This window comes from Paenibacillus qinlingensis, assembly GCF_013204845.1.
Lineage (GTDB): Bacteria > Bacillota > Bacilli > Paenibacillales > NBRC-103111 > Paenibacillus_E > Paenibacillus_E qinlingensis.
Window position 1 is genome coordinate 1 of record NZ_JABMKY010000002.1, and the last position, 57671, is coordinate 57671.

A 57671-nucleotide genomic window follows, 5' to 3' on the forward strand; every position below is an offset into this window, starting at 1 on the left:
CTTTTTAACGACACAACCAAATATATCTTGCTTTCTTTCAATCAACATTGAAATCTAAAGGATGAAATCCTGCGAATAGACGAGCTTGCGTGAGGAAATTAAATCATACCGAGGGAGTTGAATCATTATCAGCAAGTGATTACACTACTAATCTCTCAAGAGCAACAGCAACACCATCGTTATCATTTGAATCGGTTACGTGGGCTGCACAATTTTTTAGTTCAATTATCGCGTTCTCCATTGCGATCGGAAATCCGCACATTTGGAATAGTCCTAAATCGTTAAAGTCATCCCCGAATACCATTACATTTTCTGACTTCACCCCGATATCATTAAGTACCCCTTGCACGGCTTCTTCCTTTGATGCTGATTTTTGCATGATTTGAACCAATACCCCTCCATCGGTTGCGATTACGTTCACATGATTACCGAATTGCTCGATAACATCCATCCATGTGCTGTAACCATGAACCAATATTTTGGTTGGGGATAGTGAACTAATAAAATCCCTATCAACAACCAGGGGTTTAGGATCATTTGAACGGATACCGAAATGACTAAGTTGCGAGTCAGGAATTGGTGTACATGTATAGCAAGAGTCATTGACCTCGTAATTAATTATCGATTGAGGTGCATGTAACTCGATGAATTTGTTAATCTGTTGGCTAATCTCATTTGGGATACTGATGTGCCGCTGAGTTTGCTTAGACTTGCATGTTATTAGAGCACCATTGTAATAAACGAAGTAGTCTACAAAAGGAAAATTCTTTACAAATTGATTAGCCGCTCTCGGCGGTCGCGCCGTGGCAACAATAATATGAATTCCTGAATCAAAACATCTTTTAACAATATCATAATTCCTAGGTGATATGGATTTGTCACTGCCGAGCAATGTTCCATCCAAGTCTAATACAATTGCCTGTATGTCCGACATCTGCCTCTCCTCACAAGTAATTTTTCCAATAATAACCTAATTCGAGGAGAGATGCTAGACTCATTATAAGGCACCAACACTTTTAGGAGAGTAGAGTTTATGACCAGCAATTGTAAGCAGATTCACATTCATTTCATCCCAATTAACGTCAATTTTCCTATCAGGTATATCTTAAAAAAGCTATGATTTATAAGTTACTAAGATATCAAAAGTGCCTTCTGCAGAGGAAAACTTAACATCAACAACTGAAGAATCTGGCAATGTCGCCAAGAATTTATTGGCATCATCTTGAACAAGCATTTTATTCGAGCTAGAAAACACCCTAACTTGAATCATATTAATCACCTCACTTTAATGGTCGTTTGTTCCATTATACTCCGCTTAAATCTTCGGGTAAATTATTCCATTCGAGTACACCATATCTTTTCTAGTCTCTTAGTTACCGAACGTAATTTTCACTCATTTGTTTAGCGGAAACAAGGTATAAAATGAGCAATACAATGAACAGATTCCCAATAAAATATACATTAGGATTGGGTTTCCCAGAAACAAAATAGTTGTTCCTTGTCCCCCGACAGCAACTGCTCGTTTTATTTCATATAGGGTGTCATATACCATAAAATTGATCTTTTCGTGATTTTATAATATAAAATTAGTTTATTTCAGCACTTCAATGCTAGCTTACTCCTAAAAGAAGCCTGCAGCTTTGCCGCAAGTTGATTTGACTTCGTTAAGTTTGGCAAACTCATCCCATACCATATGCCAGATCATGTTCGTGTTTCTTGGGTCGTAGTTTTGCCTCCAGCTTCCTTCAGAGTCCATCTCTTGGTGGACATCCTTGTTCTTGGCTAATGGTTGTAACTACAAACCCCCATAGTGGACTTTCACCGCAGTGTCATTTGCTACTTCCATAAGAATTTGTATCACATCATCGTCATCAAATTTGGATTAATCCATAAAGCATCATCAATTTCATCATCTCTTGAAGTATTGTTATAAATAACCGCTAACAATTTTTCTTTATCAGTCTTCATCGTCCAGCCATCACCCCTGACAAATCAACATAGCTACCAATTGACAACAGCCTGTGAGTGTTGTGCTATCGTTTTCCGTTAGTTCAAGGAAAAAGTGAATCTAATTCCATACCTCTATCCAATTACCACACTTGAACGTTGCATATTCAGCATGTAGATTTCTTTCTTCATCCGAAGGTCTAACGAGTAACTCATCTTTTCCTAAAAACACCACTTTTAATGACATTTCTCCCTCTGTGAGTACATTTTCAACTACTTGGTTTATTAATCCGCAGAGGGCATCGCGGTAGCCAATATTGTCATATTGGTACTCCATACCTCTCAATGTTACTTTTGGAAGAACATAAGCAGTTAAACATGCATCATCTGTTTCACAGTGAAATCCAAACTGCACGTAATCGCGAACAAATGTTACAGAGTACAACTCTGCTCCGATAACTTTGTCTTTAGTCACTCGTCACTCCTCCTTAACCCCATTATTTTTGTCTTATTAGTTAACTCCTCTCGACTATCCTACTCAATGACTTAATGAGAAAAAGAGCAGATGCCGGCTGCGTCGATCTGCTCTTTGGTGATTCAGCTAACGTGTCCCGTTAGCTGAATGCGGTATGTGTCATGGTTTTAGCGGAGAAACGTCATAACCGAGATTACTGAGTATTTCTAGTCCATTATTGAACTCTATCCTGTTAGCTCCATTCCAACCATTTTCCAAACCATACATAACAAATTGCTTAACTGTTCTTGGGTTATGCAAGTTGAAAATTTCAAATTTGCCCGACGCTATTTTCTTTAAGGGAACACCAACACAAAGAGGGCTTCCCATATGGTCTTCCCATGTACAAAAACGGAATGAACAGATGATGTTCTTCAATCCCTTTAAGGATATTGAAAGAGAGATTTCGCTTACACCTTGATGATACTTTTCGTTAATCACATATACGTACTCTTTCTCTCCAACATTTATTTCCCTTGTCTTCTTCTTCATAATCTCAGCCACCTATTTGGAAATTGGCAGTGTCGTTAAACTATGGTTTCCCGTTAGTGAAAAATTATGGATGACCGTGAAAAGACTTTACTATTGTGCAAATAACAACAGACAAGTCCAAATTAGATACTATATCGTTTTTCCCTTTTTTTTCGCATCTGCATCCTTACCAGCTCCGATTGCTAACCCCATGCACATTCCAATTGATATTCCTAAGCCAATATTGTCAAATACAGTTATTCCAAAAACAACACCTAAGCTCATCCCCAAGGACATGAAAATTCCAAGGTAGTATCCCTCTTGGATCAACTTATGTTTTATCTGAAGATGAGAAGTGATGTGATTGATTAATTGTTTATATTGCTTCAATTTAGTATCATCTATCCTGTCTATATTCTCTTTTATTAGTATGAAATAATTCATTAATTCTAGTAGTTGTTGCTGGCAATCCTTACAACTTGATGAAAAGGAACCTAACTTTTCAACCACCCGTTCACATTTATGTAAATCGAGCTTCTTTGAAATTGGTTTACTAACAGTACCCCTAAGCTCCCTTAAAAGAGTTTTAACGTGATCTGCTCGGTTTTCCAATAAATCTACCTCCTAATGGGAAAATGCCTATTGTAAGATCTAAACAAGTTACATACTCATCGCAATTTTCTACTACTACAGGAAGTTCTGTTTAAGGCTTTATCTATTTCTAAAATCTGCCCACTAATTGTTTCTCCGATAAAGAAACCTAGATTTCCGAAATTCGAAATTAATTTCTCTACGTATTGCTTATTCAGAATAATCACCCTCAATTTTGTTTGATCCATCCTTTGTCGAAATTGATGTAAAAACTTAATAGGCTTAGTATTTAGTAGCTTTATAATATACATCACCTTTCTTTATAGCAATCGCTTTCTGTTGATCTTCACTAACTATTCTATATAATTTACTCCCTACTTCTGCTGAATTTGCTTCGCCATTATTTTTTGGCAAAGGATGCACTCTTTTATTTGTCTTACCTATTTGCTCTCCAATATCTTTGGACGGTACGGTTTCAGCAGATTCAGAATAAATGACATCGCCCCACATAACTTGTGCAGGATAGGAACCTCTGGACTGATCACATGCAGTAAACAATGAAACGAAAATAAACATATAGATAATGGTTTTCAAAAGTGAACACCTCACTCTATTTTTTGCAGAAAACCACCCTAGGAAGTACCAAAGGATGGTTCAATAGTATACTATGGTTGATATAATTTTGCATCTTTCATTTTAGGTCATTGCTTTAACAAAACAGTGAGTAGCTGCCTGTCGCGGCGATCTATTCCTTATTTTGATCAATCTTTTCCCGAGGGAGCTTAATGAAGTTAACCGAATCATACGTTCGAAAGACTTCAATTTAGAGGTTTAAATGATAAAGGGTAATCGCAAATGACATTAGACATAATACGATTGCTGGGATCGCTTTTGTAAATGGATCACGCGCGATCACAACCAAAGTACAGGCTGCAGCCAGCATTGTCGCTCCTAGAAGTAATCCGGATAACAGAGCTACGATTGGATACCATATCCCTACTATCAAGCCAATTGAGCCTAAGATTTCTAAAATACCTGTTAAGATATTAAAGAAAGACGGAAGACCAAACCGACTAAATTCCTTGGCCATTTTACCTGAAATTATTCTCGTTCCTGTTATCATGAAGAATATGGCCAAAATAACTTGTAAAATAATAATAAACATAGCGGATTCACTCTCTTTCTGGTTATATATCCCCTAAATTTATATGCTATAGCATATAAATGGAGTGCCTAAGCAATTACTCATCTTTCACGCTTTCATACAGTTTGCTAAGCAGCTCATGTAAATGCTCAATCTCGTCGCTACTCAAATATTGGGTTATGTGATCGTGAGCTTCCGTTACAATCGGCAAAAGCTTGGTTTTGAGACTCATTCCTTTATCGCTAAGGAACAGATTGTGGGAACGTTTATCGGAATCATTCTGTATTCTTCTTACGATTGCTTTCTTTTCAAGTGAATAAATCATCCTCACAACCGTGGTTTGATCTCTATCAATGGCTTCAGCAAGCTCTTTCTGGCTCGTTGCTCTTTCTGTGTCGAGTACAAGGATGATCCCCCATTGCTCAGGAGTTACTTCATATTGCTTTAGTCTTTTTGTGAAGAAATTAGTCATTTTTAGATCTGTTCGGTGTACAAGAAAACCTGTGAGATTATTAATCTCCATGGCTAATACGCCTCCTTCTCTATTTGATTAATATATGCTATAGCATATAAAATACCTTAAATACGTTTGTTTGTCAAATGGGAACGATACACCAGCGGCATTACTGGGCTATTTCCTGCAACGGTTATTTCTTCAAAAGACATTCATCTATATGTAGATTGTTACTCTTCTACAAATTGTCTATTTCGTTTGTAAAGAACATAGAACTAATAAAATCCCAACTCGTTCTAATGACAAATTTCAACAAATCATTTAAAATTAGATCATCATTTGACTTAAATTAAGAAAGTGGGAATTGTTTTGGCACGTGTCATTCCTCCCCCCTCACTTCAACCCAACGGTAACGCATCTGCCGCTTTAAACGACGAAGCGCTGCGTGAATACCGACTACGTTCTGGCTTGGGCTCGATTTACATTCAAACGGTTATCGTCGTAACTGTGTATACTTTTTTACTGAAATTCATTAACTCCAGTTTTGTCCAGAACGCCAATCTCCCTTTCGACCCCGATTTTTGGTTCGCTAGATTCATGGAACTTCTCATGGTAAGCATGGCTGCCCGTTTTATTCGCAAAGGGGGCATGAGTCGTGAGGAATGCGGCATCACGCTAAACAATTGGAAAACCGCTCTCTTCGATGCAACCTGGATTTCAGCAATTGTAATTGGTGCTCTCTTCGCATTGAAATGGACTAGCATTACATACGGATTTGATTTTGTCGGCGACGGTCAATTACTTTCCCTGGGATATATAGATTGGTCGTTTTACTGCTACCCACTTTTTGCATTTTTCCAGGAGTTTATTGCACGGGGCGTAGTTCAGGGAACAGTTCAGAAGCTGCTGACCGGTCGGTACGCCAACTTCTACGCGATGTTAATTACATCTTCTGTATTCGGCGTGACACATGCTCACTCTCCTGCGTCAATCACGATGCTGGCGTTCCTGTCCGGCTTTTTATGGGGTCCCATGTATGCGAAACATAAGAACTTGCTTGGCGTTACGCTCTCTCATTTTTTGATCGGCAACTTTGCGCAGTTGATGGGATTTTTTGCATGATACTCCTATAAACAAAATGTATCTAATACAAACAAAAGGACTATGCTTCGGATTTTTTCCGAAACACAGTCCTTTTGTTTATCACGAATCGATGGCGAACCTTCTCGGAGCAAATTGAAACGAATCTAACGGTATGGCCGCACCGTACATACGCAGTTGTTGAGCTCGCCCTATTGCAGCGGCACCCTCCAACAGATTAAGGGCAATTTGAGCGACCGTGCGATTGCTTGGCGATTCAAGCCATGTATCTTTCACCCATGCATTGAAAGCTCCCATGGCCGGTCCACACCAAATCTGATAGTCCATTTCGCGTCCTGGCTCACCAATGATGGCCCAGCGACTCGCATTTCCTAAGTACCAGCGGAACACCAATGCCATCTTATGCTTCGGGTCGCGTTCGGCGCGTTCAATTTGGCTTGGCTCTCGGTCTCGGAAAAAGCTTACCGTATGGGCCCAAATATCTTCTAGCGGTGCGCGAAAGACCGTTTCTTCGATTTTACGACGAATGCCATCCGGAATATCTTCCAATGACGGATACTCCCGATAGATCTCGTAAAGTTGGTAGCCCCTCGCACTAAACAGTGTCCCGCGTTTCATTACCTGCACCTTAACGCCTTGTTCGAACATGTCCGCTGCCGGCGCCATCGTGACATCGCTAATAACGGCCTGCGCCAACATTTCTTTGCCTGCAACCGACAACCCAGATTCGATAGCCGATTGGTTGACAGAGCCGACCATAATGTACGAAGCACCTTGTGCGAATGCGGCGGCGGCGGCGGCCGGTGTGCCAATCCCCCCGGCAATGCCGCAGCGGATCGGCCTTGCATAAGCATATTTAGCTGTGCACCTCCGACGCTCCTCCAAGACAGCGGAGAAAAGCGGACCAAGCGGCCTGTTGTCCGTATGCCCTCCGGAATCGGATTCCACCGTGATATCCTCCGCGATCGGAAGCTCAGCCGCGCAGTTCGCCTCGTCGGGCGTAATTTTGCCTTGCTGCACCAACTGCTCCAAGAGCTTAAGCGATGGCGGCGACATGAACTGTGACGCCAGTTCAGGACGGGAAATTTTGGCGAACAGGAAATGCCTGCGTTGAACGGACCCGTCGGCAAGACGCCGCAGTCCTTTGGCCGCATAGGTGACAATAGCCGGGGTAATGCTCATAAAAGCTGAAGCAGAAATGCGTCGTACATTTTTAGCGATATACAAATCAACTAGCTTTTCTTCCATCTTCGGTTCGTTTGGCGTGTGAATGAGATTAACTCCCCATGGCTGATCGCCAATCGCGGCCTGTATCGTATCAATCGCTCGTTCCACCCGTGAAATAGGCAATCCAGCTGAGCCGAAGAAACCGAGCATCCTATTTCGTGCCATGGCAATGACCATTTGCTCCGTTGCAATCCCGTTGGCCATCTCACCAGCGATATAAGCAAATCGCACACAGTGAACTTCTTGGAACGACCTGTCGCCAAGCCATTCGGGATAGATCGGGGCAAGTACGGATAGAGCTGGATAGCTTACGGCAGGAGCAGCCGGCCGAACAGACGTAAAGCTGCCGCCGACCGCCGCACCAACCGCTCCGCTCGCTTCATCTCTTATGACGTACATCGGCTCCCGAAACTCATGAGCCACAGCCCCAAGCTGCATCGGACCGAAGGCCGGCTGACGGCCCCCCGGAAGCCAATACCCAATAACGGGCAACCCCGTCTGACTTTGCTGCATGTCCATCTTCCCTTCTTTGTTTGGTTCATTCTTGCTCCTTGCGGTACAACCAATTTCTAAAGTCTTGAAGCCAAGCGCCGGCAACAGTGGACACGTTCTCCACTTGCCGTTTCACGTCCCCAGATTCCTCGCCAAGTAACCAAACAGTCTCCTGTGAAGGCGAACTGTGGTTCAGGAGAACTTGCTGAAGAACAGCATAAGGTTCCTCTATACGGCCTGTATCGAGCCTGATCCGAACTTCAGAGGCGAATTCGCAGTCACCAGCAGGTTCTTGCTCATCTTGCACAGCCCCTCCGACTGCATTCAGCTTATCAAGAAGGAATTTCGTGCGATCCGCGTAAGAGAGACTCTTCAACTGCTCCGGAAGAATCGGCCGTCCCAAATGAAACGTTTGTTTCCCGTAACGATACGGAAATTCCGTCCGATGCTCTAATGGAATCAGCGGCAATCCTTGCGCGAAACGCACGGGCACGATCGGAAGATCGAGTTCCAAAGCCAGATCGAGAAATACCGAGCTGATTTTGCTCACGGGCTGACCCGCTTGCAGCGCACGAGTGCCTTCCAGATGCACCAGCATTGACAGGCCTTCGCCTAATATTTGACCCTTTAAGTCTTTCATTAACTCAAGCATCGACGACTGGTTAGACCTGTCGAAATAAAACATACGGATAAAAGCGGGCAATCCAGGATACTCTCCGACTTTTGATAGGAGACGTCCGATCCACGTTTCGCTATGCTCCGCTTTCGCAATGGCGCTCATCGGACGCTTCGTTAGGGCTGCGGTCATATAAATAAACAGCAACGACTCGATAGCGGTCTGATGATTGGCCAAATAGAGCGCCGGCCGATCCAGCTTCAGCATAGCCTGGAACGCCTCTGGATCATCGAGCTGGTAATCCCCCACAAATTGCTGTCCCAATCCTTGAAAAAGATCACCTATGAGCCATTGTCCCTGTCCAAGCGTCTCCTGCCAATACGATTTCACTGCATCAACGGTGAATTCCGGCATCTCAGATTCCAATTGGCTGACCGCGAATCCTTTTTCGTGCTTCTCAACGCGTATGGTCATCCGTCGGAATGGGGTTGCCGATGGGTAAGCAACTGCCTCACTGTCATTAACTTCCTCTACGGTGATCTCAGCTGGATGGTAGTGAAACGAACGGGCTGCTAGCTCTTTGATGAGAAGTAGCTTAACTTTGCCTTGGTCGGTCAGAGTGTCCGGCAGCCTATATACCTTTTCCAAAGTGCCGGGAAGCCAGTTTTGCTGTTTAAACATATCGACTGTGAGAACAAGCAAGATCCCTTCACCATCACCGTTTCGCTTCTTCTCCTCCGAAAGCTGAGCCTCTTCAACAAATCCCTGCCCCAGCAAAAACTGCTTGCGATCCGCCGGATTCAAACGGCCGAGTTTCCCTTTGGGAAAGCAAATTTCCGTGAGCATCAGCTCCATAATCGGTCTTCCGTCTTGCTCCACTCGAATCACAAATTGAGGAAAGCGAGGATTTTCGTCCCTGAAACCGGCGAAGCGTACTTCAGCATTGACGCTACCCTCACTCGGAACTGTCGCGAAAAAGCACGCTTCAGTCAACTGATACGGATAGGCAATCGTGTCCGGCAACGCATCTTGCGACCACAAGCTGAGTGTCTCGTGGGGAATTGCATGCGTCAACGCGTCGAGCAGAACAGGATTAAGTACACCTAAAGGGACTACGCCAGGGCTCGAGGCAATGCGGACCGACGACCCGTTATCCCCGTAAGTCAGTTCACGCACCGCTTGCAGGCTTGGGCCGTGGAATAGCAGATTTTGCTGATACGGATCCCCTACCTCTCTTGGCTGCGCCAGTTCGTCAATGGACCTCTTCCAATTCCCTGCTTCATATTGCTGTCCTAGCCGTACCTCTGCTGTCATGAGCGGTTCATAACGGGAAAGTGCAGCTTTGCTCGCCTCTCGCCAAACCGAGATGACTGCGTGGTATACCGAAGGGTGAACTAGCTCAAGTTCAACGATTAGCTTCTGTTTCGTCTCGCATACGAGCCAACGATGCACCTGTACCTCGCTCATGCCGATAATGACTTGATCTGGATACGTTTCCTTCACACGGCAAGCGATCAGATCAGCCATAAACATAAAGGGATACGCTGCAACCGAGTGCGTTGGACAGTGATCGACAAGCCAGGTTTCCTGCTCCGGATCTATCCAGACAGCTTGATCGGCGGCACGATCGGTAAGACGCATACCAACTCGGGATGCTTCATAAATTTTCATGCCGTCAACCCACAGCGAGGCTTCCGCCAATACGAGTATACTATCCTTTTCACGTACAGTTTCCTTCACTTGAAGCAGCACGTTTACGGTATTATTTTTGGGAAGGACCTGACCACGATATTTCCACTCCAACTCTACGCCCGTCGCCATCGGCTCGAAAGCCGGATCGCGCATGCCTTGGTCCAATCGCTCTGCGAGCATGTACCATTGCAAGGTTTGAAGCATCGCTTCGATGCCAAGAGATCCAGGCTGAACCGGGTCTTCATAGAAATGGGCTTTGAAGAACCAGGCCGATTCCAGAACCGTTTTCTCCGCAATCACGCATCCTGCCCCGTGCCGTCCGCCAACCGGTATGTAGCCAGTGATGCGGTCGATCATCAGCAAGGGAGCTTCTGGAAACAATCCGCGGAGCGTCTCGCGGTTCACTTCAACGTCCATCAAATCGTAATCTGAATTATGAAAGACTAACATCTCTCGCTCTGACTCCGACGATGGAAGTCCAGCTTGGCTGGCCAAATCTGCATGAGGGAAATGACCAAACACCGTATGCATATCAAAAATCGGACGGCCATCCTGCGTACAAGTAACCTCGAAAGCTTCAATGTACGTGTTGCCCATGCGCGATACGGATAACAGTTTCACACGCGTCCGCAGTGGTTGTCCACCTGACACAAGTGCTTGGTGCATGGTTCCTTTGCCATCCAAGTTGCGGAAGGATAAGTCCTTCTCACAGGTGAGCGGAATGCCGATAAGCGCAGTCAACCAACCGCAAGGTTGTAGTGCCGCTTCCATCAGCACACTAACCGGCATCGTCGACGATGGATTAGCGGAAAAATACCATTCGTCTTGCAGAGGGATGTCATACTCCGCTTCAATGACAACGTCCTTATACCGATCCAGGTCCCCCTCAATATGGTGAATCCGGCTCATGAAATGATACGGTGGGCCAGGCAAACGCGGTAAGCTGCGGAGGCCGTCGAACTCGATATATTTCGGACCGAAGGCTTCGGACGGCTTGCCCCAAGCACAGGCTAGCAGTGACGCATAATCAAATGTAAATCCGTTATAGACATAGCCCCCTGGCTTTCGTTTCACTTCCTCCAGAAGCTGGTAACGCTCATCCAGCGGGTAGTCCGGAAGCAGCTTGAGACCAAGTCGGCGGCAATGGAAAGCTTTTAGCCCGTCAACAGTAAGCAGTACATCGGCATATAGTGTCGGAATGGGGCCATCCCAAACTTCTTCGACAAACACCTCGTAGATCAAATGACGGGACTCCGGCGTGATTTGCCCACGGCACACCATTTTGAACAGATCACCAGTTGAAGGTTCGAATCTCCAACCGTCTTTGTTCAGCGTATAGCCGAGCGCGCTCAAATAAAACGACATCGCCTGAATGCAGCCCTCGAGCATAAGCGTACCAGGCATCGCCGGGTCACCCTTGAAATGGCATGGGAAAAACCATTCGTTCCCCTGCAAAGTCGTTTCCGCCGCTAAGTAACCTCGTTCCCATGGTCCGCCATGGCTGTCGAACTCCGTTACTCGCTGTAGAAGCAACATCTGTCCGTCTTGGATGCGAGGCGACCGCACATGGGTATCCGCGAAGCGGAATGCGGGTCCGAAGCAGTCTGAAAGCCGCCCTTCTGAGAAGGCGATTAACTGATCTTGGGAAAATTGCTTCTGTTCGCACAATACGGATGGCGCATCGACACGCGCTTGAGACGCGTCCAGACACTCTCCCGTTTCCGCATTCCATAAGACACCCTTCGAGGTTTGAAGCTCTTGCCAGCTAAAAAATCCCGCTTGTCCTCCGCGCATCGACATCCGGCAGACATCCTCCACATAAAGGTCGTAGTGGAAAAAGAAAATCCGCGTGTCGCCAAGCTGCGCATGCCCATCAATATGAATCTCGTAACGCAACGTCTCTCCAGGCTGAGGAAGCGGACCGAAAAAGGTCAGCTCGCAGCCAAGCAGTCGGTACATACGCTGTCCCTGATTGTGGAAATCGATGCCCTGCCATGACACAAGCAGCAAATCCGCCTGACCGGATTCAACTAGAATACCGAATGGCATACGGCCCTGATGTAGGTACCAGGCCTCCTGTTGAACGTCGGTTTCCGTCCAAATCGTGCCTTTGCCGAGCACACCTGGCTCCCCTTCGATGCCAGTTACCCGGTCGGCCAGCAGCAATGGAGGCTCTGGCATGCGCACCTGAATTTCGTAGCCGTCCTGTTTAACGAACAACGGACCAAACACATCAGAGATACGGCCAGACGCTAGTACCTTGAGCTGCCCACGGTCAAAGGCCGGTAGTGGCCGGCTCTCTTGCAACTGTCCCTCACGCGAAGGCGTTTCGGCGGGTTCTGCATCTGCTGGCGCTGCGGCTGCCGCCGTTTCCAGTATGGCCTGCTGCCATACCGATACGGCTGAAACCTCTTCGTTTGTCGTCCTAACCGGATGGAATGGCATATGGACCTCGGAAGCACGGACTCTCTGCCTTCCACCGCTGGCTGCATGCAAGTACGATTGATAAACCTGACTCATCTGCATGACATAGCTTTGATGAGCACGGCTTACCTCTTGATGAAGCTGCAAAATGTCATGCAGCAGCGGGCCTTTGTAGCCTGCCCCTTCAGTAGAAGATTTGCCCGCAGCAGCCAAAACGGCTGCGGGCTGCTGCTGTTGACCGTGCAGCGAAGTCATCGACGCACGAACCTCATCTGCTTCCTGTGCATATAGGTCGAGCACACGAGGCAGAGATGGTGCCGGCGGGAGCGGATATGCCCGAGCCGGAGGTTCAGGTAGTACAATCGCCTCCGCATGTAGGGGAACTGTCATTAAAGATTTCATCGGGTACTCCTTCCCGTCGTATTCCCTATACAAACTGCTGTCAACCGCAATCCCTGCTGCGGCCAGTTGAGCGAGCACGTGAGCCCACTGCTCTAGGAAGTTTTTCCCTGCATGATCGAACGCAATTGCGACATGTTCTCGCTCACCGAGAATTTCCTTGATCCAGCCGGAACAGACGTTGCGGGGACCGTGCTCTATGAACACGCGCACACCGTCCTCATAAGCTTTGAGAATTAGCTTACGAAAGTCGATTGGCTGGGTGGCCATACGTGTCAACGCATCGGCACTTGCATCCATTTCCGGGCGATAGTGATCATATGTTGAACAACTGTAAAATCGAATGTCTTCAACCTGTGTCGTCGGCCTGCGATGTATCTTCCGCCATGTCTCGGCAAACGGCTGGCACATAGCAGTATGAATAACCATGTCATATTCTAAAGGGAGTGCCACCGGCTTTCCAAGCTTCTCGATTAGCCTTTTACAGGCATCAGGATGACCACCGATAACGCAATCCCCGTCCGTATGAATGGTTGTCACTTCAACCTCGGGGTCTTCCGCCGTTGCCCGTTGCACCAGCGTTACCGGATGCAGCAAGCGCCAGTTCACCCAGCAGGCATTCTCCGCTCCCCATTGATCAGCTAACACAGCATTCTCGCCAGCCAGCCAGCGGGTATACACTTCTTCAGCCTCCAGGTCGGCGAACAGCCCTTCAGCTGAATCCCACGCTCCCCAGCAGGACAACGCGTTTGTTTCTCCTGAGGATAAACCGATGACAGCTGCGGGCTTCAGACCCAGCACATCTCGGCTGACAGCCGTGTGAAAATGGCATAGAAAGCTTGCGGCGCAAAGCTTTTCAAATGGGGTTACGCGACCTATCCGCTGGGCGTCCAGCACTCGCTTAACATGCTTCATGGCGGTTCCGAATCGTTCGACGGTCCGATCATAAGAGTTCGGAAATGCTGGGAACCATTCGGCCCCCATACCCATGTAAGCCGCAGCCGCCCCCGTGTACACGATAGCCAGTTCACCTTGAATCGATCGAGAGCTAAAGCTGATACCCGAAGCTTTCAAAGAATCTGGTTCACACCCAGACTCGAAGAGTTGGAGCGCTTGTCTCATGCGCAGCTTCAGTTGTAGTCGGTTAGAACCAGCGATAGCAACCCGGATCCCCCCATCACCGCCACTTTGGTGGCTTCGGAGTCGTTGAATCAACGCTTCTTTATCCGGCGCCATACACGTAAACAGGTGAAAAGGTGACTCAGAAGAGTAAGGCTCGACTCTAAGGGAAGATAGCTGACCACCGATAGCTTCGACGCGCACATCTATACCGGACGGATCAAGCTGCTGTCGAATGTTATCCAGGCGGACCCCGCAGGCGCAGGACAAGGCAGCTCCCATCACTTCGACTAGCCCCGAAGCCGCATGGGCATACCCGATCGGCAACCCTGACCATGGGGAGCGCGAATCGGACACTGTAGGAGTGTCCACTTTCACATCATTTATCGAGGCTTCCACCTCACCTGAAAGCACGGCCAAAATGTCATCACCTTGTGCTTCTGCATCCGACAGTCTTTTGAGTACTAGTGCTACCGCAGCGTCACCGCTAGCGTTTGCCACAGCTTCGCCCAACAAGGCCTTTAGCGCCGCCTGCTGGACGGGCTCCGCACTCGCATCTACCGCTCCGACAACAGCGGCATCTAATTCACCTGTCCTAAGCGCCGTCATTGCGATTTCCAATGCCCGTATGCCGGACAGTTGCTCGGATGACACGGTAAATCCAGGTCCAGACGATTGATACTGTTTATTCAACCGGTTCGCGGGAATATTCGGCAGGAGACCAAGGACGGTCGCACCATCCAGCTTACTCGCAAAGGCATTTTTCAGGAGATCTATCCATTCGTCATTCAGCTCTTCGCCTTCTTGCTCCGCCCAAAGCCTAGCCCAGTCTTGAACGCGAATGCGGGCAATATGACGAGCGATATCGCTGTCACATTGCATGCCAACAAAGTAGCCGGTGTTATCCGGAGGAATCTGCCCGACACCACAAAGCGCTTCATGCACGGCTCCTAGCATCATCAATTGCTGGGGAAGCGCTTTACGGAGGTCGTTCGGAGGAAAGGCAAACCGTTCGCCCCAAACCGCAATCGGGTGCGCTGATACTGTTTTTCCATGAAGCAACTGCTCAAGGAGATCCTCCACATGATTACACTGATTCGTTATAACTCCGATCCCTACTACAGCAATAGGCGTAACCAAAGCGCTTGCCTTTATGTCAATTTGCGGCGTTGTTGCCGTCTTGCTTTTTGAACCCGTATGTTTCAACATTTCTGGGCCTGTATATTCTTCAAGAATCAGATGAGCGTTGTTGCCGCCAAAGCCGAAGCTGTTCACCGCAGCGATTTTGGCTCCATTTGTCCTCCATGTCTCATTCTTGTTCACAATACGAAAGGAACGCTCTGCCTGAGCGTCAGGAAGAGCGTCGTCAAGGTGCAAGGTAGCGGGTATGATGCTGTGTTCCATTCCTTTAATGACCTTTATAATAGAAGCGATTCCGGAGGCTGTCATCAGGTGACCCACATTCGATTTCAACGATCCGATCGCAGGTTTGCTGGCAGTTTCGGCAAAAAGATCCTTCATACTGCCAATTTCAATCGCATCCCCGACTGGTGTGCCGGTGGCATGGCATTCGACGTATGAGACCTGAGCAGGCTCGATGCCTGCCGACTGATACGCCTTGCGCATAGCTAACTGCTGGCCGTATGCCGAAGGCGCCATCAAGCTACCGCTACCGCCGTCGTTAGACAAGCCGATGCCGCGAATGACGGCGAGAATCCGATCTCCCGAAGCTTCTGCATCGCTAAGTCGTTTTAATGCAACGAAACCGGCTCCTTCCGCCGGTACTAGTCCGTCCGCCTGTGGATGAAAGGGACGACTTTGACCGCTGAGCGATAGCGCCTTCAGTGCCCGGAAGCCGATATGTAAAAACAGCGGGTCCGTACCGTTGACGGCGCCCGCAAGCATCAAATCGGCTTTCCCAAGCTGCAAACGATCACAAGCCAGCTTGATCGCATACAGCGATGATGCGCAAGCGGCATCCAGGCAGAAGGCAGACCCCGTTAGCCCTAACTGCTCAGCTACATAATGCGCTGGATACCCGGACATCAATCGGTCCATCGGCTCCGTCAGGCATTTCTGGGGCGATTGACCAAGCCATGAAGCCTCATTCGTCCAAACGGACTCGGCATAACGGGCGAACGAACGAGTTGGTAGCGACAAATTGCCCATGATGAGCCCTTGTCTGTCCGAATGAATCCCCGTCCGTTGAACACCTGTCAATGCTTGCTGTGCGGAGGCAAGCGACCACTGCAGCTGCGGTTCTGTTCGCGGGCCGCATGCCGGAAAGTGGCGGATGTACCCGCCCTTTACCGGCCACTTCGCGCCCGTCTCGTCTGCCACAGCATAGGGCATTGCGACGCGAAACGTCTCCGCATCCGCGTCGGACAACAAGTTCCGATTCTCCTTCAAGCCTTCCCAGAATTGATCTGGGTTAAAGGCATCAGGAAATACGCAGCCCATTCCTACTATGGCTATCGGTTCAAAGGATTTCATACGTTCCGCCTTTCATCAATGAAATACATCTCAATCTCTTCCATAAGCACGACGCATTCGCCCAAGCTGTCCATAAACGTGGCATCCGCCACCAGCTTGCTCTCACTTTGCCGCCTCACTCGAATTCGGCAGCTCAGCTCCTGCCCGTTTGCGTGACCAGTGGCGCGCCAAGATGAACGTCCGATCCTCATTGGCAGAGATGGGCGTGCATAGTGCTGATACCCCCATAACCGAACAAGCTGCAAGCCCCCGTCCAGCATCATCGGCGCTGTCGACGAGTGGGCATCTGCAAGATTAACGCGCAACGTAGCGGTCGCTTGTTCCCCGTCACATGCATCCAGTTTTTGAATCTCCTGAAAAGCCGGACCATGAAACAAGTACTCACCGTAAATCATTTCCGAACGCAACGACCACTCTTCCGAGGGTTGTTCCAACGCACCAGCAGACAAAGGACGCACTTCATAGCGGCTAAGCAGCACCGATTCACCCGAGTAATGCAAGGTCCCCTGTTCATCCACTACTGTCAGTTTCAGCCGGATGGACCGGTCTTCTGCGTTATACGTCTCCGTCCCTGAAAATGAAAGCATGACCGACGGGCATCCCACTGGATCTAAACGAACGCCTTTTAAGACACGCAGATCGGTGATGCTTGAGACAACTAAATCGGGGTATAAGCTTTGCGAAAGGCGGTGCATCCACTCTTGGACCCATACGATTGGAATTACCGCCGCTTCGCCAATGACATGATCCTGAAGAAACGGATACACCACTGTGTCCACCAGCAAATTCATACGAAATGTTCGCTGCTGATTGGAAATAAATGACGGCGTTTCAGCGGAAATACCGCCGATGACAATCTCCACGTCGTCTGGATTGACCGTATAGGCTTCATTGGCAAATAGCTGGGAACCCGCATCTTTGGGAATCAACGCAATGCCTTGCGACTGAAAATGCTTACGCAGCGACTCTGTGACCATGCCGCCATCCCACGGCCCCCAGTTCAGCGATTTGACAATGGCCCGTCCATGTCGTTTTTTCAATTGACGGGCAACACGGTTCAAAATTTCATTTGCCATGGCATAGTCACTCTGGCCTACATTGCCTTCTCTAGCAGCAACTGAAGAAAACATCACAATCAGCTTCAAATTATCACCTTGCGTAACTTCTAGCAGTGTCTGCAAACCTTGAACCTTGGTGGCAAACACCTGATCGAATTGCTCAGGCTTCTTATCTTTCAAACGCTTATCGGCAAGTATGCCAGCCCCATGTACGATTCCTTGAATCCCGCCCCACGCCAATCGAACTGGGGCAAGCGCATCCTGCAGCGCCGCCTTGTCCGTAATATCGACAGGCACATACTGTACGAGGGAACCTGTATGCTCAAGTCGTCTTATGGTTTCGCGCACTTCCTGTGCCGAGCGCAGTTGCTGTATGAGTTTCTTGAGCGCAATCGGCGTCAATGATTCACCGCGCTCACGAGCGCGTTCAAACAGAAGCTTCGACAGTTCTTGCTCCGATTCTGTGCCGCTGATACCCTCTACCGGATCTTCGAGCGCAGTACGGCCGAGTAGGATAAACCGCAACGGAACTTGCTCGGCGAGAGCAATCAGCGAATCCGATGTAACTCCGCGAGCTCCTCCAGACACCAGCACGACATCGTGAGGCAGGAGAGTGCTCCCTTCGGAAGGTTGCTGCGGAGACAGCTCCATGCCCAACGCCATGCGCACGCCATCGGCGCCATAGCCGATTTCTTTTTCAAGACCGCCTGCGAACAGTTCATTGATTATACAATCGACCAACGATTCTACGGATGCAGTCGGGTCGACATCCACCGCCTTGACCAAAGCGAGCGGCCACTCCTTCGAGGCCGTCTTGGCCAGTGCAGATAAACCAGCGGACCATACGCGTTCTCCTTGGTTACCCGACAAGCCAAAATCCCCACCTAGCCCTTGCACGATAAGGAAAAAACCGCCATCTCGCTCCATCACAGGCGCAACCTGCTTCGCAGCTAGGAACGCGTCTCGGTTCAGTGCCAATGAAGTCTCCCGGTCGTCCTGCGAATAGGCAATTCCGAGAAAGATTACTTGCCGTGCCCCTTCAGGGAAAGATGAGGTTACTACTGCTTCCACTCCATTTGCTTTCAGCTTACCGGCAAGGGTGACCGTCAGCGAGGTTCCGTCGTCCCAGATGTACACGGGATGCTCTCGCAAACCTGCGATTTCAAAGCCAGGCAGCGGTGCAGGAACAGTTACGACATGAAATCGCTGAAGTACATTTAATGGTGGTAAGGAGTGAGCTGAATCAACTACGGATGCGGTCAAATTCCGTTTTTTTTTCCATGTCCGTCCAAGTAACCGATAATTTCACGCAGCGTATGCAAACTCGCCATATCCGAAGGATCGAAACTCGGGCAGTCAACCAATTGCTCTTGTACGGCCGACAATATCTCGACCCGTTTGATTGAATCAATGCCGAGACCAGACTCTAAGTCCGCATCCAAATCGAGCATTTCGACTGGATAGCCGGTTTTATCGGCCACCACTTTCAACATGATCGCTTCGACATCCTGAGTGCTGCTCGATACCGAAACCGAGACAGCAGACGATGGCACAGACGCAACAGCAACGGGTTGCGTGGTCAACGGAGGTGCTTCAACCATTCTCTGAACTGGTGCTGGAGAAGGCGATGGAGCGGTCATTTGAGCCGGTGCTGCTGGTATAGCCCGTACGGCTTCAACGGGTACTGCTGGTGCAGGCGGCATCACAAATGGAGCAGGTGTCTGCGGAACAACTGGTGTCTGCACCGGCAAGTGATACATAGGCATAGCTAGGTCAGCGGCAATATAAGGTGCTGCGCCAAACATCGGATTTAGATCCGGAATCGCCAAGCTCGCCGGCTCCGGACGTTCGCTCCAGCCTTGCCCTGTTAAGGCGGCCAGCATCATTTCCGAGGAACGCAAATAGGCATGATGGCTGTCGCTCAACGCTTTTTGAAAGGAAAGATGCGCCTCTGTCATTTGCCGTTGAAAATAAACGAGGTACGATGCGGGTAACGCCGAGGCCATTGGCACGGCCATATGTTGCGTCTGATTCACATTATTTAGGGCTGTCTGTTTCGGTTGCTGCTCATCAAATTGCTGGGATTTCATATCATTTACCTGCCTATCTATGCTTGGTTTTAATGAGCTCTCGGCAACTTGCACCGGAAGTGGCTGTGAGGGGACTGAAACGGGTTCATCCTTTGGTGGGTATGGCTTGCCGTAATTGGCCCCGTTTAGCTTAACTGTATATGCTGGGACTTTCTCGTCCCTCGGATCTTTCGGCTCCTTGTAACCGTTCCACAGGGCGGAGAACGTAAGCGGGATTCCATGAACCGCCAACTGCGCCAGCATGTGCCATAGCGACACGATACCGTTTCGGTTTTTGTGATCCATCGCGACCGCTTGCACGTCTGGACGATCTTTCAAGATTTGCTTAACTAATCCAGTCAGCGTTTTGCCTGGACCTACTTCGATGAACAGTTTCACATCTTGTTCCGCCATGCGGGAGATTTGCTCAGCGAAACGCACGGGTTTGGCGATTTGGCTGGCAAGTACATTTTTCATTTCCTGTGAATCTTCAGGATACCGATCGGCTGTCGAGTTTGCATAAACCGGTATCTGGCCCCCTGCCTGGAACGTTATTTCCTCGAGGAATGTCCGAAACGGCTCGATGGACGGTGCTACTAGCGCTGAATGAAACGCGGAGCCAACCTGCAAACGTGAAAAACGAACGCCCCGGGCTTTCAATGCCGACTCTAGTAAAGCCAATTCGCTCTCAACTCCGGAGACGACAACCTGCTCGGGACTGTTGTAATTGGCGATATTCGCTTCTTTCACGCCTGCTTCTGCCATAATTGCCTGTACACGTCCTGGCTCGGCAAACACAGCCGTCATCGCTCCGGGGATGGCTGCTGCCTTATGCATCAGCTCTCCGCGCTTACTTGCAGCAAGCAGCAGATCCGTCGGACTGATCACGTCGGAAAAGGCAAGAGCAGTAAGCTCGCCGAAGCTATGCCCGGCAACAGCGTCCGGTTTCACCCCAAGCTGGCGCATCAATGCAGCCATGGATAAACTCACCAAGCCGATCGCCGGCTGTGCGGCTCTTGTATCGGTTAACGCCTCAACCTGCTGAGCCACGGCGCGTTCATCAAATGCCGGCTTTGGAAAGACGAGCTCGTGAAGGCCGAGCGCTGCCGCCTCATCCCAAACTTCTCGTACACTGTCAAACGTAATTGCAAGATCCTTCCCCATGCCGATATATTGGCTGCCCTGACCCGGAAATAGAAAGGCAATGCGGCCCGATGCCGCAGTATCCTTATGCCCAAAGCCAATGTAAACGCCAGCTGCCACATCCTGATACGGTTCCGCAGGCATATGGCTTAAGCGTTCTCCTGCCTTCAAAAGCTTTTCACGCAGTTCCACCAAGTCACCGGCCACAATTCCGGCCCGAGCCTCTTGCGCAGCATCATAGTTCATTTGGCTGTCTTTGGCCAGAAATCGAAACAGTTCCTCTTGGCTAGTTTCAGGAACCTCAGCAAGCGAAGTCCCAAGGAGATTCAATCTTTCGCCGAGCAAAGCCCCATCCCTAGCCGTGTAAACGAAAAGCTCCGCAGGCAGCGTCCTGAATTTCGGCGCCTGCCGTCCAGGGTTCGTATATTCCTCTAACGTCACGTGAAAGTTACTACCGCCGAAACCGAATGAACTGACAGAAGCTCGTCTTGGATGGTCGCTGGAACGGATCCACGGCCTCGCTTCCGTATTCAAATAGAACGGACTGTTCTCGATATCCAAATTCGGATTGGGACGCTCCACCTTTATCGTGGCTGGTAGTACACGGTGCTGCAGCGCAGCTACGGCCTTGAACAATGCAGCTGATCCCGCAGCGGCCTTCGTATGGCCGATCTGCGATTTCACGGAGCCAAGCGCGCACCAAGTCTTTTTGTGTTCCGTCTCGAAAACCGATCTCAAACCAGCAAACTCCGCAGCGTCTCCGGCCTTGGTTCCCGTACCGTGAGCTTCCACCAGTTCAACCGTTTCTGGTTCATAACCGGCTTCTTCATAAGCGCGACTTAACGCGATCGCCTGTCCTTCCGAGCGAGGAGCGTAAATGCTTTTCGACTTGCCATCCGAAGAGGTTCCGATACCTTTAATAACCGCGTAGATGGCATCTCCATCTGCTTCTGCATCCTTCAGACGTTTCAGCGCCACCATGCCTAGGCCTTCGCCAAGAATAGTTCCGTCCGCCTGATCCGAGAACGGGCGGCAGTCGCCTGTCGGTGACAACGCTGGTGTCTTGCTGAAGCTCATGAACATGAAGATGTCGTTCAGCGTATCCACTCCACCGGTAATTACGAGATCAGATTTACCGGCTTGGAGTTCCATGACCGCCAAAGACAAAGCGGACAGAGAGCTGGCGCATGCGGCGTCTAGCACCGTATTCGTGCCTTTTAGATCGAAGTGACTCGCAATGCGTCCCGCCACCACGTTACCGAGTAGGCCAGGGAAAGAGCTTTCCTGCCATGGCACATATAGATTCGCGATACGATCGCAAATTTGATTGACCTCTTCCTCCCCAAATCCGCTGTCCCGAAGCGCCTTGGCCCAATAAGGACGCTGAATTCGGCTTCCTAAGTGCACGACAAGCTCGGTTGCTGACGCTACGCCTAGAATGACGCTCGTCCTATCCCTGTTGATTCTGCTGAATTGTGATTGACATGCATCTTCCAGTACTTTTTTCGCTACAATCAAAGCCAGCAACTGGCTTGTATCCGTTGCCTTCAAATTATGAGGCGGCATGGCAAACTCCACCGGATTAAACGTGACGTCCGAAATAAACCCACCGCGTTTGCAGTACGTTTTGTCCGGTGCAGTCGGATCCGGGTCATAGTAATCGTCAATCAGCCAATGCGAACGCGGCACATCCGTAATGGAGTCCCGGCCTTCCAGTATATTTCTCCAAAATGAGGTATTGTCTGCTGCTCCTGGAAACAAAGCGCTTACCCCAACTACCGCAATATCAAATTGCTCCCGCAAGTGTTTGCCGTCCTTTATATCATATTTTTTTGAACTTTCAATATATTTAAATACAATATTCGACAACATTCTACGATTTCCTTTAAAAGGAAGTTGCGCAAATGAATTATTTTAATATTCCATCCATTTAATCATTCGAATAAATTCCCGTTTGGCATCTGCATATCCCATTCTGTAAGCTTTATTCAACAAAGGAAGCTCGCGACTCATCCGGCTGATCGGCATAGGTTCTGAAGGCCTAATGACGAAAATCTGTCCTTCGTCCTCCAAGCGCTCGATTTCTTCCATGTCCATGTTATATCGAAGGTATCTGGTCTTTAACGCATCTACGAAGGCTGCATGCTTTCGGTGTAATATTCCGGCAATTCGTTCCGAAGTGTCGTATTTCTTCCGGTAGCCCCTTTCCTTATTCAGGACAATAACGATGCGTTCATACCCTTCTTCCCGCAGTTTGCTAAGCGGCAGCGAATTGGCTACCCCGCCGTCAAACAGCTGCCGTCCCTGCCATTTAACCGCTTTACCGATAATCGGCAAAGAGATCGAAGCCGCCAGCATCATCTTCAAATCGTAAGGAGTTTGCGTCTCCCGATTCGTCGCGAAAAAGGCACCGCCGCTCTCCAAATCCGTCAAGATGCTGATTAAGCGCTGATCGGATTGAAAGTAAGTGTCATAATCAAAAGGCAACAGCTTTTTCGGCACCTCCTCAAACAGAAAATCCATTCCAAACATAGAGCCCTTGGTGAACCAGTTGCGAATGCTTGCCGCACGCGGATCCGTAGCGCAATCCATCATGAATTTACGGCTGCGTCCAGGCTGTCGGGACAAGTATGAGGTGGCGGCCCATGTACCGGAAGAAACGGTTAAGACACTAGGAAAATAGACCTGCTCCTTGAGCCAATAATCCAGCACGCCAGCTGTATAGATGCCGCGCATGCCTCCTCCTTCAAGAAATAAACCTACATTCATCATTCTACCTCCCCAAATTGTGCCAATATACTCTCCATTTTGCCCACGAGGCTTTCCGTATGCGCTTGCGTCACATTTGAAGGAAAAACGGGCTGACTTGCACATACGGCAAGTTTCATTTCAGATCCATTTGAATAGTTGCGAAGCCATCTTTTCCGATTATCTTCCTTGCAGGGTATTATCGACACTGTACCGTTCCTATGCAGGAGTATGCTGAAGCTTTTTAGCGGAATCGACAACCCCTTCCCCAAAGCCTTCAAATAGCTTTCTTTGCATGTCCACAGCTCATAGAAAGCGTTCAACCGTTTATGTGGCTCAATGCTGTATAACCATTCCTGTTCCACAGTGGAAAAATATCGCGCTATCCCGTCTAAGTCGACCGATCGCACCGATTCCACATCAATGCCGACAGGCTCATGATCAACAACACATCCTACCCATTTCTGCGAATGCGAGATATTGAAATGAATATCGCCCTGCGTGAGTAAATAGGGTTTACCGAACTCATCCGCTGCGATGCGGCATTCAGTATGAGAAAGATCAAATTTCTCCAATAATACGTAGCGGAGTAGTAGATCAGCGGCCAACATCTGAAGAGCCGTTTCCGGATGCTTAGCTTTAGCAATTCGATCCCGCTTCACTTTTCCTATCAAGGGAAGAAGCCGTTCGACTCGGGACAAAAGATTAATATCAGTGATATTCCAGCAATATATCTCCATAAAATTTGTTGGTTCATTCCCTATTTTGTCGAATTGTGTTGATTAATAAATTCTTCATAGATTAGGATAATCCTTCCTTCATTTTCCTTTTTAACATGCATGTTCTCGGTGGCTAGCGTCTGAGCAAATTCCTGGGAGATCACCGAATGTGTGCTTAAACTTTAAATCTATAAGTAGATTGGCATGTCGTATTTATTCAAAAAAAAATAGACTGTGCCGTTTCTCAAAACGGATGTCCATTTATGGTGTGTAACACTATAAGAATCTACCTTCAAATACATTAACTTTCTCTCCGGTTTCGTATAATACTTGTGGACTTTCCTTGGTCATTACGCTGGTATCAGTTTTAGAACAACCGAATAAGAATAACAATAAAACTATATATCCTATTTTTATTCTCATAATGCCCCCTGTAATTGGATTAATTTTGCACACTGTATACTCTAAATTTATCACAATTTCCATTTTTTAATAATTTTAAATTTAACTAAACTGCCCGTTCGTTCAACAATCACTTCGCATGTAATTAAGAGTTATCGTCTTTTCAATCGTAAGCATTCGATGCTTCCAATTTGACTTAAAGGGATAATGTGATTAAAAATGGTAATTGTTTGTTGGTCATGTTCCACAAAAACTTGAACAAATTCAACATAGTCTTTCCCCTTTTTTACATTAAAAGCAAGAAAACTTGCTTGTATCGCATGAATAACAGCGACATTTTTTATCAGTGGAACGGCTCCTGTTGTTATTTCAAATCTGAAATCAGCCAATCTTTTGAACGGAATTATCCTTAGCTGATTAGTATCCAGTTCCCTTAGTGAAAATGCTTTGTTTCCCACTTTTCGAATTACTCCGTTAATTGACCTTCCATTTGTAATTGTAAAAACATTATCTGAAGCAAATCCGATTAGCTTGGTGAGACGTTGTTTTAATGTCAGATTAACGGAAATGGGGCATTTTCCACAAATTTTTCGAATGATTTTCATTTCGTGACACCCTTCCTGAATTCATATGATTCAGGGTATGCGCATGGTTTTTATCTGATTGGGTATTCTGTCGACAACTCTTACCTCTCTCGTTGAAAATGTTTAAGTTCATTCGTTACTGCACGTTTGGCTGAGAAGGCACTGAACCCTGGTGTGAGTAGCCTTTTTTGATGTTTATTCAGCTATGCTGCCAGTTAGTTCAATACCTTTTACTGTCACAGATTTCACCATTAATCTAATTTACATTACTTTGTACATTCGCCAAATGATATGATATCCCCTTTGTCCCACTATCCTGCTCGACAGCGTAATGAAACTAATATTCAATCTCCCGGCAGTTACAATGAAAAAGCAGACCGTCGCACGATCTGCTTTGTTCAACTAACATTTTGGCTTTTTTACTTAAATATTCGAACTCCTCCATTTAGAATTTTCGCCCTACTATTATACCGCTTCCTAACTTTATTAATTAAGTTAAGTAGTATTATAACAACTGATCTTCAACTATCTAAACCTCGCCCCAAAATACCTGAGTCTCATATTCAATAAACACACTACCGTTCTGTTTATTTTGTTCAAACAGATTACGTAGTTCCTTCATCATGATTTCGTAACTCGGATCCCCGAGTACTGGACTGTAGGAAGACGAAAGTAGTCGGCCGCTCAGTCCTTCAAAATCAAACTTTTGTCCGTTTGTAAACCTTGCTTCTTGCATTTCCCCTAACTTGAAAAAGGAGACTAGGGTCTCGTTAGAAATGTTTTTATGATTAACTTTTTTGTAATCGGTGCCGAAAGTATGAAGTAGTCGATCATACTCTTCCCGAAACGGGGTGCCATGAGTAAGTCGAGAATTCCAAATCAAAACTACCTTCCCACCTGACTTCAGAATTCGTTTGAACTCAGATTGCGTTGCATTGCGATCAAACCAGTGAAAAGCTTGGGCACAAACGATAAAATCTACAGATTTGTTTGGCAGTCCTGTCATCTCAGCAGATCCCGACACAACGCGAAAATTCTGTTCCCCTCCAAGCTTCTTGACTGCAGCTTCTCGCATCTCCTGATTCGGTTCGACAGCAGTCACATTACTACCCCGCTCTAGGAGTAACTCTGAAAAAATGCCTGTACCTGCACCGATGTCCGCTACTTCACAATTCAGGTTCAATCCTATGATATCGTACAAGTAATCTATGGCTTCTTTCGGGTAGCTCGGGCGGTACTTCACATACGAATCGACCCGATTCGAAAAACGTTCTTTGCTATTCATTAAGAACCACTCCCTCCAAGAATATAGTCTAATCCTAACTAATAACGTTACAACACTCGTTATCTTTCTGGTTAAAGCCATTCAAGGAACTCAAGTCGATTACCAAAAGGATCGTTCATATAAAATCTTCGTACACCCTCGTCTGCTCGTACATCGTCATCCATCACTTTAACACGCTTCTGAAGCAAGAATTCCCGCAATGAATCGATATTTTGAAAAAAGACATACTATTACCACCTCAATTAGTTTCATCATGTGAAACTGTGTTTCATTTTATGATTTAATTTTACATTAAAATCCATCTAAATTCAACAGTTTTTCAAATGCTACCGTTAGTTGAGAAGGCTGCCGAACAATGATCGTCGGCAGCCTTCTTATGTTTTGTCATTGCACTCTCGTTCTTTCGTTAGGTTAATTAACTATGAGTAATAACCGCCCTTAGAAACGTACTCGTGATGTTCAAGATAATACTAATATATCTTTCCGAATACTCTGTTCGCCATCGATTGTGAGTGGTTGTCGCTCTTCCAAATCTATACTCTGCAACGGTACCTCTTATTATCACTAATTCAAATTCCAAACAAATTGCCATTTCGTAAGTCTCGCTTCTCTTTATTAACAATAAGTTTGTTCGTTATTTCAGCTTTATCAATGGTCACCATTATTTTGTCAAACAGATTTATCTTCATTTCCGTGCTAGCTCGAAACTATTCCGGCTACCTACAAAACGGTTTCTTGCTGCTCCTATACCGACTAAAAAGAGCAAGACCGCAGCACCAAGCAGAATGAAAAGTGGCAGGTTCCAACTATTTGTCACATCATGCAGATATCCTATAAGAGCAGGACCGGCTGCGGCAAAAAGATATCCGATCGATTGCGCCATGCCAGACAGTTCCGCCGCTTGATGTGCACTTTCAGTACGTAACCCGAAAAACATCATGGACAAACTAAAGGCGAAGCCTCCACCAATTCCGAGCATGATGATCCACATCAGAATCATATTGGAGCTTCCGAAAAGAAGTCCAATCGTTCCTGTCAAAAGCAAAATAGTTGTAATGACCACTAACATCCGTTGGCTAGACATGCGCCCAGCAATAACGGGGACAATAAAGGCAAACGGAAGCATTACTAACTGCATAATCGAAAGGTACCATCCTGATAGGTTTGGATCAATTCCTTGCTCCTTTAAAATTTCAGGCAGCCATGCGATCAACACATAGAAAACCATGGACTGTATGCCCATAAACAAGGTTACTTGCCAGGCAATGGGAGATCGCCAAACATTCACTTCGTTGCTAGCCATATGTTGACCTGTCGTGGTAGTTTGCTTCGTTTGATTTCTTAATTGAGGTAACCAACAGAGGATTGATACACAGCTTAGAATCCCCCATATTCCCAATGCTCCCTGCCATTTTAGACCTGCGTTCACGGCTAGAGGCACGCTGATTCCCGATGCAATTGCTCCATATAAATTCATTGAAATGGCGTAAACACCTGTCATGGAGCCAATTTTATTTGGGAAATCCCGTTTGATTATACTTGGCAATAATACATTACATACGGCAATTGCGAATCCAAGAATTGCTGTCCCAATAAACAGATTAGCTGCACCAGATAAAGAGCGTATTACAATACCTGCAGTCAGAAAGAGTAAGGCGATCATTATGATACGTTCAACCCCATACCTTTGTCCTAATTTGGGTACTAGAGGCGATAATAAAGCAAAGGCAAGCAAGGGTACCGTTGTGATCAGGCCTGCTAATGTATTTGAAATATGAACGTCATCCCTTATTAGACTCACTAAAGGACCGACTGATGTTAAGGGAGTACGTAAATTAGCTGCAATAACAATTATGCCAAGTATGATCAGCCCTATAGAGGATGATTCGGCTATATTATTTTGTTTGTTCGGCATTCTCAATTTCTCCTTCCTGAATTCTTACGTATTATTTGCTTCCTGTTGATTGAAAAAAATGATACATCCGCGCGAATATACAAAGTATATTATAGTATATTATTTTTATCAATAAGTATTTTATAATATACTTTCGATTATCTGCAAACAAAAATAAAACTCTGAAATTCCCGTCATGGAATTCAGAGTTGTATATAATAAGTGGAGTTTTCGATTTTAGAAATCGTACTTTAAGGATATATGGAGCACTGTTTCGTTATCCGTATGATTGGTATAAGAATGAGGACAATCTGCACGAAAACTGATCGTATCATATTGATTCAATGTGTAAATCTCCCCATTGACTTGAATTTCAATGGAACCAGTCATGACTGTCGCAATTTCAGTTGTTTTGACATGATGTCCTTCAGGCTGATACGAGCTATTAGGTTGTAAGTAAGCCCGACACATTTCAATATCGTTACTTTTAAAGATTGGTTCAATGATCCAATTTTTTTGATCATTTGAAAACCGCAGTCCTTCACCTGCTCGATACATACTAGCAGAATCTTCTGATTTGAACAAAGCCAATAGCGGTAAAGATATACCTTTTGATATTTTCCATATTATCCCCAAAGTTGGATTTGTCTCGCCACGTTCGATATTCCCCAGAGTAAGTTTGCTTACGCCCGTTAGCTCCGATAAGTCGTCTAAGTTCATGTTTTTTTCTTTTCTGTACTTTTTCAAGGCAACACCGATTTGTAATACAATTTCTTTTGATTCATTGATTTCATCCATTAGATTCACCTCTTCAAAAAACAGTTATAGCTAGTATATTATTTATCTAGATTCTTTTCCATACGAGTAGTATTTGATGGTGAACTACACTCCTATAAAAAAATAATCTGCCCAATAGCTTAATGAGTCTACCACTCGTTTTCGCGGCGGCGAAGAGCCGTTCGGGCAGGATTACAGTTTACTTGCTTCTATTTATAGTCGAATTCTTTCCATTACCAGTATGCTTTATATTTAAGTCGATATGGATATCTCGGATCTCATTTTCATTTAACAACGTCCCCTCCACCTGGGAAGTGGCTTTCCACTCTTGATAATGGTAACGGAATAAATCGTATTCAAGATTATAGATATCCGTCTTCCTTTTCAGACCTTCCATAAATGTTTTTCGGATTTCTTTTACGATATCCTCTGTCGACTTCTGAGTTAATTGTTGCAACCCCAGCAAGTTATTATTGGTTCGGCTGACTACATATCCTGACGCTTTCATATCAATATTATATTGTGGCTGATCATCTATCTTGACCATCTTTAGCTTAGTTTTGGGATTTTCGATAACGATTTGAACTGATGGCTCCGTCTTACTCGGAACTGAAACACCCGCTCGTACAGAACCAGCCTGTATCCATCGAAGTCCGGTCAATTCTTCTAATGGAATATAGCTTTTGTAAAATTCATTTTTTAGGAATATCGCCCCATCGATCATCAGTTTAGGTTCTTTATTCTTTTTTTCCACCCAGTTCTTCTTGTTTACAGCTAGGGTCGGAATGCATGAGGTAAAGCCATTCTCATTCATCTGACTGATTAATCTATGAAGTTTGATAGGCTTAATATAGGAAGTTTGCGAGTAATTCCCAGTCGGTTCATGAAGAATGGTACTAAGTGGAGATTGTCCAAAAAAACCGCCTGTGCTTAGAATATCCTTTACTGATTCTCGCGTCCCATACACCCAAGGGGTCAGTCGAAACTCATAATATCGGACAAAACTATCGTAGATACTTCGAATGCCTTGCTTAAATGCCGCTTCGCTAATCAAAATAGCAGTCACATGACCCCAAAAAATTATTTCCTGCGACGTTCGATAAAGATCAAAAAGAGATTCTTCAAAGGAATCCCCAACTCCCTCACCCACCCAAATTTTTGCAGACGACCTCTGCGTATCGGTTGTTTTGGCAACGGTCTGAAAATCATTGAATTGGATATAGCCATGATATTTCCCATCCTTGTAATCCACACCTATGGTAGATGCATAATTTATCTTATCAATATCCTTGACATCAGTGGCGCAGCCCGTTTCCACCAATAATCCAAGCACCACAACTAGTATACATAGCCGTTTATGCTTCAACGCTTTCACCTTTTCCGTTTATTTAGCATATCTGAAGAAACTCGTGATCTCCTGAACGGATCAAGGATGAACGCAGTTAGCCAGTCCTTCATTCGTAATGATGATATCGGTTCGAGATAAGACAATCCAAATGACTCAAGTCGGCAGAGATAGATCAATAGCAAGAACATGCTCAGAATAAAGCCGTAAATGCCAAGATAGGAAGAAATTATAAAAATAAACACCCTGACCACACTTACAGTGCCGGCCAAAGATTGATTCACCAGACTAAACGACGCTACTGTGGAAAGTGCTATGACTACAAGCAATGTCGGAGATGCAAGGCCAGCCCTAATGAGGGAATCTCCTATAATTAGCCCTCCTACAATTCCGATCGTTTGTCCAACGGCCTTAGGCAGTCGAACACCTGCTTCCCGAAGCAATTCAAACTGAAATATCAGAAGTAACGCTTCAAGAAACGAAGGTAGTGGAACCCCTTCACGGGAAAGGACTACCGTCGATAGGAGCATAAATGGCATCTGGTCTAGATTTACGCTCGCTATTGAGATCCAAAAGCCTGGCAAAAAAATACTAAGCAACAGCCCCAATAACCTGAGTATCCGTTGAAACATCACATAATGATAAGGAAAATGAACATCTTCAGGTGTCTTTAACAATTCAAGGAAGTTAGCCGGTCCGATGAGTACCATAGGTGACCCATCAACCACTATTGCGAATCTTCCTCTCAGCAGCGTTTCAACAACGAAATCTGGCCGACCGATATAATCAATCAAGGGAAACAATGAAAAGGTTCGGTCGGATAACCATTGTTCCAACTGTCCGCTGCTAACAATGCTTTCTGTTTGAAAGGTTTCCAATCGTTTACGCACTTCTGCAATCACCGCAGGGTTCGCTTTATGACTCAGATATAGCAGAGATACTTGAGTTTTGCTTAAACTTCCAACGACGAACTTTTCACAAAATAACAATGCTGTTTGCATTCGTTTCCGTATCAGAGATATATTCGTAAATAGGTCTTCCGTGAAAGCATCTTTAGCACCCTTGATTGAGATTTCCGTATTGGATTCCTGTATGGCACGTTGGGGTACTTTAGAAATATCTACCACCCAAAAGTAAGTATCACTTTCCCGATAAAGGACTAAACAGCCACGAAACATATTTACAACCATATCTCTGAATGACCAATTCAAATCAAATAGAGGCATTTCTTCCGAATACTTCGGAACATCCTCTAAATGAATCGATAACTGGTTTATATACTGACATGCCCTAGTGAAATACGCATTCAATTCGGTCTTATCAATCATGCCTTCGCAGAAGAAAGCAGTCAATTGATTGGATACTTCTAATTGCGGAATTGCTGGAAAAATGATGTCCGAATACGGCATGAATGCTTCTTGCAATTGTCCTGTCAACAAACTTCCATTTTTTAAGCAGGCATCCTGCTCTGCGAATAGCATTAATTCTTCAGGTGATGGATTCATTGCCCTTCCCCTTTCGTTGCGGAATATAAGTTAGCGTAAAAAGAACCGCTGTGATAGCAACTCCGAACCAGAGCGAATAGGTGTAAAAATAATTATGGATGATCTCTTGCATCCTGATGTCGCTGACCTTGAATAGCGAAGGAAGCGACAAGATGGCAGCACTGAGCAGCATAACGACTTGTCGATATTTGGGAGATCGGACACCCGCCAGTTCAGATATGAGATGGATTATCAGAGCAGTTCTCACAATACTGCCTGCCATCAACTGAAATGCGGCTAAAAAATCCACATGAGAGATTTGTCTGCCAATCATCACCAGCCTCCATTGTTCAAAAGCAGGAAAGCGCAAGTTTGCAGCTTGGTAAGGACCAAAAGCGGCTAAGGATCCTAACGTAGGTCCCATAATAAGCCCTATTAGTAGCGTCAAAACTAAGAAAATGACGCCATAATTCAGCGGTTTACTCAGTTTATGCTGGATTAAAAGCAAAACCATCAAATCAATGCTTCCACCAAAAACGACTACACCTCCAGACAGTTGAGATCCTAAACCTTCCTTAAGGAGGGGGTGCAGCATGCCATAATCTTTACTGCTCTTGGTCATCAGAGATACTCCGATTCCTAACATCCATACAATTGGCAGCAACATGGTTGACATATAAACTATCGTTTTGAGGCCCGATTTCGCGGCCATGTAAGCCAAATAAATAAAACTTAAAATGACAACGAAATCTGGCGTTCTCGGAAGAAAGTATATGCTGACGTTCTTTGTTGTATCAAATACGATCATGATCCCGGCAGCTATTAAATAAGAAGCAATACAGCCACTTACGATTGACAGTCCCAACATACCTACCCGGCCTTTAAGCCAAAGATAGAACGATAACTTACCTATTGATTTCAAAATAAGATACAGGATCAAGCTCCAGCCAATCAAAGCTAGGTAAGCGAGCAAAATACTAAACCATGCATCTCGTTTCGCCGCTTGGAGAAGATGAGGAATAATCAGCACATGATTCGATATGCCAAGCGATAAGAGCAACAAAAATACGATTTGCAGTCTAGAGAAGGAAACCTCCACCGCTATCCCTCCCGGATATAAAAAAAGATTTAGTATTTGGTATATTTTCCTTATTTCGCTAAATTATTCATCCTACAATCAGGAGTAATATTAGAGAAGTTCCTCTGTCGGATTTCCTCATAATAGGAGAATGCTATCCGTTAGTTTAGTTACGAGTCAGTCTACTGCTTATCGACTATAGCCTAATGAATAGAACTTGCTGATAACTAAAAAAGCCCGCGGATTACGCGGACTTCGTAATGTGTTGCCCATTCGTTGAGAAAAGGCAACCGATCCAATAAGGTCGGCCTTTTAAACTAACCAGCGTCCCTTTACGATTGGCCGTTAGTTTATCAATGCTCATGAGTGAGAATGTTGATAAGTTTACCGAACGGGTCGCGGACATAGAATCGTCGAACGCCCCAAGGTTCGTTAACAGGCCCATATTCTATCGTAAAACCATGTCTCTTCATGCTCTCTAATGTCGCATCGAGATCATCGACTTCAATTGATAGATCAGGTGTAGGCGTTTCTGAGTCACCCTTTGAGACGAAACTTATTTGAATGCTCATCTCCTCGTTTAAACCATAAGTTCTTATCCAACCATGATCCATCATTAATTCAAGGCCGAGCACATCCTGATAGAAGCAGTTTGCTGCTGTGATATCCATCGTATTTATATTGGCGACGATTCGTTTGACCTTCATTTCAAACCTCCCAAGTTCTTTATTTTCCTTCAGTCAGTTCGTTTAACTAGGATTATCGTGGTTACATCTACCTCCACAATCCAACCACCTGTTATCCAGACTAAAACGAATGTCGTGACTCCTAAGGGAATGTACGATGGATATGATACTGTACATTTACTAAAGTAAATAGCTCAGGAACTACAAGTGACTCTTATTCCAATTAATTATTGAATATAATCTGTCCCCATGTTAATTTCAAATAAGGGAGTTGGTTAAGATGAAATTTGAGCTAACCACAGCAATTTATCAGATCGTAATAATAGTCATTATCGTATTATTAGGGTACTTGGTATTTAGATACAAAAAAAAGAAGTAATTCTTTTTAAAATTAATACTTGAATATTTATTATAAAATCAACACGAGTTCCTCCAATTATGGTATTTTAGAAATTTGCAATACGTCCATACCTCTATGAGGATAGATCTATTCCTATGTAGCTTTAGAAAATACTACTACCCCGTACTGCTTCTTTTGTTGAGCTTCTTAAATGCAGAATATTCACGATTTGATCTAATAAAATTTAATATCAAATTGGCGCATTCATCTGGACTCAAGGTTTCAGAATTTAGCTCAAGGTCATACACATTAAGGCAATAAACTTTATCATACTGTGAGATTGCTAGACCAATCTCTCTATCTCCCCTTAGTTTTTCTCTCCTAATAAGCTCCTCTTTCGAGCAAGTTACTCCTACAAGCAGTACAGGATGATTCAATAGTAAACTTAGAAATGTATTAAATCTATCGTCAGTATCATTTACGGTATCTACAACAATATTCGTCCCCATTTCCGACATAAATTTAATTGTTGAATAAAATAAAGTAATCAATGGGTCAATAATTATATGGGTTGGGCCTTGTGCATCTTCTGCATATTTGGTGTTAATGAAATCAATGTAGTCATGAAACAATCCATTAAAAAAAGCATCAATTGATAAATGATGAAACGAAATTTCATTTTGTTTTAATAGTTCTGTCGATATGGAAGTCTTTCCGGAACTTGAAGTTCCATTTAGAAAAACTATTATCCCTTTTTTCAATTTAGTCATCACCTTTTCGATTAACATATCGCGCTACCAAATAAAATACTGCATATATAGTAAAAATAATAACAGCAAAAAAAGGATACAAGAATTGATCAATATGTATCACAACAAAGGCAGAATCGTGATATTGAAAATCTTCTAAGGGTTCTTGCGCGTTCCCGAAATAAGTAATAACCTTAATTGCGAAATACATGATCATTGGTATAACCAAGGATAAAAGTATCCCAGCAACCACACTCTTACGACTCATACAAATATTTCCCTTTCATCATTTACTTACAAACTCTTCATTTATATTTGGCTATTGATTTCCTTTAGCTGAATTCCGTGAATTGACAATTCACTCTCGCCTAAAATCGAATTTCTCATTTGGCAATCTTAAAACATGACCATTAATGTTAACAGTATCATCGTCAACCCATACGATATTTGCGTTCTCTTCTCTATAATTCCAATAAATATTTTTTTTCTTCGAGCTTTTGTTAGAAACAAGTTCTGCTCTTATAGCAAAGTTAGTCGTTGCTCCTCCATTTGAAACATACGTATTAATTGTATATTTCCCGTTTGGGGAGTGTGATTGTTCAATTAATTCACCTGCCGGTAGCCGATTCATGTCAAAGAAGGCCCAGAATATCCCATAGCAAATTAAACCAATGAACAGAAATCCAATTAAAAGCAAAAATCTAAACACATTTTTTTTGGTTCTCTTAATTTCATTACTAATGTTGTGGTCATCGTTTGATTGCTCCATATTCCTCCACTAATAATGACCTAATTTACTATAAATTCCTCTTTATTATACTATATTTTGGAATTCCTCTATATCGTATCACTTCAAAAATTAACATATTTTTGAAATAGTAAATTAGCCAACAACTCAATGCGGTTGTTGGCTAATTTACTATGAACCTAAGCATAAATACCACCAAGTTCTACTGCCCTTCATGTCGTGATGACTATCGTCTTCCGGTGGTAGCACACAATAACAAAAATGGGGAGGGAACAGAATTAACGAAGCTGGATTTTGTCTTTCATCAAAGGAAAAACGGGCTCTGCCGTCCCAAGGAGGCAGAGCCCGTTTCGTTATTCTTATAATTCTTCCGTATATCGTTTAAAACTATCCAGAATTGCTTGCCAACCCGCCTGTTGGAATTCAACGGGGTGAGTGTTCTCAGCATCGAAGATTTCAACGACCTTCGTGGACTCGCCTTGATCAATGAATGCAATATCTACTTTCCGTCCGTCTCCCAGTGTGTAAACAATCGTCTCATACAGCTTCACTTCGTCGTAAATCCCGCTAAAATCAAAACCCATACTGCCATCCTTCGCTTCCATCCTTGTCAGGAATTCGCCGCCTGCCCGCAAATCATTCTCCGCTCTTGGCGCATGCCATTCCTCGGAAGGTTGATTCCACTTTGTAATGTGGTCCGGCTCGGTCCAATAGCTCCATACTTTTGCTACGGGAGCTTGAATGACAGTCTCTACTGTTACTTTTGTTGAGTTGCTTGTTTCCATTGTGAAGGACACCTCTTTACGGGAATTTTGTTTCTCATTAATATAGACGAATGCCAATCTCCGAATTCATCGGTCTATTTGCTCCGGAAGCCCTAATCGGGAAAATAATTTTGCATTTATAAAATTTTGGACATGGAATATCCGATTATCTTTCACTTCAATCACGTGAATGCCCCAAGGAACCAGGACGGATGCCTCTTTACCGGGCATATACTGCGCCAGAGCGGGATAACCGCCATTCACTGTAGTTGGTAAAAATTTGGATCCCTCGCAATGCCAACGCGTAAGTGCAAAAAACGCGGACAAATCTTCTTGTCCGCTTATCCACATGGCAAAAGGCGGCATGGACATACAACCTTCCTCATGGAACAACGACACAAGCGCTTGGATATCGAATTGCTCAAACGCTTCCACATACCGCGAGAGAAGACTCTGGTCGGGATTGACATTCATCTTACTAAATTCATCGGAGCGAAGACGAGTTCGTTCCATCGTCTCCCTGGCTCGTTGCAGGGCGCTGTTCGCCGCTGCCGGTGACATTCCCAACGTTTCCGCAATTTGTTTCGAAGACCATTCATAGACATCCTTCAGAATAAGAACCGCGCGTTGACGAGGCGGCAAGGTTTGCAAGAGTGCGATAAAGCACAGCTGAAGGGTATCCTTGCGAACGTAAGCATCTTCTGGATTTTCTCCAAATCCGGGTGATGGCCAAATCCAGGACGAGTCTGGCAGCGTTTCGTTCGGTTCGACAATCTTGATCGCCGGGTCGGACAAGTCAACAGGAAGCATACGGCGCTTCGCTTGCCTCAGCTTGTCCAGGCATAAGTTTGACGCTATGCGGTAGATCCATGTTTTAATAGATGACTCCTGTCTGAATAGATTCCAGCTCTGCCATGCCCGAATATAGGTTTCCTGTACAGCATCGTCCGCATCATCAATGGATCCCAACATTCGATAACAATACGAGGTTAATCCCGGCTTGTAGCTCTCAAATAACTTCATATCAAAAGCGGTTTCGTTCATCTTCGCCTCCTTAGATTTATTGAATTGTTACTGATAATACTATACCAAGAAATAAACTAGATAGTGATGTTATGCCAAATAATTTTAATACCTTTCTCCTAGGAATTCTTCTGTGAGCAGCCCAAATAGTATTAGGATGTATACATCCAAAAATTAATAAAGTTAATGATATGAAAGATGTTAAAAAGAATGCCATTGTTATTTCAAGTTTTGTTATCGCAACTGCCAACAACATGCCGAAAACAAGAATAATTGCACTCATAATTAATTGCATTATCTTAATGAAAAACAAAACAAACTTGCTGGTTTCCCTCTTCTTAATCGCATAATATCCATTAATAATATCTCTTTCCAAAAAACTGTAAAATCTATTCTTTCTTCGTGACTCTTGCCTTGAAATTTTTTTCATTTCTTTTGTAAATTGTTTTTGTATTTTATTACTCATACTTGTCCCACCTCGACTCGTCTAAGAAACGAACCTACACAATACTAGATTAATTGTTAAATAAATAATTCGCCAAAAATAGAATGTTACCTTTTTTTGTAAAACAGTTTACTCAACAAGGAGCAGTTGCCGCGCGGCATACTGCTCCTTGTTGAGTTGAGTTATATGTTATAAGGTACCCAAATGCAATTTACGATAATTATTATTCATATACGTGTATCCAGAAAAGGCAACTAATCCTCTGTGCTATATCTTCTAAAACAGTTTTATTCACGGTTTGCGGCCTGTATAACAAAAATCGGACAGTTGTATAACAATAAATAAGCTGTGATTGGATGTTGGATCGGTATCATTGAGGATTAGTACTCCTTTAACTATTCTGCAAACTTAATTGTTTTTCACCCAGTCACTGATGTCGTTGATGACTTCGGACGGGATATTACCCTGCTTGAGGTACTCCTGAGGCGTGCTCATGGCTCCCTCGCCTTCGGTATATAAGTGATTGAGTTTTGGGTACAGTCGATAAGTAACGTCTTTCCGATCCTTCAAGTTGTTCTTCCAGATATCAAGCTGCTCCGGCATGACTTGATAATCGCGCCCTCCCTGTAGGACGAGCATTTTCCCTGTCTGATTCTTCGCCATTTCAGCGGGCTCATAACCGCGTAAGTCCATAAACCAATATCCGAGCGAATATTCTTTCGGAGGGTTGGCGGTGGATAAGTTAGGGTCCTTCAAGATGGCAAACTGCCCTTTATAAAAGTCCAACGATTGGGGAGGCATCTGTTTCAGATCTACGAGATAAGAAAATTGCTCTTCCAATAAGTCGAAAAAGGAGCCGCCTGGTGCAGACATTAGAACCGTACCTGCAATTTGTTTATCTTTATCCGCTTCTATAAGACGCGGCATCATGAAACCTCCTTGGCTGTGTCCGAGTACATAAATCTGTTTCGGATCGATGCCTTCGGTGCTGCTCATTTGTTTAACGGCGGTAAGCGCATCATCGAGCGCTTCTTCTTTCATCGTCATATCTGGCAAATGACTGAGCTGCGCCGGATATTCAAGGCTGCGTTTATCGTAACGCAGAACGGCAATACCCTGTGAAGCCAGGCCTACTGCTAGATCACTGAACGGCTTCAGCGCGCCAAGCCACTCGTCGCGGTCACTCGGCCCCGATCCGTGTACGAGCACAACTACAGGATGTGGACCTTTTCCTGTCGGCAGTGTCAGTGTGCCAGGTAAAGCCCAGCGACCTTCACCGATCATCACTTCCTTTTCGTTATATGTTCCCGAATTCGCATAGCTCGGCAGTTTGTAACCTTCTAGCTTCATTGCCGCGGAAGCATCGAGCAAAAAGTCATCGATCTCTCCTGCATGATTAAATCTGATGATGAAAGGCATTTCGCTTTTTTCAAAAGTGAGAGTGAGCCTCACATTTTCGTGAACAATGGTTTTGTCGGACGTGAGTTTGGCTACACCTTTATAACTTCCAAGTTGACTTGATACGTTTCCGAAAAATTGTTTGATACTCTCCGCCGCTGCAACTGACCCCAGATTGGCGCTAAAAAACTGTGTCGAACTGTTTGGCGATGAGCCCAAAGCGGAGGCAATAAAAGCCGTCGCTTTGCCTGTGAGATCCGTTTTATCAAAGATGATAGCTTGTGCCTGGTCGTCCCAACCGATTGTGGTACCGAGTGCTTCATTGAGAGTACGGAGCGCAAAAATGGTGCGTCCTTCTACGAGCTGTGACGCTGCCGGCAAAGTAATTGCCTTGCCGTCGATTACAGCTTCATTGCTCCCGATTTTCAAGGATAATGCATGTCCGAGATATTTGACACTAACAGACGAGCTGGTTTCGTCCCATAACACTTCGCCACCAAGTGTTTCAACAACTGCACGTAAGGGTACGTTTTGCGTTGAACGGTCAGCAGCAATTTGGACATGTGAAGCGGGAGTAACCGCCAACGTCTTACTGGTCGCAGCACTTGAGACGGTCGGGAGACTGACGGTTAAGGTCAGCATAGCCGAGATTACTTTTAAGGGAAGTGTAGAATTCATTTTCATAAGTAAGTACCTCCAAAATGAGAAATTTTCAACATAACATTACGATAATTCTAGAAAAAAGTTCAAAGTAATTTGAGGATTGTTGCGGACGATCAACATTTTTATACTTTTAGATAATTATCTAATAATCTAATATTATCATTGCTATTAACATTATTCAAGTTGCAAAATGACTGCATATAGGCAACGGTCATTCGTTACTTTAATGAAAACAGGGAGCAGTTGCCGCGGCAATCTGCTCCCTGCTTATTCTGCTATCGTTCTTTGCCAGTAAGACACCAGATTCTTGGCTGTCGATCCATTCTCGCCTATTATCCCAGTAATTCGCATTCAATTAGGGTACTCTTTTGCAAATCTAGCTTACACGTCTTTACTTCAAAGCCATTGAAATCAAGGGGAATTTCCAAGTTCATGCTCGGAATCCTAACCACCGTTGATCTTGGTATCCCAGTCGGTTCGGAAAATCGTAAGATATACGTATCTTCACTATGCTCGGCACGCTTGAATGCCGTCATCTGGATCACATCATCAGTAAGTTGGATAGCGGAATCAGGTATCTGCCCTCCTCCATGAGGAAAAAAGGAAAGTGCATACGGCTTCTCATTCCATTGAAGTGCCTCGCGGTCAATCAGTGCGAGCCTATTTGACTTGGTGCCGGCATTCAACCAGAATCTGAACATTCGTTCACCTTGATCGATTCGCGGCGAGAAGCGATCATCTGGCATCAAAGGTCGGTCAAGGATTGGGTGTGCTGTATAAGCAGCCCCTCGCAATAAAGATGGTCTAATTACCCCATTTGAGCAATCTGATCCATAGATGCCATCATTAATTAATGTGACTGCGCCATTGCCACTGTCGGACACGAGAGCTGTCCATTTTTGTGCAACAACTTCTGTACCATCCGTTTCAAGAGACTGCACACCATAGATTGTCTGTCCCACATATCTGCCCTCATGGAGTATGGTTGGAATCGCAAGCTTCAGCATCGTGTCCTTCTCTTGCCACAATACACGTACATGGACCTCTACTTCCGTTCCAGTTTTGGGTAGTTTGTAAGTGAGGACGACCGCGGAATGGCCGTACTCGAACAGTGATTCAATGACGGTACGTACTTCACCATCTTCAATAACCCTGACAGAGGGGAGAATTCCTTCTGAGATACCTGAGAGTTTCGTCCCTTCTTCAGGCGACATAAGACGAAAAGTCCCTTTCACAGGCTCGAATCCATCCGTATCCATTCGCCAAGGGTCCCCATTATCGGTAACGACCAATGCTTGAAAGGCATTCTCTTTCAAATAAGGGATCCCCTCTACGACATACTGATCCATCAACCCTGTTTTGGTATTAATGACTACATGTAGCGACGTTGAGCGGAAAAGGATATTTCCATCTTGGAGCTCCACTTGAGGTTGTGGCTTCGAAGACAGTAATTCGATCCGACAATCGAATCGATTCATTGCGGATGGAGATAATTGTGCCTCAAACACAACTCTTTTGCGCCAGTCCAAATTTAGATTACTGTGTTCCTTCTCAGCTTGGGACAGAATACGAATGCTATCCTGATACACGACTGGCATAGAGAATTGATTCTGCCAGTTTTGATCGGCAAGCATGAATTCACATTCAAAGACACCACGAACAGGATAAGGATGCGGGTTATAGATGAGAATCGGGTACTCACCTTCAGCAGCCTCTCGTTGACCACTAGATAAGGCGAAGAATGCACGCGCTTTCAACCTTGAAGCAATCTCCAACCCATGATCCATTAAACGAAGGGAAGCTTCTTCTGCTGGCTGAATCGAAGTCCCTGGTAAAATATCATGAAATTCAGCCACCATCAGATCATGGAACGCATCCTTGAGCTCTTCCTGTGGGTAACGAAGGTATCCTTGCATAGCGGCTGATGAAAGCATTTTTTCTGTTTGGTACAGCTCATTCTCTAGCTGACGATGCTTTTGTTTGATTCGGATCATCGAGGTGTAGCATCCGACAAAACGTCGATTCAAATCTCGTTCATGGCGTGGCAGAGCATCCGCTTTCCTTGCGAGATCCACAAAGTAAGCTTCTGGTGTTGAATGTACGACCTCTACTTTACCTTTCGTTGACTCAATCAATGCCCCGATATGGTTTAGATCTAGACGAGAAGGCCCGCCACCATGATTTCCGACCCCCCAAAGAACAAGCTCTAAATCCTGAGGTGTTTGCTTGTTAATTCTCTCTTCGATTTTAATGTGTGCTTGACCAAGCAGCGTGTTATGCCCATCTTGGATTTGATGAGCAAGTACTTCGGAGCCATCGAACCCCACCCAGACGAAATCTTGCGCTGGGCCAGCTACGCGGTCATCCGGTCGCATGAATAGGTAGGAATCAAATCCTGCTTTTCGCATGAGCTGTACGAGACCTCGCGAGTGCCCGAAGGAGTCAAAATTAATAGCTGTGGTTGGACTTACACCAAATTTGTCTTTGAAATAAGTCCGCCCAAGCAAAATTTGCCTGACGATCGATTCTCCGGAAGGCATATTACAATCAGGCTGTAAGTACCACCCTCCCATGATGTGCCACTTGCCTGCTTGTACGAGGCCTTGTATTTTAAGGAATAAAGAAGGCTCATACTCCTCAATCCATTTGTATAGCAACGCTTCATTATGGTTGAATATGTACCCCTCAAATTCTTCGCAAAATGCTGCTGCCGCACGAAAAGTTGAAACCGCAGCTGCCGCTCCTTCTTCCCACTCCCATTGCCATACGGGGTCTAAATGCGCATTGCTTAATAAATGAAGCTTTCGGATGGTAATCTCTCCTCTTTTGTCATGTATGGTTTGTCATCTGCTTACATTTTCTCAAAATATAATACCTAAGTATATTCACTGGAATGACAAGCTTTTGAACAAAAATAACATGCAAAGAAGGTTGTGCTATACTAAAAGCATACTTTCTAATTTTTCATAAAGGTGATCTTAATGAGTCTATTGAATCCACTTCATCCGCAAGGAATCATATTTCCGGACGTCCAACCTTATCAAACTATGCTTAGTGGAAACCTAGTGCTCAATGATGCTGCCATTGAAATCATTGATTTTTTACTAGAAGTGCCAGCGGGCTTCGCTCAGTGCCCACCGCACCTCCACACGTGGTATGAGCTCAATTATGTGTTTGAGGGATATTTGAAAACGAGTTTCGGGGGATCGATGTTGGATATTCACGCAGGTGAGTTTTTCCTCATACCACCGGGGATGGAACATGCTCATGTCTATGTACCCAATAATCCACACAAGGGCGCATGCTTAAGATGGAAGGTGAATCGTGGCACGGGGGACTTACCAGTGAATACGTTCTCAACGTTCGAACAACTCAACGTCTTATCGAATTGGAAACCTGGGGTCTACGATGATGAGTTTGGGTTAGGTAGTCTTCTGCTCTCATGCTTTGAAAATACCAAGCAGAACGGCTCCTCCATTGCCAATTTGCTTCAAATCGTTCAAGTCATTTTTTCTATAACAGAGTTGTCGCCGGAAAGAAAGCGATGGATTGAAATCGAAACTAATTCTGATCACTCATTGCTCCGTAAGGTTGAAATTTATTTGAATGATGATCAAAGTTATGCTGTAGACGTTCATCGACTAGCTGCATCCCTCCATATGAGTTATGGGCATCTTGCTCGAAAATACAAAAAATTAAGTGGTCAAACCATTATAGATCGTATGAGTCAGATACGCTTGGAACGCTCGTTAGAATTGTTGAGATGTACGGATCAGCCAATACAAGAAATTGCGTACGTAACAGGGTTATCAAGTTTATCGTATTATAGTCGTTTATTTAAGAAAATTTACGGGATGAGCCCTAAAGATTATAGGGAGAAAAATAAAGGCAGCTCATAGCTGGTTTACCGCAAAGACTACGTGGGACCTTCATCTCTGATAACCTCTCAATTGCTCATTAGTTCTTTGGTTCATACGCCTACCTTTTGTATTGATGTTTGAACTTTCTCTGGAGCGGGTATATAATACTAGGGCTTTTTAGCTGCTTTTGCAATCGTTCAGGAGGTGTTCGTAATGAGTAATTCTATTCAACTAGTAGACCGTACAGGTACATTGAAACAGATGAGAAAGCAAGGTCAAATTCCGGCAGTCGTATACAGCAGCAGAATGAAAAACGAGCATATCGCTGTTGAGGAGAAAGTCATCCGCACTGCACTTAAAACCAATGCACACGCGATTCTGGAAGTCATCCTGCCTTCCAAGAAAAAGCATCCCGTGATGATTCATCAAGTTCAAAAGGACAGTTTAAGCGGACAATTGATACATCTCGATTTTCTGCAAATCAATATGAAAGAGAAACTCGATACTGTTGTGGCCGTTCATTTCAGTGGAGAACCCCTCGGAACCAAAGAAGGCGGCATGCTGCAGATTGAGCTGCATGAGGTCATGATTCGTTGTATGCCAAATAAGTTGCCGAACTCTTTGGATGTGGATATAAGCAAGTTGAGTATTGGCGATAAATTGCATGTTTCCGAGTTGGATGCGGGCAAGGATGTAGAGATCTTAACAGATCCGGAAGCCATTCTTGTAACCATCCTGGCAGCCCAGAAGCTAGATGAAACACTTGAGCCAGCATCCGATGAATCTCAAGCAGATTCGAATGCTGCGGAAACGAAGAGCTAGACAGAATTTAATCGAACAATCTGTGGTATGCAAAGAGCCTGGCTTATATGCCGGGCTCTATTTGTACTTAAACAGATTGTGTGGATTACTTTCATCGTTGTGCGCCATAACCAACAAACATCTTTCGTCGATCATAAGCATAAATAATCATCCCCGCGCTTAACATGGCACAAATCATATACATAATCGAGTAAGAGGTAATATCAGCTATCGGACCCATAATAACACCCCCTAATGACATGCCTAAATCAGCCATAGCAATGAATAAGCCAATTAACACATTGCGGCTCGCTTGCGGCAAAACAAAGCTTAAATACGTGGTTAAAGTCGGATACAGAAGTGATTGGGCAATTCCCATTAGTACGGCTCCTGTATAGAAATACAAGCTACCCCCTACTATTGAATAACTTACGCATTGCGCCGCTGCTGCGAGAATGAACATAATACCCATGATAAAAAATGAATGCCATCTCCCGTCTGACGGGATTTTCTTTCGTAATGCAAAACGTGCAAAGACGACGACCCCTGCCTGAAGCATGAGATAGATGCCAGCGCTAGCATCGTTCAATTGCGCAGCATAAAGCGGGAGGAAGTTAGTAATGGATCCGAATACTAAAGAAGCAACTAGCATTAATAGGCTGCATTTGAATAGAATCGGGTTTTTAACCAGCTGAACAAATGATTTTAGGACACTTATGCCCTGATCTGATTGACTCTCAGCGGGTTGCTTCTTCTCTTTTTCTATTTTAATACTATAACCAAAAACCCCCGTACAGATGGAAATAATTACAAGCATGATGGTGAAGTAGCTCATCCCTCCCGCATCCCATATGCCGATTGCGAGCAAAGGGCCAAGAATGCCGGGCATATACGTAAATAAGGAATATAGCGAAATCCCCTGAGAACGATCTTTCTCTGGTAACGCATCAATAATGCCAATTTGCAAAGCCATTGAAAAGAAAGCTGTTGAGCTTCCTTGTAAAATGCGTGCAATCAAAAAACCTTCCAGGCCGCTAAACGTATAGAGGAGCAGCGCAAAGCCATTAATAACAAGGATAATGCGTAATACTTTTATTGGACCTTGTTGTTTAATAATAACGCCTGCCCACGGGCGGAAAATCATAGCCGTACACATGTACGCCCCCATGATCAAACCAATTGCGGTATTGCTGGCTCCCAGCGATTCTCCGTGTAAAGGAATAATGACATTCAGAATCGAATTGGCGCTAAAAAAAAGAAGTGCAAGCATATATAAGCGCATAAAAGGCCAGGATAACGCTCCAGTCAAAGTTTCTTCCCCCTACATTAAAATATGATTTGCGCCTGCAATAATTTTCTCGCGTATTCGGACTGAACATGATTTAAATGTGCCATAGGAACCATCTCTACAATTTGCCCATCCCTAAATATAATCACTTTGTTGCAAAGATAGGCGGCAGCTTGAATATCATGGGTGATGAAAATATAACTCATCCTGTAAATGTCCTTTAAATCCTTTAATAAATCGAGCACTTGCAATTGAACAGATACATCCAGCGAACTGATCGCTTCATCCAAAATCAAACATTGGGGTTCTGTTGAAATGGCCCTGGCTATACATACACGCTGAATCTCTCCTCCAGATAACTCGTGAGGGTACTTATTCCGATAGGAAGAGTGCAATCCAACTTGATTCAATAAAATATCCAACTTGTTATGATTCTCCGTTACACGCCTGTTATGCATCTTCAGTGGCTCCATAATAGCTTGTTCAACGGTAAAAAAGGGATTAATAGAGGAAGTATAGTCTTGGAAAACCATGCTGATGTTGCCTGCTCTTACGGTTCTGTGTGCCACATTCTTTCCCTCGAACAGAATTGACCCACAATCGGGCTTCTCAATTCCTGCTATCAACCGTCCTAACGTAGACTTTCCGCTTCCGCTTTCTCCAATAATGGCCAGACAATCACCATGATGAAAGGAGAAACTGATATTCTTCAAAATTTGTTGTTTCTTATTAGAAAAAAATCCAACCTTCCGGTACGATTTCTCAACACCGTCAACGATTAGCAATGAGCATCCTCTCCTCCATGATCTTTTTGAAATGGGAACTCAATGCCAATCGGGTGGACACCAGATATTGTGTATACGGATGTTGCGCTTCTGCAAAAAGGGTTTGGGTAGACCCTCTTTCCATAACAGCACCTTCTTTCATAACCAAAACTTCATCCGCTATTTTCTTAACAATCCCTAAATCATGGGAAATAAGGATCATCGAACAGCCGGTTCTATCCCGCATTCGTCTCAATTGTTCAACAACCTCAAACTGTGAGATGGTATCAAGCGCTGTAGTCGGTTCATCCGCTATGATAATCTCAGGCTCGAGCACAAGCGCCAATGCAATCATCATCCGCTGGAGCATCCCTCCCGACAATTCAAATGGGTATTTATTCAAGATCTCAATTGGATTCTTCAGCATGACGCTTTCCATTGCATGAATTATTTTCTCTTCCATTTCTTTCTTATTCCAATCGAAATGCTGGGCAATTGTTTCTCTTAAATGGACACCGACAACACTCGAAGGGTCAAAGGCGCGCATTCCGTTTTGAACAATCATGCCAATATGTTTGCCTCTTATTTTGCTCATCTTCTTTTCTGAAAGAGCAAGAATATCCTCCCCCTTGAAACGGATCTCACCGGATTGATGAATCCAAGGTTTGTTCAATTTCATAATAGCTCGGCAAGTCAGTGACTTACCGCTTCCGCTTTCACCTACGATTGCCAGACAGCTTCCTTGTTTTAAATGAAAGGAGTTATTTGAAACAATGATTTCGTTTGTATTAGCATCCCAAATTTTCAGTTGCTCCACTTCCAACAGATTCATCGTTTAAATGGCCACCTCTTTTAATTGCATTCTTTTTGCGGAAGCATTTAATTTGGGATCCAGAGCAACTTGAAGAGAATCAGACAAGAAATTAAATGCCGAAACAACTAGGATGATGGCCAAGCCTGGTGCTATCATGAGCTGCGGTTTTGAGAACATAACGTTTCTCGCTTCGTTCATCATCATCCCCCATTCTGCATGCGGTGCCTGGATACCTAGACCTAGAAATGAAAACCCTGACATTTGCAATATCATTGAGCACATGGCACTGCTCGAGATAACTGCGATATCGGAAAATGTAACCGGAAGTATGTGCCTATAGATGATTTTCATATGACTAACGCCAGTTACTTTGGAAAACTTCACATAATCTAGTTCCGAATACTGCATGACGGAAGTTCGGATAACTCTGGCGAACCACGCCCATTTCATCAAAATAAATGCAATCAGAATATTTGCAAGACCTGTTCCCAAGATTCCAACAATAGCCAGCGTCATCACATATCCAGGAAATGAAAGCATAATATCACAAATTCTCATTATCCATGCGTCCACTCCGCCTTTTAAATAACCAGCAAGAAAGCCCAATATCGATCCAATGCATACAGATATGAATAAAGCAACGGACACCCAAAGAACGCTTGGTCGTATTCCATATATGATTCTAGATAAGATGCATCTCCCCAAATGATCATTTCCTAACAGGTAGTTCCACGATTGATCTGCATATCGAAGATTCATATGGACTTCTTCAGGATCATGTGGCGCAATGAAGGGCGCGCATAGACCGACAAATATAGTTCCAGCTATTATGGCCAAAGAAATCATTGCGATTTTATCTTTGATTAATCGGTTTACAACCTTCATTAGATATCCTTCCTTAATTTCGGGTTTAACGCAGCATTGATAAGATCGGAAATCGTGTTAAAGCCTACAAAGGCCACTGCCAAGATGAGTACATATGCTTGAATAATTGGAAAATCTCTACCCAAAATGGATTTCACGCTCAGACTTCCTAATCCCGGCCATGCAAACACATTCTCGATAACAACTGTTCCACCCAGTATCGTAGGTATCGCCATGCCCAAGATAGAGACAGCAACTTGCAAAGAATTTCTTAAGATATGCTTGATAATTTTGAGTTCTGATAAGCCACAAGCCCTACCGTACAGCACATAATCTTCATTTAAGTTACTCAACATGGCGTTTCTGACGTTTCTGAAGTAAATGCCGGTATAACTGATCGAAATCACCGAAACTGGCAAGATATAGCTCTGATATGAATTCATTCCGCTTGTAGGCAATAAATCGAGTTTGACAGAAAAGTACCAAATCATCAGCGATCCAAGCCAATAAGCAGGCATAGCTGTCAGAAAGAATGCTACGCCTCTGATCGATTTATCTAACCACTTTCCTTCTCTCAATGCACAAGCAACGCCTAACAAGATTGACAATAAAATAATGACGACAGATGAAATAAACGTTAACTTTAATGTGTTCAGAAAAGCTGGGCCCAATAAGGACCATACTGGTTTCCCTGTAATATAAGAATTTCCAAAATCGAGCTGCAAACAGGCAACAAACCAATGGAAATATCGAACCAAGAATGGTCTGTCCAGCCCCAATTCATCTTTCGTTTGAACAATTAGCGCATCTGTTATTTGTGGGATTTCCCGCGCATGTAGAATGACTTCGGCAGGATCCATCGGTGAAAGATTTATCAAAACAAACGTAATAAACGATATGATAAGAAGCAACGGTATGGATAACAACAACCGTTTCATCATATATCTTCCCATAGATAAGGCTCCCTTGAGATATTCTTATTCAAATTTCAGCTGTTCAAACGGCAGCTCGTATTGTGTTTGTTTAAATGAAATCCCCTTTAAGTTTTTTGGAGCTACGACCGTGACCCTACCATTGGTAAGCGGAATAAACACTGCTTCATCGTGCACTATTTTCATAATATCGGTATACAACAATTTTCTGCTTTTCTCATCCGTAGACAAAGTAACTTCATTTATTTTTTTGTAGAGCTCATCCGCTTTTGCAATACCTTTCGTCGTAAACAAATACGCGGATTCCGATGTAAATCCAGCAATAGTACTTTGAGGATCGTAAGCCAATCCCCATGTTTGGTTGAAAAGCAAATCATATTCCCCTGTCGATCTTCTTTTCGCGATAGAAGTTGAATCCTCCCCAATAATGTCTAATTGTATACCGACATTTTTCAATGAACTTTGTATAAACTCAGCTTGAGTTTTTTGGGAAGATGAATTCGTGTCATAATACACTTTTAATGTCAATTTATTGCCGCTTTTCATTCTAACTGAGGCTCCACTATCCAATTTCCAGCCAGCTTGTTCCAATATTTTTTTCGCTGTTTCGGGATCATAGATGCGTTTCTTCAAATCAACATCCGCATAATTGACGTTTGAGGAGAACAAGGCATTGGCTACGGTCTCTGTCCCGTTAGTAATGTTTTTGCTAATCGTTTCCCGATCGATGGCGTACCAGATAGCTTCACGTACAGCGGTTTCACTGGCCGGACTACTAGATTTGCTGCTATTGGCCACAATCATTTTTGTATTCATCGGCTCGCTTTTTGTTAATTGATACTTACCAGAAGCCACTAATTGATTCATAGCTTCGACATCGATACTGTCTGTACCTCGATCATCCGTGAATACAAAATTAATTTCTCCTTTCTGTAAGGCTAACAGTGTTGTTTCTCCGGATGGCAATACTTTTGCCGTAATTTTCTTGATGTTAGGTTCACCATTCCAATAATTTTTATTGGCTACAAAGGTGGCATATTCATTCGTTTTATGTATATCAAGCATGTAAGGACCTGTACCCTTGTATCCACTTACACCGTCTTTCGTTCCCCCATTAACAAAATTTTTGGGAGATATGAACACATAGGGTCTTGTCATTGATAGTTCGAGCAAAGCTGGAGAGTAGGGTTCTGACAACACGAGCTTAAGAGTGTATTCATCCAAAACTTCGCTGTTTACAATTTTTGTTGACAACTTTATCCAAGCATGTTTGGCTGCATTAGCTTGTATGGCATCTATATTTTGTTTCACTGCGTTAGCATTAAACGGTTCTCCATCATGAAATTGTACATTTTTCCTTAAATGAAACGTGTACTCTTTTTGATCACTAGAAATTTCCCAGGATTCTGCAAGCAAAGGCTTGATTCCATCCTTCGTATTTTCAACGAGAGATTCAAAAATCATCCCTTGAGCTGGCATGGAGCCCGTGTATAAGTGAGGATTAATATCATTCATATCTTTAGCAGTAGCATAGATAAGTTCTGTTTCCTTCTTGGTATTCGACTCGTGAACTGCCAGATCTGATGCGGTTTCCTTGTTGTTACTGCAGCCAACGACAGTCAAAACTAACACAATCAGAAACCCGAAAATGAATATACTTCTTTTTTTCACAGGAAATCCCCCTCGATATAGTGGTCTATCTAAGCTTAGAAATATTATTGTGCAAGCTCTTTCCTATTTCATGGCAGATTCTATTTAAATCCTCTTCGAAGCTTTGAACGGTAAATGCAAATGATAATCTTTGATTGTGATTACATGCAGCCACTTCATTTAATTTACTCTCATATGTATGTAAGAACTTATCAAGGGTGGGACATTCCAAACCTAAATATTTACAAATGCCTTGTATAATCTTGGTTCGGTAATAATCTTCTTTCGGCATTCTCGGGATATCCAGATAGCCCTCGCTGTTAATAAAAATTTTCTGAAAGGGAACCGCAGAAAAATCAAAATATTTGCCCGCTATGTCTGGTTCTGAAAAAGGATCAATGAGCAGTGATGTGTACCGGATATACAATAAATATTCTTGATGGATCGTTTCAACCTGGCTAAAATTATCGATATCATGACGCGACAAACTCTCCAATTTGACAGGATAATTGTCGTCGGTCATAAACTGAAGTAAGTTCAGCCTCTTAATATGTATGTTATCTAACATGTTCATGATTTCTTTCCATTGGGCCAACATATCTCGAATCAAATACTGTGTAATGGGGCCTTCAGGATAAATTTTGTAGACATACTTTAAAGTACTTGAATCTCTGAAAATAGCATCTAATGCAAATTCATTCATGAACAGAGCGGGGTGAACATACAAGGAAATGTTTCTCGTTTCCGCCTCAATCGGAGTATTCATCACTTCAAGTGCTATGCCTAATTGTTCATAGAGATGGCTTAGTACTCCGATATTGGTTGAATGAAGTTGCGTGGAACCTACAAAAATTTTCTTCTTAACCGCAGTTGTTAATACGTGATTGTGCGCCCTATCAGGTATCCATCGGGTGTCGCCAAGATAGGTGGAAAAGCTGACAATTTCAACTTCTTTATCAAATCGATTCATATAATTGCTCACTAAACTGTTGGAACCAAGCGTAGGTGAAACTAAAATGATGCATTTGGTGTGCTTCAAAACGTCATCACTTATCTGTTTTAATACGTTAATATAAGCATCTGTGGTTACAGCAAAGATAAGCGTATCCCATTCACCAGTTATCGAACCATATCCTTTGTAAATGTGTTCAATGAGACACTCGCCTTTCATCGCTCGATGTGCTTCATTCTGAATGCTCGCTTGAACTAGATGATTGTTTTGTTCAATCGCAGCAAAGAATTGTTCGGAACGTGCGGATTCCCTTCCGGCAATTCCCAACTTACATGTAAGCTGTTGCTTTAAACACACAGCAAGCTGAATAGATGCTGGTCCTGTTCCTAGCAGTAAGACTCGTTTGAAATCAAGCATAGAAAACTCCTTTTCATCTTGCAGGTAAGTTAAGATTTTTTATATAAGGCAATATCAAACACTTGATTCGGACGTAAAATTGTGTCTACCAACTGCCATTTGAGTTCGTCTACCTTCTGCATTGGGTAATTAAACAATGACTTTAACTGGTTCCCGTAACGCATAGCCACAATGACATTTTGATTCGTCAACGCATGCAATTGATCCAAGAGTTCATATTTATTGGAGACTGTTGAACTAAATATGATATGGGTTGCCACTTTAGTGAAATCGAGATCTTCTACGAACTTTTTTTCTAATCGAATATTTAACTCGCTGCCAATCTGTTTAACAACATGTAATCCAAGCTCAATAGCCTCATCATCTATATCTATACCCACAACTTCTGCCCTTGTTCGTTTGGCAATCAGCAGTGGCGTCATTGGGAACGAACCTGAGCCAATAAGTAAGACTTTAGAATCAGCAGTTACCTGAAAACCTCCAAATTCTTCCTCAATGCATGATTCAATGTTCTTGAAATAGTCAGTTATCTCTATATTTCCATTTCGCAGCTTTAATGATCGATATTTCTCCATGATGGCAACGCCTTGAGCTGATTTCTTTCTTAATTCCTTCACGAGTTGGGTAAACGCATCAGGTTTCTCCAGTTCCAGCCTTTCCCAGGCATCCCTATTGATAGGGTTCGTAATAAAAGCGGAATACGCATTGATCAACTGTTCTAACTCAGTACTATGTAGGAGAGTATGGTCGTAACGTGAAACCATCTCGTCGAATTGATGTGAAAATTCAACTAAAGACGCTTGAAACGCAGCTTCTACCTGCATTAACTTTCCTCCTATGCAATGTAATCATATATATCAATAAATGCTTTGCCTTGCGCGACAATACCCACAACGCCTTCTATATGAAGACCTGTCAGTTCTTGTTCATGATAGTCAGCATTTACCTGAATAACGCCACCTGGTTGCTTAATTTCTGCTACAATCTTTTCTTTATGCTTCCAAGCCAAATAAACCCCTATTGAAGCTGTGCCTGAACCGCATCCTCGTTCCCAGACCATGCTGTCCAGATGAGGAACATAAATGAGCGGAGCCATTTCACGATTTTTCGCCTTATAAAGTAAGATCCCGATCAAATTAGCTCCACACGTTAATCCAAGCAATTTTGCAAATGATTCCGCTTTGTTTCTAATAGATGCAGTAAATTCATCGACTTCGATGACAATGTGAATAAAATCAGGATATCTCACAATGATGATGTCCAACTCGTTGCCCTCATACTGGATGGTTCGTTCTTCAATTATTTGAGGAATCGGCATCACAACTCTACAATAAAACCCATTTGACTTCCTTTTCACAGAACATGTTATCAATTCATCAACCCCTGAAACTTCCAGAACAATTTCAGTCGAATCATTTTGCCCTATACCTCTTTCAGTGGTAATGAAAGCTGCCAGAGCCATGCACGCGTTACCGCAAAACTCGCCACCTGCCATTTGCAAATGAGCATCGGCTTTGCTGTTTACAGGCGTTTCAACGAATCCAACTTGTTCTGCATAAACACTATCGTAGGACATGAGTTTTGAAGCAATGTGTGTGTACTCATCCATTTTGTGGTTGGATTTTACCAATATTGTCATGTTTTGCGTTGGACTGCACTTAATGAAATCGACGATCTGTTTCCCCACATCAATCCTCCTTTGTCATTTAACAGTAATTATTACGATATAAGAAAGTGGTGAATTTCATTTTCCTCTTTGACGTCTACATTCATGAATACCTTCGTGCTCCTTTCAGAGGTGTGTAAAATGAAAATCCCGACAAGCAAGCCCGGATCTTTTGGGGTACAATCTTAGCGCGTTTCACGGTGTAGCGTATGACGCTTTAAACGCGGACAATATTTTTTCAACTCAAGCCGGGAAGGGTTATTTTTCTTATTCTTCGTTGTTGTGTAGTTTCTGTCACCCGTTTCCGTACATGCCAAAGTAACAACGACTCTCATGTGTCGATCTCACCTCCTATTATTAATATGTAATTTTTACGATTAAATTCCAAGAGAAAAGCAAACACTTGGTTTGCTTCTAATTTAGTGCATTTCGTTACGCTTCTCAGGTGATAGGTCATATCATTTATTAATAGTAATAATTACGTTTAACAAAACAAATATATCCACTTTTGAATACAATGTCAATCATAAATATTCAGACTTTGCAGGATAAAATTCAGCCGCTAACAAAAAAACACCAACCAACTTGTGGTGGTGTGTGTTTATCATTGCTTTTTTTGCAAAAAATCAATCGATTTAGGTCCAGGAATGTCTTCAGCCTTCTGACTTTCTATTGTGTCTTGCTCAGCATGTGGTCCACAGTCTTACTAAGCTGGCTAAAAATAAAATTAGGCGCTATTCGGTTCATCATTTTTAAAGCATTGCTTTGGCCGGGCCGGATTTCGTATCGGTCACTCTCCATTCCTTTAATCGCAAAACTCACCATATCAGTGACTAGCATCGCCTTTGAACCTGCCATATCTGCCGGATCGAATGTATCCACCAGTGGAGTTTTTGTCAACGGCGGAGCCAGTTCAAATACTTTGACCTTGGTTTTTTTTAGCTGTGCTCTGAGTGAAAGCGTATAAGAATGAATACCGGCCTTCGCTGCGCAATAAATGGGCGAGATCGGAAGAGGCACGAACGCAAGGCCTGATGAGACATTTAGGATCGCAGCCGAATCTTGCGCTTTCAAATGCGATAAAAATTGCTGCACCATCCAGATCGGACCACTGAGGTTCGTTTCGATCTCGCTGTTCAAATCCTCTAGGTCGTTACCCGCAGTATGAAGATTTATTCTTCGCATAACCCCTGCGTTATTGATTAAGACATTGAGCTTGGGAAATTGCTGCACCACCGTATCATACAATGCTGCAATCGCTTGAGGATCTCCCGCATCGCTCTGAAACGTATGTACCATTGGCAGCTTTTTCTTAGTCGCATCAAGCCTAGCTTGATCCCGCCCCGTGATAATAACGGTATTCCCGAGATTCAGCAACTGACTTGCAAATTCGAAGCCAATGCCGGATGAACCGCCCGTAACAAGAACCGTATTGCCGCTCATTTTCATTAGATTCGACCCGTCCCTTCATTTCCATAAGTAGGATAATTTCTACCTATAAGTGTACATGAAGTTTTTATAGATAGGAAGGCATCCTAAAATTCTATAGCAGTTGTTTCATTTCATATAGCGATATTCCAAGAGATTCTTCAAATTTGTGATTTTCTGCAGCAGCTTTTCTCCAACATTGGTTTCTCTCACCAGCTTCCGCTCTAGTTCTTTGTCCACCAACCTTTTTACAGATAATAGGTCCGTTCCATTACATAACACATCTTCTTTTGAATTGAATTTCTGATGAGCAACGAGCTGCATACCAAAAGAATTATACAACAAGGTATATCCGGCAATGCCCGTTGTGGATTGATAGGCTTTGGAAAAACCGCCGTCAATGACAATCATTTTCCCGTTTGCTTTAACGGGGTTTTCACCACGAATTTCTTTAACTGGCGTGTGGCCGTTAATGATATGTCCATGATCCGGATTCATATCAAACTCCTGCAGGATTTTCCGGCAAACCTCCTCATTTTCACGCAAATGATAATAAGGGTTCTTTCTCTCTTTATAGGTTTCTTTATCTTGGATAAAGTACCGTTCAAAGGTGGTCATTTCTCTCTTTCCAAAAAGTGAGGAACATTCCCCTGTCCAGATGTACCAGACCATATCCGTTGCCAGATCATCCGTTTCTTCCGGATGCGCAAAGGCGTAACGTAAATAAGATTCAAAAACATCGAGTAGCTTACGGCCCGAATACGTGTTGTCTTCAATCTGCATTTCTTTCATGTTTCCATCTTCATCCAAAGGAATACAACCGTGAAATAATAAATTCCCGTTGTATTTTAAATAAAGGCTGCCCTTTTTCATAAAAAAATTCATATGTCTGGCCAGCTTTTCGGAATGCTGTACCGAGAATAGCAGCTTTTCCATTACCTGCTGTTCTTCCTCCAACAATTGTTCGGGGAACTGCGGATTTACTGTAGCAAAACAGGTGTTTTCCAGAGGGTATGTTTTTCCGCCGATTTTAATTTCATTTTTGACGTAATCGATCTGATCAAGTAAAAGCCTTTCAGACATATTAAAGTAAGAGCGTCTCTTGATAATTGGGATTTCTAGCTTAAACTGGATCATCGCAATGGCCTGATGAATTTTAGTAATCTGCTGGATTTCCTGATCCGAACTGTTATGGTCGGACTGCAGCTTCGGTCTAAAGACAGGATTGTCGTCATAGTATTTCTCAGCCAAGTTCAGTAGTGGGCGAAGATTGATGCCATAAACATCCTCGATGATGTCCAAATTGTCATATCTGGCGCAGATTCGGATAATATTCGCAAGGCAGACCAACGAACCCGAATAGGCGCCTATCCACAAGACATCATGGTTCCCCCATTGAATGTCTACAGAATGGTAGTTGATCAGCGTGTCCATAATTTTATCGGGAGCTGGTCCACGGTCATAGATATCTCCGACCACATGAAGATGGTCAACCACTAGGCTCTGAGTCGTATAAGCAAGACCGATGATGAGCTTATCCGCCTGTCCCAAAGTAATAATTTGTCGGTATATTTCTTCATAATAGGGGTCTTTATTGTTGGTCAAATCCGTCTTGTATAGAAGCTCTTCTACAATATATACAAACTGCTCTGGCAGAGCTCTACGCAATTTCGAGCGGGTATATTTGGAAGAGGCATTAGAAATAAGCAAAAGCATTTGTTCAATTGTTTGTCTGTACCATCGGTTCAATGCTTGCTTATTGCACAGGCTTTCTTTAACCAGTTGAATCTTTTCTTCCGGATAATAAACTAACGCCGTAAAATCATTGATTTCATGATCCGTCCAAACCTCACGGAACAAGGTTTTGATTTTCTCTTTTACGGTACCCGATCCGTTTCTAAGTACATGCTGAAAAGCATGAAACTCCCCATGCAAATCACTGACAAAATGCTCAGTTCCCTTAGGAAGATTGGAGATCGCTTCAAGGTTAATGATTTCTGTTACAACCTTTTCTTCCGTATCATATATCTGGGCCAATAAATCTAGAAACTGCACATCCAAAACAAAATTCCCCCTTCAAGAAATATGGTGATGTATAAGAGGTTTATTAAATGGGGCTAGCCGCCGCGTACCTTTAATTACGTGTAAT

At 44.0% G+C, this 57671-nt stretch carries 44 protein-coding genes and 1 pseudogene; 3 read left to right on the forward strand and 42 right to left on the reverse strand.

Annotation, left to right across the window (positions count from 1 at the left end):
* Nucleotides 1-139 precede the first annotated feature (139 nt).
* From HQN88_RS03625 to HQN88_RS03660, 9 genes are all read right to left on the reverse strand, one after another.
* Complete coding sequence (locus HQN88_RS03625; protein WP_173108888.1) at nucleotides 140-934, reverse strand: Cof-type HAD-IIB family hydrolase; 795 nt, start codon at nucleotides 932-934, stop codon at nucleotides 140-142.
* Nucleotides 935-1114: 180 nt separating this feature from the next.
* A complete protein-coding gene (locus HQN88_RS03630) occupies nucleotides 1115-1270 on the reverse strand; it encodes a sporulation protein Cse60 (protein WP_173108889.1) in 156 nt (51 codons plus the stop codon).
* Nucleotides 1271-1621: 351 nt separating this feature from the next.
* The gene (locus HQN88_RS37995; protein ID WP_274320435.1) at nucleotides 1622-1756 is read right to left on the reverse strand and encodes a hypothetical protein; all 135 of its coding nucleotides are present in this window, start codon (nucleotides 1754-1756) and stop codon (nucleotides 1622-1624) included.
* 312 nt (nucleotides 1757-2068) lie between these two features.
* Nucleotides 2069-2422 carry a hypothetical protein gene (locus tag HQN88_RS03635; protein WP_173108890.1) on the reverse strand — a complete coding sequence of 118 codons (354 nt, stop codon included), beginning with the start codon at nucleotides 2420-2422 and terminating at the stop codon, nucleotides 2069-2071.
* Nucleotides 2423-2581: 159 nt separating this feature from the next.
* Nucleotides 2582-2953 carry a hypothetical protein gene (locus tag HQN88_RS03640; RefSeq protein ID WP_173108891.1) on the reverse strand — a complete coding sequence of 124 codons (372 nt, stop codon included), beginning with the start codon at nucleotides 2951-2953 and terminating at the stop codon, nucleotides 2582-2584.
* A gap of 129 nt (nucleotides 2954-3082) precedes the next feature.
* Entirely contained in the window at nucleotides 3083-3544 is a 462-nt protein-coding gene (locus tag HQN88_RS37495; protein ID WP_246320038.1) for a glycine zipper domain-containing protein, read from the reverse strand.
* Between the two features lie 261 nt (nucleotides 3545-3805).
* Nucleotides 3806-4117 carry a hypothetical protein gene (locus tag HQN88_RS03650; protein WP_173108892.1) on the reverse strand — a complete coding sequence of 104 codons (312 nt, stop codon included), beginning with the start codon at nucleotides 4115-4117 and terminating at the stop codon, nucleotides 3806-3808.
* A 229-nt stretch (nucleotides 4118-4346) separates the two neighbouring features.
* Complete coding sequence (locus HQN88_RS03655; protein ID WP_173108893.1) at nucleotides 4347-4688, reverse strand: DoxX family protein; 342 nt, start codon at nucleotides 4686-4688, stop codon at nucleotides 4347-4349.
* A gap of 76 nt (nucleotides 4689-4764) precedes the next feature.
* On the reverse strand, nucleotides 4765-5190 hold the full coding sequence (locus HQN88_RS03660; protein ID WP_173108894.1) for a MarR family winged helix-turn-helix transcriptional regulator: 426 nt from the start codon (nucleotides 5188-5190) through the stop codon (nucleotides 4765-4767).
* 300 nt (nucleotides 5191-5490) lie between these two features.
* On the opposite strand from HQN88_RS03660, the gene HQN88_RS03665 reads away from it, so the two are divergent.
* Nucleotides 5491-6243 (forward strand): CPBP family intramembrane glutamic endopeptidase, encoded by a 753-nt coding sequence (locus HQN88_RS03665; protein WP_173108895.1) that lies wholly within the window; start codon nucleotides 5491-5493, stop codon nucleotides 6241-6243.
* A gap of 81 nt (nucleotides 6244-6324) precedes the next feature.
* Here HQN88_RS03665 and HQN88_RS03670 read toward each other — a convergent pair whose 3' ends face one another.
* The 21 genes and pseudogenes from HQN88_RS03670 to HQN88_RS38260 form a co-directional block, all read right to left on the reverse strand.
* Nucleotides 6325-7962: a PfaD family polyunsaturated fatty acid/polyketide biosynthesis protein gene (locus tag HQN88_RS03670; RefSeq protein WP_173108896.1), complete on the reverse strand. Its 1638-nt coding sequence runs from the start codon at nucleotides 7960-7962 to the stop codon at nucleotides 6325-6327.
* A gap of 25 nt (nucleotides 7963-7987) precedes the next feature.
* The gene (locus HQN88_RS03675) at nucleotides 7988-16684 is read right to left on the reverse strand and encodes a beta-ketoacyl synthase N-terminal-like domain-containing protein (RefSeq protein WP_173108897.1); all 8697 of its coding nucleotides are present in this window, start codon (nucleotides 16682-16684) and stop codon (nucleotides 7988-7990) included.
* Nucleotides 16681-19005, reverse strand: coding sequence for an SDR family NAD(P)-dependent oxidoreductase (locus HQN88_RS03680; RefSeq protein WP_173108898.1), 2325 nt, complete (start codon nucleotides 19003-19005; stop codon nucleotides 16681-16683). The genes HQN88_RS03675 and HQN88_RS03680 overlap by 4 nt, the downstream gene beginning before the upstream one ends.
* Nucleotides 19002-22826, reverse strand: coding sequence for a type I polyketide synthase (locus tag HQN88_RS03685; protein ID WP_173108899.1), 3825 nt, complete (start codon nucleotides 22824-22826; stop codon nucleotides 19002-19004). Before HQN88_RS03685 ends, HQN88_RS03680 begins: the two co-directional genes overlap by 4 nt.
* 42 nt (nucleotides 22827-22868) lie before the next feature.
* Nucleotides 22869-23726, reverse strand: coding sequence for a patatin-like phospholipase family protein (locus tag HQN88_RS03690; RefSeq protein ID WP_173108900.1), 858 nt, complete (start codon nucleotides 23724-23726; stop codon nucleotides 22869-22871).
* Nucleotides 23723-24442 (reverse strand): 4'-phosphopantetheinyl transferase family protein, encoded by a 720-nt coding sequence (locus HQN88_RS03695; protein ID WP_420874464.1) that lies wholly within the window; start codon nucleotides 24440-24442, stop codon nucleotides 23723-23725. The genes HQN88_RS03690 and HQN88_RS03695 overlap by 4 nt, the downstream gene beginning before the upstream one ends.
* A gap of 533 nt (nucleotides 24443-24975) precedes the next feature.
* Nucleotides 24976-25428: a hypothetical protein gene (locus tag HQN88_RS03700; protein ID WP_173108902.1), complete on the reverse strand. Its 453-nt coding sequence runs from the start codon at nucleotides 25426-25428 to the stop codon at nucleotides 24976-24978.
* 508 nt (nucleotides 25429-25936) lie between these two features.
* The gene (locus HQN88_RS03705; RefSeq protein WP_173108903.1) at nucleotides 25937-26692 is read right to left on the reverse strand and encodes a class I SAM-dependent methyltransferase; all 756 of its coding nucleotides are present in this window, start codon (nucleotides 26690-26692) and stop codon (nucleotides 25937-25939) included.
* A 685-nt stretch (nucleotides 26693-27377) separates the two neighbouring features.
* The gene (locus tag HQN88_RS03710) at nucleotides 27378-28607 is read right to left on the reverse strand and encodes a CynX/NimT family MFS transporter (RefSeq protein WP_173108904.1); all 1230 of its coding nucleotides are present in this window, start codon (nucleotides 28605-28607) and stop codon (nucleotides 27378-27380) included.
* 216 nt (nucleotides 28608-28823) lie between these two features.
* The gene (locus tag HQN88_RS03715) at nucleotides 28824-29384 is read right to left on the reverse strand and encodes a helix-turn-helix domain-containing protein (protein WP_173108905.1); all 561 of its coding nucleotides are present in this window, start codon (nucleotides 29382-29384) and stop codon (nucleotides 28824-28826) included.
* Between the two features lie 178 nt (nucleotides 29385-29562).
* On the reverse strand, nucleotides 29563-30738 hold the full coding sequence (locus HQN88_RS03720; protein ID WP_274320452.1) for a Ger(x)C family spore germination protein: 1176 nt from the start codon (nucleotides 30736-30738) through the stop codon (nucleotides 29563-29565).
* Nucleotides 30735-32213, reverse strand: a complete 1479-nt coding sequence (locus tag HQN88_RS03725) for a spore germination protein (RefSeq protein ID WP_246320039.1) — start codon at nucleotides 32211-32213, stop codon at nucleotides 30735-30737. Before HQN88_RS03725 ends, HQN88_RS03720 begins: the two co-directional genes overlap by 4 nt.
* Entirely contained in the window at nucleotides 32197-33291 is a 1095-nt protein-coding gene (locus tag HQN88_RS03730) for a GerAB/ArcD/ProY family transporter (RefSeq protein WP_173108907.1), read from the reverse strand. The genes HQN88_RS03725 and HQN88_RS03730 overlap by 17 nt, the downstream gene beginning before the upstream one ends.
* Before the next feature lie 332 nt (nucleotides 33292-33623).
* Nucleotides 33624-33977 (reverse strand): VOC family protein, encoded by a 354-nt coding sequence (locus HQN88_RS03735; RefSeq protein WP_173108908.1) that lies wholly within the window; start codon nucleotides 33975-33977, stop codon nucleotides 33624-33626.
* Nucleotides 33978-34472: 495 nt separating this feature from the next.
* Nucleotides 34473-35057, reverse strand: coding sequence for a chloramphenicol phosphotransferase CPT family protein (locus HQN88_RS03740; protein WP_173108909.1), 585 nt, complete (start codon nucleotides 35055-35057; stop codon nucleotides 34473-34475).
* A gap of 346 nt (nucleotides 35058-35403) precedes the next feature.
* Nucleotides 35404-35814 (reverse strand): DUF5412 domain-containing protein, encoded by a 411-nt coding sequence (locus tag HQN88_RS03745; protein ID WP_173108910.1) that lies wholly within the window; start codon nucleotides 35812-35814, stop codon nucleotides 35404-35406.
* A 338-nt stretch (nucleotides 35815-36152) separates the two neighbouring features.
* The gene (locus tag HQN88_RS03750; protein WP_173108911.1) at nucleotides 36153-36578 is read right to left on the reverse strand and encodes an SRPBCC family protein; all 426 of its coding nucleotides are present in this window, start codon (nucleotides 36576-36578) and stop codon (nucleotides 36153-36155) included.
* Nucleotides 36579-36644: 66 nt separating this feature from the next.
* Nucleotides 36645-37607: pseudogene (locus tag HQN88_RS03755) on the reverse strand (sigma-70 family RNA polymerase sigma factor); the annotation flags it as partial.
* Between the two features lie 10 nt (nucleotides 37608-37617).
* On the reverse strand, nucleotides 37618-38046 hold the full coding sequence (locus tag HQN88_RS03760; RefSeq protein WP_173108913.1) for a hypothetical protein: 429 nt from the start codon (nucleotides 38044-38046) through the stop codon (nucleotides 37618-37620).
* Nucleotides 38047-38433: 387 nt separating this feature from the next.
* Nucleotides 38434-40107, reverse strand: a complete 1674-nt coding sequence (locus tag HQN88_RS03765; protein ID WP_173108914.1) for an alpha/beta hydrolase family protein — start codon at nucleotides 40105-40107, stop codon at nucleotides 38434-38436.
* Nucleotides 40108-40418: 311 nt separating this feature from the next.
* The gene (locus tag HQN88_RS38260) at nucleotides 40419-42923 is read right to left on the reverse strand and encodes a glycoside hydrolase family 38 N-terminal domain-containing protein (RefSeq protein ID WP_337995227.1); all 2505 of its coding nucleotides are present in this window, start codon (nucleotides 42921-42923) and stop codon (nucleotides 40419-40421) included.
* Between the two features lie 144 nt (nucleotides 42924-43067).
* Here HQN88_RS38260 and HQN88_RS03775 point away from each other — a divergent pair, with 144 nt between their 5' ends.
* Nucleotides 43068-43985: an AraC family transcriptional regulator gene (locus HQN88_RS03775; RefSeq protein ID WP_173108915.1), complete on the forward strand. Its 918-nt coding sequence runs from the start codon at nucleotides 43068-43070 to the stop codon at nucleotides 43983-43985.
* 174 nt (nucleotides 43986-44159) lie between these two features.
* On the forward strand, nucleotides 44160-44768 hold the full coding sequence (locus HQN88_RS03780; RefSeq protein WP_173108916.1) for a 50S ribosomal protein L25: 609 nt from the start codon (nucleotides 44160-44162) through the stop codon (nucleotides 44766-44768).
* Between the two features lie 91 nt (nucleotides 44769-44859).
* Here the strand turns inward: HQN88_RS03780 and cntE are convergent, their stop codons facing one another.
* The 12 genes from cntE to HQN88_RS03840 all read right to left on the reverse strand — a co-directional run bounded on the left by cntE (nucleotide 44860) and on the right by HQN88_RS03840 (nucleotide 57583).
* A complete protein-coding gene (gene cntE, locus HQN88_RS03785) occupies nucleotides 44860-46056 on the reverse strand; it encodes a staphylopine family metallophore export MFS transporter CntE (RefSeq protein WP_173108917.1) in 1197 nt (398 codons plus the stop codon).
* Nucleotides 46057-46073: 17 nt separating this feature from the next.
* Nucleotides 46074-46820, reverse strand: a complete 747-nt coding sequence (locus HQN88_RS03790; RefSeq protein WP_173108918.1) for an ABC transporter ATP-binding protein — start codon at nucleotides 46818-46820, stop codon at nucleotides 46074-46076.
* Nucleotides 46807-47631 carry a staphylopine uptake ABC transporter ATP-binding protein CntD gene (cntD, locus tag HQN88_RS03795; protein ID WP_173108919.1) on the reverse strand — a complete coding sequence of 275 codons (825 nt, stop codon included), beginning with the start codon at nucleotides 47629-47631 and terminating at the stop codon, nucleotides 46807-46809. Before cntD ends, HQN88_RS03790 begins: the two co-directional genes overlap by 14 nt.
* A gap of 3 nt (nucleotides 47632-47634) precedes the next feature.
* A complete protein-coding gene (gene cntC / locus HQN88_RS03800) occupies nucleotides 47635-48498 on the reverse strand; it encodes a staphylopine uptake ABC transporter permease subunit CntC (RefSeq protein WP_173108920.1) in 864 nt (287 codons plus the stop codon).
* Nucleotides 48498-49430, reverse strand: coding sequence for a nickel/cobalt ABC transporter permease (gene opp1B, locus HQN88_RS03805; RefSeq protein ID WP_173108921.1), 933 nt, complete (start codon nucleotides 49428-49430; stop codon nucleotides 48498-48500). The genes cntC and opp1B overlap by 1 nt, the downstream gene beginning before the upstream one ends.
* A gap of 24 nt (nucleotides 49431-49454) precedes the next feature.
* Nucleotides 49455-51080, reverse strand: coding sequence for a staphylopine-dependent metal ABC transporter substrate-binding lipoprotein (cntA, locus tag HQN88_RS03810; protein ID WP_173108922.1), 1626 nt, complete (start codon nucleotides 51078-51080; stop codon nucleotides 49455-49457).
* Nucleotides 51081-51105: 25 nt separating this feature from the next.
* Nucleotides 51106-52428, reverse strand: a complete 1323-nt coding sequence (locus HQN88_RS03815) for an opine metallophore biosynthesis dehydrogenase (protein ID WP_173108923.1) — start codon at nucleotides 52426-52428, stop codon at nucleotides 51106-51108.
* 29 nt (nucleotides 52429-52457) lie between these two features.
* Nucleotides 52458-53252, reverse strand: coding sequence for a methyltransferase domain-containing protein (locus HQN88_RS03820; RefSeq protein WP_173108924.1), 795 nt, complete (start codon nucleotides 53250-53252; stop codon nucleotides 52458-52460).
* A gap of 11 nt (nucleotides 53253-53263) precedes the next feature.
* Complete coding sequence (locus tag HQN88_RS03825) at nucleotides 53264-54115, reverse strand: histidine racemase CntK family protein (RefSeq protein WP_476445354.1); 852 nt, start codon at nucleotides 54113-54115, stop codon at nucleotides 53264-53266.
* 164 nt (nucleotides 54116-54279) lie between these two features.
* Nucleotides 54280-54429 (reverse strand): 50S ribosomal protein L33, encoded by a 150-nt coding sequence (gene rpmG, locus HQN88_RS03830; protein ID WP_145663917.1) that lies wholly within the window; start codon nucleotides 54427-54429, stop codon nucleotides 54280-54282.
* Between the two features lie 334 nt (nucleotides 54430-54763).
* On the reverse strand, nucleotides 54764-55543 hold the full coding sequence (locus tag HQN88_RS03835) for an SDR family oxidoreductase (protein ID WP_173108925.1): 780 nt from the start codon (nucleotides 55541-55543) through the stop codon (nucleotides 54764-54766).
* 108 nt (nucleotides 55544-55651) lie between these two features.
* Nucleotides 55652-57583, reverse strand: coding sequence for a fructose-1,6-bisphosphatase (locus HQN88_RS03840; protein WP_173108926.1), 1932 nt, complete (start codon nucleotides 57581-57583; stop codon nucleotides 55652-55654).
* Nucleotides 57584-57671 lie beyond the last annotated feature (88 nt).

Bases quoted from the DNA above. Each gene is read 5' to 3' on its own strand.
- rpmG (WP_145663917.1), bottom strand. From the start codon at position 54,429: ATGAGAGTCGTTGTTACTTTGGCATGTACGGAAACGGGTGACAGAAAC.
- HQN88_RS03815 (WP_173108923.1), bottom strand. From the start codon at position 52,428: ATGCTTGATTTCAAACGAGTCTTACTGCTAGGAACAGGACCAGCATCT.
- opp1B (WP_173108921.1), bottom strand. From the start codon at position 49,430: ATGGGAAGATATATGATGAAACGGTTGTTGTTATCCATACCGTTGCTT.
- HQN88_RS03750 (WP_173108911.1), bottom strand. From the start codon at position 36,578: ATGGAAACAAGCAACTCAACAAAAGTAACAGTAGAGACTGTCATTCAA.
- HQN88_RS03820 (WP_173108924.1), bottom strand. From the start codon at position 53,252: ATGCAGGTAGAAGCTGCGTTTCAAGCGTCTTTAGTTGAATTTTCACAT.
- HQN88_RS03765 (WP_173108914.1), bottom strand. From the start codon at position 40,107: ATGAAAATGAATTCTACACTTCCCTTAAAAGTAATCTCGGCTATGCTG.
- HQN88_RS03705 (WP_173108903.1), bottom strand. From the start codon at position 26,692: ATGAATAGCAAAGAACGTTTTTCGAATCGGGTCGATTCGTATGTGAAG.
- HQN88_RS03710 (WP_173108904.1), bottom strand. From the start codon at position 28,607: ATGCCGAACAAACAAAATAATATAGCCGAATCATCCTCTATAGGGCTG.
- HQN88_RS03670 (WP_173108896.1), bottom strand. From the start codon at position 7,962: ATGCAGCAAAGTCAGACGGGGTTGCCCGTTATTGGGTATTGGCTTCCG.
- HQN88_RS03725 (WP_246320039.1), bottom strand. From the start codon at position 32,213: ATGAATCCATCACCTGAAGAATTAATGCTATTCGCAGAGCAGGATGCC.
- HQN88_RS03715 (WP_173108905.1), bottom strand. From the start codon at position 29,384: ATGGATGAAATCAATGAATCAAAAGAAATTGTATTACAAATCGGTGTT.
- cntC (WP_173108920.1), bottom strand. From the start codon at position 48,498: ATGAAGGTTGTAAACCGATTAATCAAAGATAAAATCGCAATGATTTCT.
- HQN88_RS03690 (WP_173108900.1), bottom strand. From the start codon at position 23,726: ATGATGAATGTAGGTTTATTTCTTGAAGGAGGAGGCATGCGCGGCATC.
- cntD (WP_173108919.1), bottom strand. From the start codon at position 47,631: ATGAATCTGTTGGAAGTGGAGCAACTGAAAATTTGGGATGCTAATACA.
- HQN88_RS03700 (WP_173108902.1), bottom strand. From the start codon at position 25,428: ATGAAAATCATTCGAAAAATTTGTGGAAAATGCCCCATTTCCGTTAAT.
- HQN88_RS03775 (WP_173108915.1), top strand. From the start codon at position 43,068: ATGAGTCTATTGAATCCACTTCATCCGCAAGGAATCATATTTCCGGAC.
- HQN88_RS03675 (WP_173108897.1), bottom strand. From the start codon at position 16,684: ATGAAATCCTTTGAACCGATAGCCATAGTAGGAATGGGCTGCGTATTT.
- HQN88_RS03745 (WP_173108910.1), bottom strand. From the start codon at position 35,814: ATGGAGCAATCAAACGATGACCACAACATTAGTAATGAAATTAAGAGA.
- HQN88_RS03655 (WP_173108893.1), bottom strand. From the start codon at position 4,688: ATGTTTATTATTATTTTACAAGTTATTTTGGCCATATTCTTCATGATA.
- HQN88_RS37995 (WP_274320435.1), bottom strand. From the start codon at position 1,756: ATGGACTCTGAAGGAAGCTGGAGGCAAAACTACGACCCAAGAAACACG.
- HQN88_RS03760 (WP_173108913.1), bottom strand. From the start codon at position 38,046: ATGAGTAATAAAATACAAAAACAATTTACAAAAGAAATGAAAAAAATT.
- HQN88_RS03625 (WP_173108888.1), bottom strand. From the start codon at position 934: ATGTCGGACATACAGGCAATTGTATTAGACTTGGATGGAACATTGCTC.
- HQN88_RS03835 (WP_173108925.1), bottom strand. From the start codon at position 55,543: ATGAAAATGAGCGGCAATACGGTTCTTGTTACGGGCGGTTCATCCGGC.
- HQN88_RS03660 (WP_173108894.1), bottom strand. From the start codon at position 5,190: ATGGAGATTAATAATCTCACAGGTTTTCTTGTACACCGAACAGATCTA.
- HQN88_RS03640 (WP_173108891.1), bottom strand. From the start codon at position 2,953: ATGAAGAAGAAGACAAGGGAAATAAATGTTGGAGAGAAAGAGTACGTA.
- HQN88_RS03780 (WP_173108916.1), top strand. From the start codon at position 44,160: ATGAGTAATTCTATTCAACTAGTAGACCGTACAGGTACATTGAAACAG.
- HQN88_RS03685 (WP_173108899.1), bottom strand. From the start codon at position 22,826: ATGTTGTCGAATATTGTATTTAAATATATTGAAAGTTCAAAAAAATAT.
- HQN88_RS03630 (WP_173108889.1), bottom strand. From the start codon at position 1,270: ATGATTCAAGTTAGGGTGTTTTCTAGCTCGAATAAAATGCTTGTTCAA.
- HQN88_RS03695 (WP_420874464.1), bottom strand. From the start codon at position 24,442: ATGGAGATATATTGCTGGAATATCACTGATATTAATCTTTTGTCCCGA.
- HQN88_RS03735 (WP_173108908.1), bottom strand. From the start codon at position 33,977: ATGAAGGTCAAACGAATCGTCGCCAATATAAATACGATGGATATCACA.